Annotated in this window: 58 protein-coding genes, 1 tRNA gene and 1 pseudogene (1 of these 60 only partly in view); 32 read left to right on the top strand and 28 right to left on the bottom strand. The window is 70.4% G+C overall.

Translation table 11 applies throughout. From position 1 onward, the window contains the following. Nucleotides 1-146: 146 nt before the first annotated feature. Nucleotides 147-374 (bottom strand): DUF3263 domain-containing protein, encoded by a 228-nt coding sequence (locus KCH87_RS39125; RefSeq protein WP_210592634.1) that lies wholly within the window; start codon nucleotides 372-374, stop codon nucleotides 147-149. A gap of 48 nt (nucleotides 375-422) precedes the next feature. Then, a complete protein-coding gene (locus KCH87_RS39120) occupies nucleotides 423-1,640 on the bottom strand; it encodes an extracellular solute-binding protein (protein WP_210592647.1) in 1,218 nt (405 codons plus the stop codon). A 157-nt stretch (nucleotides 1,641-1,797) separates the two neighbouring features. Between KCH87_RS39120 and KCH87_RS39115 the strand changes: the two genes are divergently transcribed. From KCH87_RS39115 to KCH87_RS39105, 3 genes are all read left to right on the top strand, one after another. Next, nucleotides 1,798-2,742 (top strand): ROK family protein, encoded by a 945-nt coding sequence (locus KCH87_RS39115; protein ID WP_210592633.1) that lies wholly within the window; start codon nucleotides 1,798-1,800, stop codon nucleotides 2,740-2,742. Beyond that, entirely contained in the window at nucleotides 2,742-3,953 is a 1,212-nt protein-coding gene (nagA, locus tag KCH87_RS39110) for an N-acetylglucosamine-6-phosphate deacetylase (RefSeq protein WP_210592632.1), read from the top strand. Before KCH87_RS39115 ends, nagA begins: the two co-directional genes overlap by 1 nt. Before the next feature lie 135 nt (nucleotides 3,954-4,088). Next, entirely contained in the window at nucleotides 4,089-5,018 is a 930-nt protein-coding gene (locus KCH87_RS39105; protein ID WP_210592631.1) for a 1-phosphofructokinase family hexose kinase, read from the top strand. 3 nt (nucleotides 5,019-5,021) lie between these two features. Here the strand turns inward: KCH87_RS39105 and KCH87_RS39100 are convergent, their stop codons facing one another. Beyond that, the gene (locus KCH87_RS39100) at nucleotides 5,022-5,993 is read right to left on the bottom strand and encodes a carbohydrate-binding protein (protein WP_210592630.1); all 972 of its coding nucleotides are present in this window, start codon (nucleotides 5,991-5,993) and stop codon (nucleotides 5,022-5,024) included. A gap of 119 nt (nucleotides 5,994-6,112) precedes the next feature. Then, entirely contained in the window at nucleotides 6,113-7,771 is a 1,659-nt protein-coding gene (gene cdgB / locus KCH87_RS39095; RefSeq protein WP_210592629.1) for a diguanylate cyclase CdgB, read from the bottom strand. 325 nt (nucleotides 7,772-8,096) lie between these two features. On the opposite strand from cdgB, the gene KCH87_RS39090 reads away from it, so the two are divergent. After that, nucleotides 8,097-8,681 carry a flavin reductase family protein gene (locus KCH87_RS39090; protein ID WP_210592628.1) on the top strand — a complete coding sequence of 195 codons (585 nt, stop codon included), beginning with the start codon at nucleotides 8,097-8,099 and terminating at the stop codon, nucleotides 8,679-8,681. Between the two features lie 87 nt (nucleotides 8,682-8,768). Here KCH87_RS39090 and KCH87_RS39085 read toward each other — a convergent pair whose 3' ends face one another. Next, nucleotides 8,769-9,629, bottom strand: a complete 861-nt coding sequence (locus tag KCH87_RS39085; protein WP_210592627.1) for a sigma-70 family RNA polymerase sigma factor — start codon at nucleotides 9,627-9,629, stop codon at nucleotides 8,769-8,771. An 82-nt stretch (nucleotides 9,630-9,711) separates the two neighbouring features. Continuing rightward, on the bottom strand, nucleotides 9,712-10,140 hold the full coding sequence (gene arfB / locus KCH87_RS39080) for an alternative ribosome rescue aminoacyl-tRNA hydrolase ArfB (protein ID WP_210592626.1): 429 nt from the start codon (nucleotides 10,138-10,140) through the stop codon (nucleotides 9,712-9,714). A 163-nt stretch (nucleotides 10,141-10,303) separates the two neighbouring features. Between arfB and KCH87_RS39075 the strand changes: the two genes are divergently transcribed. The 3 genes from KCH87_RS39075 (at nucleotide 10,304) to KCH87_RS39065 (ending at nucleotide 12,660) form a co-directional block, all read left to right on the top strand. Next, complete coding sequence (locus KCH87_RS39075) at nucleotides 10,304-10,879, top strand: TerD family protein (RefSeq protein WP_210592625.1); 576 nt, start codon at nucleotides 10,304-10,306, stop codon at nucleotides 10,877-10,879. Nucleotides 10,880-11,072: 193 nt separating this feature from the next. Next, complete coding sequence (locus KCH87_RS39070) at nucleotides 11,073-12,065, top strand: alpha/beta fold hydrolase (protein ID WP_308299024.1); 993 nt, start codon at nucleotides 11,073-11,075, stop codon at nucleotides 12,063-12,065. A 28-nt stretch (nucleotides 12,066-12,093) separates the two neighbouring features. After that, nucleotides 12,094-12,660: a GNAT family N-acetyltransferase gene (locus tag KCH87_RS39065; RefSeq protein WP_210592624.1), complete on the top strand. Its 567-nt coding sequence runs from the start codon at nucleotides 12,094-12,096 to the stop codon at nucleotides 12,658-12,660. Nucleotides 12,661-12,703: 43 nt separating this feature from the next. On the opposite strand, the gene KCH87_RS39060 is transcribed toward KCH87_RS39065, so the two are convergent. Continuing rightward, nucleotides 12,704-13,204 carry a hypothetical protein gene (locus KCH87_RS39060; protein WP_210592623.1) on the bottom strand — a complete coding sequence of 167 codons (501 nt, stop codon included), beginning with the start codon at nucleotides 13,202-13,204 and terminating at the stop codon, nucleotides 12,704-12,706. A gap of 38 nt (nucleotides 13,205-13,242) precedes the next feature. On the opposite strand from KCH87_RS39060, the gene KCH87_RS39055 reads away from it, so the two are divergent. Both KCH87_RS39055 and KCH87_RS39050 read left to right on the top strand, forming a co-directional pair. Beyond that, a complete protein-coding gene (locus KCH87_RS39055) occupies nucleotides 13,243-14,652 on the top strand; it encodes a M1 family metallopeptidase (RefSeq protein ID WP_210592622.1) in 1,410 nt (469 codons plus the stop codon). 50 nt (nucleotides 14,653-14,702) lie between these two features. After that, nucleotides 14,703-15,731: a Ku protein gene (locus tag KCH87_RS39050; RefSeq protein ID WP_210592621.1), complete on the top strand. Its 1,029-nt coding sequence runs from the start codon at nucleotides 14,703-14,705 to the stop codon at nucleotides 15,729-15,731. Between the two features lie 190 nt (nucleotides 15,732-15,921). On the opposite strand, the gene KCH87_RS39045 is transcribed toward KCH87_RS39050, so the two are convergent. After that, nucleotides 15,922-16,434, bottom strand: a complete 513-nt coding sequence (locus KCH87_RS39045) for an N-acetyltransferase (protein ID WP_210592620.1) — start codon at nucleotides 16,432-16,434, stop codon at nucleotides 15,922-15,924. 37 nt (nucleotides 16,435-16,471) lie between these two features. Continuing rightward, nucleotides 16,472-17,119: a pentapeptide repeat-containing protein gene (locus tag KCH87_RS39040; protein ID WP_210592645.1), complete on the bottom strand. Its 648-nt coding sequence runs from the start codon at nucleotides 17,117-17,119 to the stop codon at nucleotides 16,472-16,474. A gap of 200 nt (nucleotides 17,120-17,319) precedes the next feature. On the opposite strand from KCH87_RS39040, the gene KCH87_RS39035 reads away from it, so the two are divergent. Genes KCH87_RS39035 through KCH87_RS39025 form a run of 3 tightly spaced genes read left to right on the top strand, consistent with a single transcriptional unit; the run spans nucleotide 17,320 to nucleotide 19,717 of the window. Continuing rightward, on the top strand, nucleotides 17,320-18,492 hold the full coding sequence (locus KCH87_RS39035; RefSeq protein WP_210592619.1) for an NAD(P)-binding protein: 1,173 nt from the start codon (nucleotides 17,320-17,322) through the stop codon (nucleotides 18,490-18,492). Between the two features lie 57 nt (nucleotides 18,493-18,549). Then, nucleotides 18,550-19,530, top strand: a complete 981-nt coding sequence (locus KCH87_RS39030; RefSeq protein ID WP_210592618.1) for a zinc-binding dehydrogenase — start codon at nucleotides 18,550-18,552, stop codon at nucleotides 19,528-19,530. A gap of 31 nt (nucleotides 19,531-19,561) precedes the next feature. Then, the gene (locus KCH87_RS39025) at nucleotides 19,562-19,717 is read left to right on the top strand and encodes a hypothetical protein (protein WP_210592648.1); all 156 of its coding nucleotides are present in this window, start codon (nucleotides 19,562-19,564) and stop codon (nucleotides 19,715-19,717) included. 102 nt (nucleotides 19,718-19,819) lie between these two features. On the opposite strand, the gene KCH87_RS39020 is transcribed toward KCH87_RS39025, so the two are convergent. Together KCH87_RS39020 and KCH87_RS39015 are read right to left on the bottom strand one after the other, a co-directional pair. Next, nucleotides 19,820-21,220: an FAD-binding oxidoreductase gene (locus KCH87_RS39020; RefSeq protein WP_210592617.1), complete on the bottom strand. Its 1,401-nt coding sequence runs from the start codon at nucleotides 21,218-21,220 to the stop codon at nucleotides 19,820-19,822. Nucleotides 21,221-21,229: 9 nt separating this feature from the next. Beyond that, nucleotides 21,230-21,715, bottom strand: a pseudogene (locus KCH87_RS39015) (rhomboid-like protein). Between KCH87_RS39015 and KCH87_RS39010 the strand changes: the two are divergent. The 7 genes from KCH87_RS39010 to KCH87_RS38980 all read left to right on the top strand — a co-directional run bounded on the left by KCH87_RS39010 (nucleotide 21,714) and on the right by KCH87_RS38980 (nucleotide 25,595). Continuing rightward, entirely contained in the window at nucleotides 21,714-22,616 is a 903-nt protein-coding gene (locus tag KCH87_RS39010; protein ID WP_210592616.1) for an aminoglycoside phosphotransferase family protein, read from the top strand. The pseudogene KCH87_RS39015 and the gene KCH87_RS39010 sit on opposite strands and share 2 nt — an antisense overlap. A gap of 9 nt (nucleotides 22,617-22,625) precedes the next feature. After that, the gene (locus KCH87_RS39005; RefSeq protein ID WP_210592615.1) at nucleotides 22,626-23,102 is read left to right on the top strand and encodes a GNAT family N-acetyltransferase; all 477 of its coding nucleotides are present in this window, start codon (nucleotides 22,626-22,628) and stop codon (nucleotides 23,100-23,102) included. A 117-nt stretch (nucleotides 23,103-23,219) separates the two neighbouring features. Then, a tRNA-Thr gene (locus tag KCH87_RS39000) sits at nucleotides 23,220-23,293 on the top strand. Between the two features lie 340 nt (nucleotides 23,294-23,633). Beyond that, entirely contained in the window at nucleotides 23,634-23,900 is a 267-nt protein-coding gene (locus tag KCH87_RS38995) for a hypothetical protein (protein WP_210592614.1), read from the top strand. Nucleotides 23,901-24,027: 127 nt separating this feature from the next. After that, nucleotides 24,028-24,396 carry a hypothetical protein gene (locus KCH87_RS38990; protein WP_210592613.1) on the top strand — a complete coding sequence of 123 codons (369 nt, stop codon included), beginning with the start codon at nucleotides 24,028-24,030 and terminating at the stop codon, nucleotides 24,394-24,396. A gap of 253 nt (nucleotides 24,397-24,649) precedes the next feature. Then, entirely contained in the window at nucleotides 24,650-24,964 is a 315-nt protein-coding gene (locus KCH87_RS38985) for a hypothetical protein (protein ID WP_210592612.1), read from the top strand. Nucleotides 24,965-25,247: 283 nt separating this feature from the next. After that, nucleotides 25,248-25,595: a hypothetical protein gene (locus KCH87_RS38980; RefSeq protein ID WP_247197443.1), complete on the top strand. Its 348-nt coding sequence runs from the start codon at nucleotides 25,248-25,250 to the stop codon at nucleotides 25,593-25,595. A gap of 71 nt (nucleotides 25,596-25,666) precedes the next feature. On the opposite strand, the gene KCH87_RS38975 is transcribed toward KCH87_RS38980, so the two are convergent. From KCH87_RS38975 to KCH87_RS38965, 3 genes are all read right to left on the bottom strand, one after another. Next, nucleotides 25,667-25,981, bottom strand: coding sequence for a hypothetical protein (locus tag KCH87_RS38975; RefSeq protein WP_210592611.1), 315 nt, complete (start codon nucleotides 25,979-25,981; stop codon nucleotides 25,667-25,669). Nucleotides 25,982-26,208: 227 nt separating this feature from the next. Next, on the bottom strand, nucleotides 26,209-26,502 hold the full coding sequence (locus tag KCH87_RS38970) for a hypothetical protein (protein ID WP_210592610.1): 294 nt from the start codon (nucleotides 26,500-26,502) through the stop codon (nucleotides 26,209-26,211). Nucleotides 26,503-26,807: 305 nt separating this feature from the next. Continuing rightward, nucleotides 26,808-27,290 (bottom strand): hypothetical protein, encoded by a 483-nt coding sequence (locus KCH87_RS38965; protein WP_210592609.1) that lies wholly within the window; start codon nucleotides 27,288-27,290, stop codon nucleotides 26,808-26,810. 397 nt (nucleotides 27,291-27,687) lie between these two features. Between KCH87_RS38965 and KCH87_RS38960 the strand changes: the two genes are divergently transcribed. From KCH87_RS38960 to KCH87_RS38935, 6 genes are all read left to right on the top strand, one after another. After that, nucleotides 27,688-28,443, top strand: coding sequence for a hypothetical protein (locus KCH87_RS38960; RefSeq protein ID WP_210592608.1), 756 nt, complete (start codon nucleotides 27,688-27,690; stop codon nucleotides 28,441-28,443). Between the two features lie 45 nt (nucleotides 28,444-28,488). Beyond that, nucleotides 28,489-28,782, top strand: a complete 294-nt coding sequence (locus tag KCH87_RS38955) for a hypothetical protein (protein ID WP_210592607.1) — start codon at nucleotides 28,489-28,491, stop codon at nucleotides 28,780-28,782. Between the two features lie 84 nt (nucleotides 28,783-28,866). Then, entirely contained in the window at nucleotides 28,867-30,084 is a 1,218-nt protein-coding gene (locus KCH87_RS38950; RefSeq protein WP_247197442.1) for a WS/DGAT domain-containing protein, read from the top strand. A gap of 26 nt (nucleotides 30,085-30,110) precedes the next feature. After that, nucleotides 30,111-30,398, top strand: a complete 288-nt coding sequence (locus tag KCH87_RS38945; protein WP_210592605.1) for an acyl carrier protein — start codon at nucleotides 30,111-30,113, stop codon at nucleotides 30,396-30,398. Beyond that, nucleotides 30,395-31,603 carry a beta-ketoacyl synthase gene (locus KCH87_RS50555; protein WP_210592604.1) on the top strand — a complete coding sequence of 403 codons (1,209 nt, stop codon included), beginning with the start codon at nucleotides 30,395-30,397 and terminating at the stop codon, nucleotides 31,601-31,603. Before KCH87_RS38945 ends, KCH87_RS50555 begins: the two co-directional genes overlap by 4 nt. Before the next feature lie 56 nt (nucleotides 31,604-31,659). Next, nucleotides 31,660-32,997 (top strand): wax ester/triacylglycerol synthase domain-containing protein, encoded by a 1,338-nt coding sequence (locus KCH87_RS38935; RefSeq protein WP_210592603.1) that lies wholly within the window; start codon nucleotides 31,660-31,662, stop codon nucleotides 32,995-32,997. Here the strand turns inward: KCH87_RS38935 and KCH87_RS38930 are convergent. After that, the gene (locus KCH87_RS38930) at nucleotides 32,933-34,927 is read right to left on the bottom strand and encodes a heavy metal translocating P-type ATPase (protein ID WP_210592602.1); all 1,995 of its coding nucleotides are present in this window, start codon (nucleotides 34,925-34,927) and stop codon (nucleotides 32,933-32,935) included. The genes KCH87_RS38935 and KCH87_RS38930 overlap by 65 nt on opposite strands. Nucleotides 34,928-35,090: 163 nt before the next feature. On the opposite strand from KCH87_RS38930, the gene KCH87_RS38925 reads away from it, so the two are divergent. After that, on the top strand, nucleotides 35,091-35,483 hold the full coding sequence (locus KCH87_RS38925; RefSeq protein ID WP_210592601.1) for a metalloregulator ArsR/SmtB family transcription factor: 393 nt from the start codon (nucleotides 35,091-35,093) through the stop codon (nucleotides 35,481-35,483). Here the strand turns inward: KCH87_RS38925 and KCH87_RS38920 are convergent. Genes KCH87_RS38920 through KCH87_RS38905 form a run of 4 tightly spaced genes read right to left on the bottom strand, consistent with a single transcriptional unit; the run spans nucleotide 35,455 to nucleotide 38,283 of the window. After that, a complete protein-coding gene (locus tag KCH87_RS38920; RefSeq protein WP_247197441.1) occupies nucleotides 35,455-36,636 on the bottom strand; it encodes an MFS transporter in 1,182 nt (393 codons plus the stop codon). The genes KCH87_RS38925 and KCH87_RS38920 overlap by 29 nt on opposite strands. Before the next feature lie 52 nt (nucleotides 36,637-36,688). Then, nucleotides 36,689-37,252, bottom strand: a complete 564-nt coding sequence (locus tag KCH87_RS38915; protein WP_210592600.1) for a Chromate resistance protein ChrB — start codon at nucleotides 37,250-37,252, stop codon at nucleotides 36,689-36,691. A gap of 27 nt (nucleotides 37,253-37,279) precedes the next feature. After that, complete coding sequence (locus KCH87_RS38910; protein ID WP_210592599.1) at nucleotides 37,280-37,948, bottom strand: cation transporter; 669 nt, start codon at nucleotides 37,946-37,948, stop codon at nucleotides 37,280-37,282. After that, nucleotides 37,948-38,283, bottom strand: a complete 336-nt coding sequence (locus KCH87_RS38905; RefSeq protein WP_210592598.1) for a helix-turn-helix transcriptional regulator — start codon at nucleotides 38,281-38,283, stop codon at nucleotides 37,948-37,950. Before KCH87_RS38905 ends, KCH87_RS38910 begins: the two co-directional genes overlap by 1 nt. A gap of 244 nt (nucleotides 38,284-38,527) precedes the next feature. Here KCH87_RS38905 and KCH87_RS38900 point away from each other — a divergent pair, with 244 nt between their 5' ends. The 3 genes from KCH87_RS38900 (at nucleotide 38,528) to KCH87_RS38890 (ending at nucleotide 41,121) form a co-directional block, all read left to right on the top strand. Next, nucleotides 38,528-39,664 (top strand): ABC transporter ATP-binding protein, encoded by a 1,137-nt coding sequence (locus tag KCH87_RS38900; RefSeq protein ID WP_210592597.1) that lies wholly within the window; start codon nucleotides 38,528-38,530, stop codon nucleotides 39,662-39,664. A 215-nt stretch (nucleotides 39,665-39,879) separates the two neighbouring features. Beyond that, the gene (locus KCH87_RS38895; RefSeq protein ID WP_210592596.1) at nucleotides 39,880-40,326 is read left to right on the top strand and encodes a hypothetical protein; all 447 of its coding nucleotides are present in this window, start codon (nucleotides 39,880-39,882) and stop codon (nucleotides 40,324-40,326) included. A 54-nt stretch (nucleotides 40,327-40,380) separates the two neighbouring features. Further along, a complete protein-coding gene (locus KCH87_RS38890; RefSeq protein ID WP_210592595.1) occupies nucleotides 40,381-41,121 on the top strand; it encodes a nucleotidyltransferase family protein in 741 nt (246 codons plus the stop codon). A 181-nt stretch (nucleotides 41,122-41,302) separates the two neighbouring features. Here KCH87_RS38890 and KCH87_RS38885 read toward each other — a convergent pair whose 3' ends face one another. From KCH87_RS38885 to KCH87_RS38860, 6 genes are all read right to left on the bottom strand, one after another. Then, complete coding sequence (locus KCH87_RS38885; RefSeq protein ID WP_210592642.1) at nucleotides 41,303-42,931, bottom strand: DoxX family protein; 1,629 nt, start codon at nucleotides 42,929-42,931, stop codon at nucleotides 41,303-41,305. 123 nt (nucleotides 42,932-43,054) lie between these two features. Then, complete coding sequence (gene rlmB / locus KCH87_RS38880) at nucleotides 43,055-43,996, bottom strand: 23S rRNA (guanosine(2251)-2'-O)-methyltransferase RlmB (protein ID WP_210592594.1); 942 nt, start codon at nucleotides 43,994-43,996, stop codon at nucleotides 43,055-43,057. A 93-nt stretch (nucleotides 43,997-44,089) separates the two neighbouring features. After that, on the bottom strand, nucleotides 44,090-45,490 hold the full coding sequence (cysS, locus tag KCH87_RS38875; protein WP_210592593.1) for a cysteine--tRNA ligase: 1,401 nt from the start codon (nucleotides 45,488-45,490) through the stop codon (nucleotides 44,090-44,092). A 128-nt stretch (nucleotides 45,491-45,618) separates the two neighbouring features. Beyond that, entirely contained in the window at nucleotides 45,619-46,110 is a 492-nt protein-coding gene (gene ispF / locus KCH87_RS38870) for a 2-C-methyl-D-erythritol 2,4-cyclodiphosphate synthase (RefSeq protein WP_210592592.1), read from the bottom strand. Continuing rightward, nucleotides 46,100-46,855, bottom strand: a complete 756-nt coding sequence (ispD, locus tag KCH87_RS38865) for a 2-C-methyl-D-erythritol 4-phosphate cytidylyltransferase (protein WP_210592591.1) — start codon at nucleotides 46,853-46,855, stop codon at nucleotides 46,100-46,102. The genes ispF and ispD overlap by 11 nt, the downstream gene beginning before the upstream one ends. Before the next feature lie 290 nt (nucleotides 46,856-47,145). Next, a complete protein-coding gene (locus KCH87_RS38860) occupies nucleotides 47,146-47,628 on the bottom strand; it encodes a CarD family transcriptional regulator (protein ID WP_003953493.1) in 483 nt (160 codons plus the stop codon). Nucleotides 47,629-48,300: 672 nt separating this feature from the next. Between KCH87_RS38860 and KCH87_RS38855 the strand changes: the two genes are divergently transcribed. Further along, nucleotides 48,301-49,002, top strand: a complete 702-nt coding sequence (locus tag KCH87_RS38855; RefSeq protein ID WP_210592590.1) for a copper chaperone PCu(A)C — start codon at nucleotides 48,301-48,303, stop codon at nucleotides 49,000-49,002. A 294-nt stretch (nucleotides 49,003-49,296) separates the two neighbouring features. On the opposite strand, the gene KCH87_RS38845 is transcribed toward KCH87_RS38855, so the two are convergent. Then, nucleotides 49,297-49,977 carry a response regulator transcription factor gene (locus tag KCH87_RS38845; protein ID WP_015659563.1) on the bottom strand — a complete coding sequence of 227 codons (681 nt, stop codon included), beginning with the start codon at nucleotides 49,975-49,977 and terminating at the stop codon, nucleotides 49,297-49,299. Further along, nucleotides 49,974-51,293, bottom strand: a complete 1,320-nt coding sequence (locus KCH87_RS38840; protein ID WP_210592589.1) for a cell wall metabolism sensor histidine kinase WalK — start codon at nucleotides 51,291-51,293, stop codon at nucleotides 49,974-49,976. The genes KCH87_RS38845 and KCH87_RS38840 overlap by 4 nt, the downstream gene beginning before the upstream one ends. 235 nt (nucleotides 51,294-51,528) lie before the next feature. Here KCH87_RS38840 and phoU point away from each other — a divergent pair, with 235 nt between their 5' ends. Both phoU and KCH87_RS38830 read left to right on the top strand, forming a co-directional pair. Further along, the gene (phoU, locus tag KCH87_RS38835; RefSeq protein WP_210592588.1) at nucleotides 51,529-52,230 is read left to right on the top strand and encodes a phosphate signaling complex protein PhoU; all 702 of its coding nucleotides are present in this window, start codon (nucleotides 51,529-51,531) and stop codon (nucleotides 52,228-52,230) included. A 109-nt stretch (nucleotides 52,231-52,339) separates the two neighbouring features. Continuing rightward, nucleotides 52,340-52,504: a hypothetical protein gene (locus tag KCH87_RS38830; RefSeq protein WP_210592587.1), complete on the top strand. Its 165-nt coding sequence runs from the start codon at nucleotides 52,340-52,342 to the stop codon at nucleotides 52,502-52,504. Nucleotides 52,505-52,598: 94 nt separating this feature from the next. Here the strand turns inward: KCH87_RS38830 and KCH87_RS38825 are convergent, their stop codons facing one another. After that, a protein-coding gene (locus KCH87_RS38825; RefSeq protein WP_210592586.1) for a VOC family protein crosses the window boundary here: on the bottom strand, nucleotides 52,599-52,957 show its 3' portion. Its footprint extends 88 nt past the window's final position; the window shows 359 of its 447 coding nt (coding positions 89-447); its start codon lies beyond the right edge, outside the window; the stop codon is at nucleotides 52,599-52,601.

Raw genomic sequence — 52,957 nt, 5'->3', positions numbered from 1 at the left:
CGACACCGGTCACCCAATCCCAGCCCGTCCCGCGTTTGAGGACGAGGCCGTTCAGGCCGAAGGGGGGTCTGGGGGCGCAGCCCCCAGGAGGTCTCAGCCGTCCGATCGCCGCGCGTGGGGTCGGGGGGGCGCAGCCCCCAGGGGGCTCAGCGGTCCGATCGCCGTGCGTTCCGCACTCGCCGCAGTCGATTCACCGTCACCGGGTCATGAGCCAGCGCCCGAGGATCATCCAGCAGGGCGTTCAGCAGCTGGAAATACCGCACCGGCGCCAGCCCCAACTCCTCCCGTATCGCACGCTCCTTCGCGCCCGGCCCCGGAAAACCCCGGCGTTCGAGCGCGAGGATGTCCTGCTCCCTGCGGCCCAGTTGCTCCATGCCCCGCACGCTATCCCCCGGCACCGACAGACGCGGCACCAAGCGGAGCTACTCCGCGCTCGCCGCCGACGCGGCCGTCGTCTGGAGCTGGGACAGCACTGCCGACGGAGTGCCGGCGGAGGACACGGCCTGGCCGATCCGCTTCTTGACGGCCGCGCTGACCTCGGCCCAGGAGGTCTTGCCGACCGGGTACAGCTCGGAGAGCGGCAACTCGTCCAGGAACGGCTTGAGATCGGCATCCTGCTCGGCCTCCGACATCGTCGCGGACGCGGCCGTCGTGACCGGCAGCAGGTCGTACTCGCGCGAGAAGTCCAGCACGTTCTTCTCCGCGTACACGAAGTCGAGGAAGTCGCCGACCTCCTCCGCGTGCCCGTTCTGCTTGAACGCCGTCATCCAGTCGGCGACCCCCATCGTCGCCTCGCTCTCACCGTCGACGCCGGGCATCGGCACCATGCCGAACTTGACGCCCTTCTTCGCGGCCATCTTCATCAGCGAGGGGTGCCCGTTGAGCATGCCGACGTCCCCCTTCGCGAACGCGGCGAACGCGTCGGCGCGGTTCAGCTCGCCCGGCGCGACGGGCCCGGTCAGGCCCTTGCCGACCAGGTCGTCCTTGAGCCAGGTGAAGGTGTCGACGTTCTCCGGCGAGTCGATGCCGTAGATGCCGTAGCCGTCCGTGTAGCCGCCGCCACCGCTGAGCAGCCACTGCATGGTCTCGGCCTGCGCCTCCTCAGAGCCCAGCGGCAGGGCGTACGGGTACTTCACGCCGTCCGCCTTCAACGCCGCGGCGTCCGCGGCAAGCTCGTCCCAGGTGGTCGGCGGGGTGAGGCCGGCGTCCTCGAAGAGGGTCTTGTTGTAGAAGAGCAGCCGGGTGGAGGCGGCGAAGGGCATGCCGTACTGCACCCCGTTCACCTGCCCGGCCTTGGCGAGCTGCGAGGCGAAACCGGCCTGGGAGGTGATGGAGAGCAGGTCGTCGGCGCGGTAGAGCAGCTTCTTGTCCGCGTAGTCGGCGTACGCGCCGATCTGCGCCATGTCCGGCGCCTTGCCGGCCTCGACCAGCTCCTTGACCTTGCGGTCGACGTCGTTCCAGGAGTAGACGCTGACGTCGATCTGCACGCCGGGGTGCTCGGCCTCGTACTCCTCGACCAGCTTGCCCCAGTACTTCTCGGAGCTGTTGGCCGCGCTGTCGCCGTAGTCGGCGGCGACCAGCTTCAAGGTCACGTCCTTCGAGTCACCGCCCAGGCCGCAGCCGCCGAGGGCCGCCGTCATGCCCAGAGCGGACACCACCGCGATCGCCCCTGTCCTCTTACGCCGCTGCACTGCTCTCCTGCCCCACCATCGCGAAAACTTTCGAAACTCAGCCATAAGGTCTACACCACGTAAGTGGACTAGACCTCTTCCGGGTCCACGGGCCACACTGTCCTCCGTGAGACATGTCATCGCCCTCGACGTGGGCGGCACCGGGATGAAGGCCGCCCTGGTAGGGGCGAAGGGCGAGCTGCTGCACCGGGCCCGCCGCGCGACCGGCCGCGACCGCGGACCCGACGCCGTCGTCGAGAGCATCCTCGACTTCGCCGCGGAGCTACGGGCCTACGGCGAACAGAGCTTCGGCGAGCCCGCGTCCGCAGCAGGCGTCGCCGTGCCCGGCATAGTCGACGAGGTCCGGGGCATCGCGGCCTACTCGGCCAACCTCGGCTGGCGCGACGTACCCCTGCGCGACCTGCTCACCGCAAGGATCGGCGGCGTCCCCGTCGCCCTCGGCCACGACGTCCGCACCGGCGGCCTCGCCGAGGGCCGCATCGGCGCGGGCCAGGGCGCCGACCGCTTCCTCTTCGTGCCCCTCGGCACCGGCATAGCGGGCGCGATCGGCATCGAGGGCCGGGTGGAGTCGGGCGCACACGGCTTCGCCGGCGAGATCGGCCACATCGTCGTACGCCCCGCCGGCACCCCCTGCCCCTGCGGCCAGCGCGGCTGCCTGGAGCGCTACGCGTCGGCGGCGGCGGTGAGCGAGGCCTGGGCCGAGGCTTCCGGCAACCCGGACGCGGACGCGGCGGACTGCGCCAGGGCCGTGGCCTCCGGCGACCCCACGGCCCTGACGATCTGGCAGCAGGCCGTCTCCGCCCTCGCCGACGGCCTGATCACCGCCCTCACCCTGCTGGACCCCCGCACGCTCATCATCGGTGGCGGACTGGCCGAAGCAGGAGAAACGTTGTTCACACCACTGCGGGACGCGGTGAGAGAACGCATCACCTTCCAGAAGCCGCCGACGATCGTCCCCGCGGCCCTGGGCGACACAGCCGGATGCCTGGGTGCCGGGCTACTGGCCTGGGATCTCCTCGACATGACCGACCGCAAGGAGGAATCGGCCTGATGGCAACCCCCTCAGGGGCGCGGGGAACTGCGCGACCAGCCACACCAAACCCGCAGCCCGCGACGGCGAAGACGCCCCTCGTCCTGTCCGGCGCCAACGTGGTCATGCCGACGGGAACCGTTTACGACGGCCAGGTGATCGTCGAGGGCACCCGCATCACCGGCGCGGCCCCGGAAAACGCCCAGCTCATCGACCTAACCGGCCACTACGTAGTACCCGGCTTCGTAGACATCCACAACCACGGCGGCGGCGGCGCCTCGTTCACTTCAGGCACGCAAGACGACGTAGTCACCGGCATCCACACCCACCGCCTCCACGGCACCACCACCCTCGTCGCATCGACCGTCACCGGCGACATGGACTTCCTGGTCCAACGGGCGGGCCTGCTCAGCGAACTCGCCGAACAGGGCGACATCGCCGGCATCCACTTCGAGGGCCCGTTCATCTCGCCGTGCCGCAAGGGCGCGCACTCCGAGGAACTGCTGCGCGACCCGGACCCCGCGGAGGTCCGCAAACTGATCGACGCGGCGCGCGGCAGGGCGAAGATGGTCACGCTCGCCACCGAACTCCCGGGCGGCATCGACTCCGTACGCCTCCTCGCCGAGCACGGCGTCATCGCGGCGATCGGCCACACGGACGCGACGTACGAGCAGACGGTGGAGGCGATCGAGGCGGGCGCCACGGTCGCGACCCACCTCTTCAACGCGATGCCGACGCTGGGACACAGGTCGCCGGGCCCGATCGCCGCGCTCCTGGAGGACGACCGAGTGACGGTCGAGCTCATCAACGACGGCACGCACCTCCACCCCGCCTCCCTCCAACTCGCCTTCCACCACGCGGGAGCGGACCGCGTGGCGTTCATCACCGACGCGATGGACGCGGCCGGTTTCGGCGACGGCCGCTACATGCTCGGCCCGCTGGAGGTCGAGGTGAGCGAGGGCGTGGCCCGCCTGGTGGAGGGCGGCTCGATCGCGGGCTCCACCCTCACCCTGGACCGCGCCTTCAAGCGCGCGGTGACGATCGACCGCCTCCCGGTCGAGGACACGGTCACGGCCCTGTCCGCCAACCCGGCCAAGCTGCTGGGGATGTACGACACGATCGGCTCCCTGGAGCCCGGCAAGTACGCGGACCTGGTGATCCTCGACCGGGACTTCACGTTGAAGGGCGTCATGCGCCGGGGCGAATGGGTGCTGAGCCCCCAACTGGGCTGATACGTCCGGCAGTCAGCGAGACGGTGGCCGACCCGGGACTGGGCCGGCCACCGTCTCTTTGGCATGATCGGTCATCCGGACGGACAGACAGTAAGCGCATTCTCCACATGCGTTCTTCGGGGGAGGTCGGCCCAGGTGATCCTCACCGTCACGCTGAACACCGCTCTCGACATCACCTATCGCGTACGGGGCCTGCGGCCCCACACCTCGCACCGGGTGGCCGAGGTGACCGAACGGCCGGGCGGCAAGGGCCTGAACGTGGCCCGCATCCTCGCCGCCCTCGGCCACGAGGTGACAGTCACCGGCTTCACGGGCGGCGCGACGGGACGCGTCGTACAGGACCAACTCACCGGCATACCAGGCGTGGTGGACGCGCTCATTCCGGTCACCGGCCCAACTCGCCGGACCATAGCGGTCGTAGACGAGAAAACCGGCGACACGACCCAACTCAACGAACCCGGCCCGGTCATCACACCCGCCGAGTGGTCCGCCTTCCAGGAGGCATACGAGGATCTGCTCCCGTCCGTGACCGCAGTGGCCCTGTGCGGCAGCCTGCCGCCGGGCGTGCCGGTGGGCGCGTACGCCGGACTGATACGGGATGCGCGGGCGGCAGGCGTCCCGGTCCTCCTGGACACCAGCGGCGAGCCACTCCGCCGCGGGGTCGCCGCCCGCCCCGACCTCATCAAGCCCAACGCCGACGAACTGGCCGAACTCACCGGCTCCCACGAGCCGTTGCAGGCCACCCGCGACGCCCGCCGCCGCGGCGCCCACGCGGTCATCGCCTCACTCGGCCCCGCCGGCCTGCTCGCGGTCACTCCCGAGGGCCACTGGCGCGCAGCCCCACCAGCCCCCGTCCACGGCAACCCGACCGGCGCCGGCGACTCAGCGGTCGCGGGCCTGCTCTCGGGCTTGGTGGAGCGCCTCCCGTGGCCGGACCGACTGGCCCGCGCGGTCGCCCTGTCGGCGGCGACCGTACTGGCGCCGGTGGCGGGCGAGTTCGACCGGGCGGCGTACGAGGAGTTGGTGGAGCGGGTGGCGGTGACGGGGGAGGTCAGCGCGGCCTAGGGCCTATTCCTTGACCTGCCCGGCCTTCAGCCAGAATTGGTCGAGCAGGACATCACACTGGTCACCGCTCTCGCAGGACAGGGAGATCGTGTTGGTGCCCTTGTTGAGCGCCGGCCACGCGTAGGTCTGGGTCCAGGCTTTCGCGTAGTCACCCTCGCCGGCTTTCGCGAAGTTGCCCAGGTTCATCTTGCTGCCGAACGCCTTGCCGTTGACGGTGAGCGTCATCGACTGATCCTTGCCAGGGACGCTGTATCCCGCGAAGAGCGTGTAGACGCCGTCCTTGGGGATCCCGTTGACCGTCCAGGTCACCGAGTTGCCGACCTGGTTGAGGTTGCCGACGTAGACGCCACCGTCCGACTGGGCACCTTCGACGTCCGAGGCCAGAGCAGCGCTCCCGCCCAGCCGCAGCGCCTTCGCGTCGTTGGCCGGCAGTTCCACCTCGCTGTCCCCGCCGTCGCCGGCCGACTTACTCGGCTCCGCGCTCTGCTCCGCGGTCGGCGTGCTGGACGACTGATTCCCGTCGGCCTTGTTGTCGTCGTCGCCGCCGAGCATCGCCACGCTGATGCCGATCACAACCGCAGCAACCACAGCGACCGCACCGATCAACAGCCCTTTGGTGTTGGGCCCACGCCCCCGGCCACCGCCGCTGTCGCTGTACGAGGTCTGCTGCGGGCCGGAGGGACCGCCGCCGCCGGGAAAGGTCTCCGGCGCGGCGTAGTGGGCGGTGGGCTGGCCGAAGGCGCCCTGCTGCTGCGGCAGGGTCTGGCCGTACTGCTCGGTGGGTGCGGTGGGCGCCGCCTGCTGGCCGTACTGGCGCTGGCCGACCGATCGCGCTCTGTTGACGGAGCCGACGGAGCCGGGGTAGCCGTAACCGCCGGAGGGCGGCTGGGCGCCGTTGGCCTGGCCGTCGGCGTAGAGATAGCCGAACGGGTCGTCGTCCTCGGGCGTGCTCGCGCCGTTGTTGCCGGGCGTCATCCCTTGGTCTCCTCAACAGGTGCGGTGCGGATGCAGTGCATGGGGTCAGAATGGCGAGCCTACCCGCTCCGTGAGGCCCAAACGGGTGACTCCGGTCGCATCAGCTCACTGACCTGCGATCATCCCGCACGTCTGTGCTGTTTGGGACGCGATCGTTTCTCGACGTACATCCGCTCGTCAGCCGACTTCAACACTTCGTCCGCAGTCATGCCGCAGTGTGCCCAGCCGATACCGAAGCTGGCGCCGACCCGCATGCCGCGGCCGTCGACCCGGATCGGCTGGATGATCTCGGTGCGCAGACGGGCCGCGAGATCCGCCGCGTCGGCGCGGGCGAGGCCGTCGGCGAGGACGACGAACTCGTCGCCGCCGAGCCGGGCCACCGTGTCGCCGTCGCGCACGCCGCCGCTGAGCCGCCGGGCCACCTCGATGAGCACGGCGTCGCCCGCGTTGTGCCCGAACCGGTCGTTGATCGACTTGAAGCCGTCGAGGTCGCAGAAGAGAACCGCGAGCCCCTTGGTGCCGTCGTCCTGCTCGCCCTCGGGGGCGGTGGTGTGGACGTGGTGGTCGTAGGCGTCGTACACCTCGATGCCACCGCTCGGCCGGTAGTCGAAGCCGTGGCCGTTGGCATCGAAGGCGGGATGGCCGAACGCCGCGTCCACCGGTTCGAGGGCGCCGGGGTGGGTGGGGCGCTGGCAGAGGCGGGAGGAGAGCCGGGCGCGCAGTTCGGCCGAGTTCGGCAGGCCGGTGAGGGAGTCGTGGGAGGCGCGGTGGGCGAGCTGGAGCTCGCGGCGCTTGCGCTCCTCGATCTCCTCGACGTGGGTGAGGAGGAAGCGGGGGCCGTCGGCTGCGTCGGCGACGACGGAGTTGCGGAGGGAGGCCCAGACGTACGTGCCGTCCCGGCGGCCCAGCCGTAGCTCCGCGCGCCCGCCCTCCGCCGAGGTCCGCAGCAGTGTGCCGATGTCCTCGGGGTGGACGAGGTCGGAGAAGGAGTAGCGGCGCATCGCGGAGGCGGGGCGGCCCAGCAGCCGGCACAGCGCGTCGTTGGTCCGGAGTATCCGGCCGTGCTGGTCGCCGCCCATCTCGGCTATGGCCATGCCGGAGGGGGCGTACTCGAAGGCCTGCCGGAAGCTTTCCTCGCTGGCTCGCAGGGCTTGCTGCTCACGTTCGAGTCTGACCAATGCCCGCTGCATATTCGCGCGTAGACGTGCGTTGCTGATGGCGATGGCTGCCTGGAAGGCGTACATCTGGAGGGCCTCGCGGCCCCAGGCGCCGGGCAGGCGGCCGTTGCGCGGCCGGTCCACGGAGAGCACGCCGATCAGCTCGCCGCACGAGCCGCCCTGCACGCCGGGCGTGCGCATCGGCGCGAAGAGCCGGTCCGACGGGTGCCACTCGTCATCGAAGCGGGGCGCGGGCCCGTCGGTGTACCACTGCGGTACGTCGTCGTCATCGAGGACCCAGCCCTCGGTGTGCGGGATGAAGACCAGGTCGCCCCACTGCTCACCCATGCTCAGCCGACGCTCCCAGGACTCGCGGGAGCCGACACGGCCGGTGATGAGCGCCTCCGCGGCCGGGTTGCCGGCGAAGGCGGCCACGACGAGATCGCCGTCCGGCCGGACGAGGTTGACGCATGCCAGCTCATAGCCGAGGCCGGTCACGACGCCGTCGGCGACGGTCTGCAACGTGTCTGCAAGGCTGCGGGCCGTGTTCATGTCCGCCATGACCTGATGCAGCTGTCGCAGAGTCGCAAGACGGACGTACGGCTCCGACTCGGTCTCCATGCTCGCCCTCCCCCCGAGACCTCGCAGCGAATCAAGGGTTCTCATCGGCGCTTCTTGATCAGTAGTGCCCTTGTATCTTCCCGACACTGAATCACAGCGCGCTGCTCACTCGGTACACAGGGTCAACAATTAATGCTTCTTGTGACTCAAGTCACAGCGAAACATGAACAATTGAGCGGTGTTTCTGCGTTTTTCCTGTGCGTTTACTGAACGCAAACTTTGTGCATCTGTGGAGATTGCGGAGGCGATTGCGTCTGTGGTCCTAGGACCCGTCTCGGGCGGACGCCCGATGCGCCGCACGCGAGCCGAAGATTAGCGTTTCCGCGTGCTGAACACTCCCTCTGCCACGACCCCGCCCGCCCCCGTGTCCCCCGCCGGGCATGCTGAGGGGGTGAGCAACGAAGAGTTCCGCGCCGCCATGTCCCGGCTGGCCGCGGGCGTGGTCCTGGTGACCGCGCAGGAGCCCCCGCTCGACCCGGACGACCCCACGTCGCCGAAGGTCGAGGACGTCGGCATGACGGCGACGGCCTTCATGTCGGTGTCCCTCGACCCGCCTCTGGTCCTGGTCAGCCTGCGCGACGGCTCCCGCATGGACGACCTGCTCGCCGAACAGCCCCTGTGGGCGGTCTCGGTCCTCTCCGAGAGCCAGCGCCACATCGCCGGCCGCTTCGCCATGAAGGGCCGCATCAGCGACCGTCTGCTGTTCGAGGACATCCCCTACACCCGCGGTGAGGCGACCGGCGCCCCCGTCGTGGGCGGCGCCCTCGCAACCCTGGAGTGCCGCACGGAACAGCGTGTGCTCGCCGGGGACCACACCCTGGTGATCGGCCGCGTACTGACGGCCGCCGTACCGAGCGCGGACGGCGGCCCACTGGCCTATTTCCGGGGCCGGTACCGGCAGTTGGGGTAAGCGTGAATTCCACCCGCAAAGTCCCGCACGGACGGCAGTTCAGACTTCCGCTCGGACCCACATTCTGACTTCCGTTCAAACTTCCGTTCAGACGTCGAGCAGTGTGATGTCGAGTTCGGCGGCGCGGGTCGGTTCGTTCGTGATGTCGATCACGGTGATCCGGTCGTGTGCGACCGTGAAGGTGAGCGCCCGCTCGGGGCGGCCGTCGACCAGGACGACGATTCCGGTGGCACCACCGATGAGGGCGGGCCGTGCGATGCGGGCGAGGTGGGCGAAGCTCGCCGCACCGGCGGCCACCGCGGCGGCGCCCGTGAGTACGCCGCCCTCGTGCCGCGCGACGACATCCGGGTCGAGGACCTCGACCAGCGCGTCGAAGTCACCGTCCCGCGCGGCGGCCAGGAAGGCGTCGACGACCCGGCGCTGCCGGACCAGATCGGCGTCCGGGGCCTCGGCGCCCTGCACCCGCCGCCGGACGCGACTGGCCAGCTGCCGGGCCGCGGTCGGCGTCCGCCCCACGATCGTGGCGACCTCCTCGAACGGCACCGCGAACAGATCGTGCAGCACGAACGCCAGCCGCTCGGCGGGCGTCAGCATCTCCAGTACGACGAGCAGCGCGACGCCCACCGAGTCGGCGAGCAGCGCGTCCTGCTCCGGGTCCGGTGCCGTGTCCGCCGGCCCGGGCGCGCCGGAGTCGAGGGGCTGCTCGGCACGGGACTTGCGGGAGCGCAGCATGTCGAGGCAGACCCGGCCGACGACGGTCGTCAGCCAGCCCCCGAGGTTGTCGACCCGGCTGGTGTCGGAGCGGCTCAGCCGGAACCAGGCCTCCTGCACCGCGTCCTCGGCCTCGGCGCGGGAGCCGAGCATGCGGTAGGCGACGGCACTGAGGTGACTTCGATGGGACTCGAAGCGCTGGGCGAGGAATTCATTGCTGTACGGCGCGTCGGTCATGGCCGGGCCCCTCGTATCGCGGTCGGTCGACACGAACATGACGGACGGCGTGCGGCAAACGTGACAGCGCGCGCCGATCGGCTCAGGACCAGTCCCGCCCGGACCGCCCTCGCTTGGTGTCCGACCGCGCCTTCTTCTCGCGCAGCCGCCGCTCGTTGATCCCGCGCGGAATGCGGGTCGCCCGGCGCGGCTTGGGCGGCGGCGCGGTGGCCTCCGCCAGAAGCGCGGCGAGGCGTACGGCGGCGGTCTCGCGGTTGCGCCACTGGGAGCGGTGCTCGGAGGACCGTACGGTGACGACGCCGTCGACGAGCCGGGCGGCCAGCCGCTCCAGGGCCCGCCGCTTCCACACCTCGGGCAGCGCCTCGGTCTTCGCCAGGTCGAAGCGCAGTTCCACCTGGGAGTCGCTGGTGTTGACGTGCTGTCCGCCCGGCCCCGACGACCGCGAGAAACGCCACATGAGCTCGGCCTCGGGCAGGGAGACGGAGCCGCGGATGGCATAGGGACCGGACATGGCTCCATGGTCCCGTGCCTGTCCGGTCCACGTCACCCGAATATCCCGTCCGGCCCAGGTAAAGAAAGTAAAGCCACCTGGAACCTCGCGTACCCTCCCGGCGTTCATAGGGGTAGCTGTAGCGTTCTTGCCGTACGTAAACGAGGGAAGGGACTCCCAAACAATGGCTGTAAGCCTGTCCAAGGGTGGCAACGTCTCGCTCACCAAGGAGGCTCCGGGCCTGACCGCCGTCACCGTGGGTCTCGGCTGGGACGTCCGCACCACCACCGGCACGGACTTCGACCTCGACGCCTCCGCGATCGCGGTCAACCCCCAGGGCAAGGTCTACTCCGACGCCCACTTCATCTTCTTCAACAACAAGCAGACGCCGGACAGCACCATCGTCCACACCGGCGACAACCGCACGGGCGAGGGCGCGGGCGACGACGAGGCGATCAACGTCAACCTGGCCGGCCTCCCGGCCGACATCGAAAAGATCGTCTTCCCGGTGTCCATCTACGACGCCGAGAACCGCACGCAGAACTTCGGCCAGGTGCGCAACGCCTACATCCGCATCCTGAACCAGGCCGGCGGCGCCGAGATCGCCCGCTACGACCTGTCGGAGGACGCGGCCACGGAGACGGCGATGGTCTTCGGCGAGCTGTACCGCAGCGGCGCCGAGTGGAAGTTCCGCGCGGTCGGCCAGGGCTACGCCTCGGGCCTGGTGGGAATCGCGCAGGACTTCGGCGTGAACGTCTGAGAGACGCGCTGACTCACGGAGCCCCCGGCCTTTCGAGGCCGGGGGCTCCGTCGTCGTCGGCGGCAGAGCCGCACGAATGAAAGGTGCTACTCCAACGGGGGGTGTGTCCGGTGCGGGTTGGCCGTAGTCCCGGCCACCGCTCCTTGAGGATCTTGGGCGTCTGCTTGTGCCCGATCCTGCCTAGGAGCGGAAAGTGTCACCTCGCCCTGCCCGGTCTGCGCCGCGTTCCCGCCTGATCACCTGGCTGGCCGCCGTCGGCGCGATCACAGCCCTGGCACTCGGTTGCCCGGGTACGTCGGTCGCGGCTGACCGCCCGAACCCGCCCGTGACTGCGGGCGTCTCGGCCCCCGAAGCCTTCCTCCGCGGAACGCTCCAGCCGGACGTCTCGCCGCCGGGGGCCAACGACTGGAAGTGCCGGCCCACCGCCGCGCACCCCCGACCCGTCGTCCTGCTGCATGCGACCTGGACGAACGCCCACATGAACTGGAGTGGGTTGTCCCCCTTGCTCAAGCGGGCCGGGTACTGCGTCTTCGCGCCGAACTACGGCGGGCAACCGGGAGTTCCGTTCAAGGGCTCGCGGCACATCCCCGACTCCGCCCGCGATATCGCCCGCTACGTGGACCGGGTGCTCGCCGCCACCGGCGCCCGTCAGGTCGACCTGGTGGGGCACTCTCAGGGCGGCGGCGTGCTGCCCCGCTGGTACCTGCGATTCGAGGGGGGTACGAACCCCGCGAATCCAGCGAAGAACAAGGTGCGCCGGTTCATCGGCCTGGCCCCGTCCAACCACGGCGCCGGCGCTTCCGGCCTGGGCAACCTCTCCACCGCCCTCGGCCTCAACGCGACGGCCTCCCTCGTGCTGGGGCAGGCGTACGCGGACCAGATGCCCGGGTCCCGGGTGAACACCACGCTCGACCGGGACGGCGACACACAACCAGGAGTCGACTACACCACGATCGTCACCCGCTACGACGAGGTCGTCACGCCCTACCACAACCAGTTCCTCAAAGCAGGGCCGGGCGCGACCGTACGAAACGTCCTGCTCCAGGAGGTCTGTCCCCAGGACCTGTCCGAACACATCTCGATCGCCTACGACTCCAACGCCCTCCAACTCGTCCGCAACACCCTGGACCCCGCCCACGCGAAGCCGGTGCGCTGCCGCCTCTCGGCACCCCTCATCGGCGGCTGAGTCACCACGAACCTCATACGATGGGCGGGTGCATGACACCGTCGTACTGCATGTGGACGCGACGACGTCCGCACCCGCCCTCGTTCTCCGCCCCTGGTGCCCGGCCGATGTCGACGCACTGGTCGAGGTGGGCCTGGATCTGGTGTCGCGTCGCCGGACGAGCTTCGACGTGGAGAGCGCCGCGGACGCGTTGCAGTGGGTCCGGGCCCAGGAGCAGGGCTGGGCGGTGGGTGACCGGTTCGGCTTCGCGGTCCTGGAGACGCAACCCGGAGCCGATCGGCGGCAGTTGGTCGGGCATGTGATCCTCAAGGAAGTGGCACCCGGCAAGCCCTCGGCCGAGGTGGGCTACTGGACCGCGGCGCACGCTCGCGGACGCGGAGTGGCGCCCCGCGCTCTGGAGGCCCTCACCGGATGGGCCTTCAACCAGCTGGGTGCCGACCACCTCACACGGCTGGAACTCCTGCACCAGGTCGACAACCCGGCCTCGTGCCGGGTCGCACACAAGAGCCGCTACGCCTTCGACCGGGTCCTGCCCGCCGCGCCACCGGCCTTCCCGCTCGACGGCCATCTGCACTCACGGCGCAGGGACGGCTGAGAGCCGTCGGCACTGCCGGTGGACGTCAGAGCTTCGGCGGACCTCACGCAACCCGCGGAAACCTCGACTGCAACGTCCAGATCGCCGGATTCTCCGCGAGGTCGTCATGCAGATCGCACAGGTCCGCGATCAGGTCATGGAGAAAGTCCCGCGCCTCCCGCCGCAACTCCGCGTGGGAGAAGTTCAGCGGTGCCTCCTCCGCCGGCATCCAGTCGGCCTCGATGTCCACCCACCCGAAGCGGCGCTCGAAGAGCAGGCGGTCGGTGGACTCGGTGAAGTCAAGTTCGGCGTGCTGCGGCCGGGAGGCCCGGGACCCCGCAGGATCGCGGTCGATCCGCTCCGCGATGTCGCACAGCGCCCACGCGAAGTCCAGCACCGGCACCCATCCCCAGGCTGTGGACAATTCCCGGTCCGCCTTGGTGTCGGCGAGATAGACGTCGCCGCAGAACAGGTCGTGCCGCAGCGCGCGGACGTCCGCGCGGCGGTAGTCGGTCTGGGGCGGGTCGGGGAAACGGGTGGAAAGGGCGTAGCCGATGTCGAGCACGTACGCGATGTTGTCATGGCCCGCCTAGGATCACAGACGTGTCCCGATCTGCACCCGTTGTCCCGGCCTGCGCCCTCGCTCTGCTCGCCCTCGCACTGACCGCGTGCGGCAGCGGAGTCACCGGCACCCCCGGCGGTTCGGGCGTGCGCGACCCGTACTTTCCCAAGGCGGGCAACGACGGCTACGACGTCACGCACTACGGCCTCACCCTCGACTTCGTCCCCGAGGCACAGCACCTCTCCGGCACCGCCGAGATCACGGCCACGGCCACCCAGGACCTCTCCGCCCTCGACCTCGATTTCGAGGGCATGGACGTCGAGGCCGTCACCGTGGACTCCGAGCCCGCCCGCTGGAACCGCGCCGGCCAGGAACTGACCGTCCGTCCGCGCCACGACCTGGCCGACGGGAACACCTTCCGCGTCACCGTCCGCTACTCCGGCACCCCCGAGACGCTCACCGACCCGGACGGCTCACAGGAGGGCTGGCTGCCCACCGCGGACGGCGCCCTGGCGCTCGGTGAGCCGATGGGGTCCATGGCCTGGTTCCCGGGCAGTCACCACCCGTCCGACAAGGCGACGTACGACCTCGAAGTGACCGTGCCGAAGGGCCTGGAGGCCGTCTCCAACGGGGAGTTGACCAACGAGACGAGCACGGGCCGCCGTACGACCTTCACCTGGCACACCGCGGAGCCCATGGCGAGTCACGCCGCCACGCTCGCCGTGGGCGACTACGACATCAGCCGCAGCACCGTCGCGGGCGATCTGCCCGTGTACACGGCCGTGGACCCCGACCAGGCCGAGGCGAGCAAAAAGGTGCTGGCGGAGCTCCCCGAGATCATGGAGTGGGCCGAGTACAACTTCGGCCCGTACCCCTTCTCCTCCACCGGCGCGATCGTCGAGCGCGAGGACGACATCGACTACGCCCTGGAGACCCAGAACCGCCCCGTCTTCCCCGGCGCCCCCAGCACGGAACTCCTCGTCCACGAACTCGCCCACCAGTGGTACGGCGACTCCGTCTCCCCGAAGACCTGGCGGGACATGTGGCTCAACGAGGGCTTCGCGACCTACGCGGAGTGGCTGTACCAGGAGGACCACGACGGCGACACCGCCCAGGAGATCTTCGACGCGCTGTACGACGGTGAGTACTACGACGATGCCGAGGACAACGAGGCGATCTGGGACTTCCCGCCCGCCAAGCCGACCGACGCCGCGCACATCTCCGACCCTCCCGTCTACGAACGTGGCGCGATGGTCCTCCACAAGATCCGGCAGACGGTCGGCGACGACACCTTCTACGAGATCATCCAGGGCTGGGCCGCCACCCACCGCCACGGCAACGCGGACACCGACGACTTCACGGCGTACGTCGAGCGGAAGGCGCCGGGCAAGAACTTCACGCGCATCTGGCAGGAGTGGCTGTACGGGGAGGGCAGGCCGGACCAGCCCTGACGCCATACGATGGGAATCTCCCGCAAACGGCGACAAAAGGTCTCTGAGGGGTGCTGCACGTGCGATCCATATGGAACGGCGCCATCTCGTTCGGCCTGGTCAGCATCCCGATCAAGCTGGTGAACGCCACCGAGAGCCACTCGATCTCCTTCCGCCAGATCCATACGGAGGACGGCGGCCGCATCCGCTACCGCAAGGTCTGCGAACTGGAGGACCGCGAGGTCACCCAGGCGGAGATCGGCAAGGCGTACGAGGACGCGGACGGCTCGCTCATCCCGATCACCGACGAGGACCTGGCCTCCCTCCCGCTGCCCACCGCCAAGACGATCGAGATCGTGGCGTTCGTGCCGAACGACCGGATCGACCCGCTCCAGATGGACGCCGCCTACTACCTCGCGGCGAGCGGTGCCCCGGCCGCCAAGCCGTACACGCTGCTGCGCGAGGCACTCAAACGGAGCAACAAGGTCGCCATCGCGAAATTCGCGCTGCGGGGGCGGGAGCGGCTGGGCATGCTGCGGGTGGTCGGCGACGCGATCGCCATGCACGGGCTGCTCTGGCCTGACGAGGTCCGCGAACCCGAGGGCGTCGCTCCCGACGCCGGCGTCACGGTCCGCGACAAGGAGCTCGACCTCGCGGACGCCCTGATGGACACGCTGGGCGAGGTCGACCTCGAGGATCTGCACGACGAATACCGCGAGGCCGTCGAGGAGGTCATCGCCGCGAAAGCCGCCGGCGAGGCACCGCCCGAGGCCCCCGAACCCGCGAAGGGCGGCAAGGTCCTGGACCTGATGGCCGCCCTGGAGAAGAGCGTGCGGGACGCGAAGGAGTCCCGCGGCGAGGAGACCGAGGAGGAATCCGCCGAGGTCAGACGCCTCCCGGCCCGCAAGACCGCCCGCGCCGCCCCCAAGCAGCCCGCCGGCAAGAAGACGACGGCCAAGAAGACGGCCGCGAAGAGGACAGCTGCGTCCGCGAAGAAGACGGCCAAGTCGACGCAGGCCGCGAAGAAGTCGACGACCGCCAAGAGCACGGCGAAGAAGACACCGGCCAAGAAGTCGTCGGCTCGGAAGCGGTCGGCCTGAGCGGAGCGGACAGGCGGCCGCGTCCTGATTCCGGTTGCCGCGCGCAGGTGCGAGGCGGGCCGCGGGTTCGAGCACGGCGGCCGGCGACTCTCAGATCATGGCACCGCGAACGAGCTCGAAGGCGACCGCCGGCACCGGCCACAACAGGGCGCGCGGGCCACCGAAAAAAGTTCGCCCCCCCCGGCAGTCCCTACAGCTCCTTGCGCAACACCGCGCACGGGCGGGCGAGGCGGCGGTCCTCGCGGTGGTCGACGACCTCGTAGCCAAGGGCTGTCCAGAAGGCGAGGGCCTTGGGGTTGCCGGCGAGGACGGCAAGGCGCACGGCGGTGCGGCCCGCGGTGCGGAAGCGGTTCTCGACGAGGGACGCCAACTGGCTTCCGTATCCCTGGCGTTGGGCCGTCGCATCCACCATCAGCAGGCCGATCCACGGGTCCGGGTCCGCCGGGTCGGGGTGGTGGGCGAGCGTGATCGCCACCCCGACCAGCACGCCCTCGCTCCTCGCCAGCAGCACCTCCACATCCGGGTTCGCCAACTCGTCGGCCAACGCCACCGCCACCTGTTCCGGGCGGATGTCGTCCGGGTCGGGGAAGTCGCCGCTGAGGGCCTGGAACGCGCGGTCCGAGGCGTACAGGGCCGTGAGTTCGGTGAGGAGCGGGGCCGGGATGTCGTGGTCGGCGGTGAGGGCGAGAGGGGCGAGGATCACGCCGGGCAACCTATCGCGGAGCCGCCCCGTCACCGCATCACCCGTCCACCCGAATCCCCAACGCCCCCGCCAGCACCCCCGCCAGATCCAGCAGTTGCCCCGAGCTGATCACCGCCCCCGACAGCCGGTCCACGCCGCGGGCGATGCCCAGCTCCGCCGCGTCCCTGAGGTCGACGTCCGTCATCGTCGCCGAGGTGAGGTCCGCCTCCTTGAGGACGCAACCCGGGAACTCCACCCGCTCCAGGCGGGCACCGCCGAAGTCCGGTTCGACCAGGACGCAGTTCTCGAAGACGACGTCTCTGAGGCGGGCGGCGCGCAGATTCAGGTAGTCGATCTTGCCGCCGCGGATGACGACGCGTTCCAGAACGGCGCCGTGCAGCTGGGTTCCGCCGAGCCGCGCGTCCAGCAGCTCGACATCGCGCAGGGTCGCCTCCGCGAGGTCGGTGCCGACGCCGCGCGGGGCCGTGAGGACCGAGTCGAGGAAGCGGGCGCGGTGCAGTCGCGTCTCGTCCAGCGCGCAGCCCGTCAGCGTGCAGTCCATGAAGCGGGCGCCCCCGCCGTCCTGCCCGGCGAAGTCGGCCTCCCGGAACTCCAGCCCGTCATAGTCCCCGTCCGGCTCCAACTCCCCGCCGCCGTACGGCTCCAGGACCGGCAACCGCACCTCCGGCCGCTTCGCACCCTTCACGGCCCCTGCCTTCTTCGCCACGCCCTGCCTCCCGTCACACCCGCATCACACCTCATGCTGCACCAGGCCACTGACAATCCCTCTGACCTGCGCAGACTCATAAGAGCCGGCAGTCATGTCACATTCCGGGGCCCTCCCACCGTCGTATGCACAGCAACGCAGAGAAAAGGCGACCCCAAGAACAAGGGAGACCCCCAGCCATGCACCGCATCACCGTCATCGGCGGCGGCTTCGCCGGACTCACCGCGGCCATCACCGCCGCCGAGGCGGGCGCCAAGGTCACCGTGCACGAAGCCCATCACACCCTCGGCGGGCGAGCACGGACCGCGGAGGGGCCGTACCGGACGAACGAGGGCCCGCACGCCCTCTACAACGGCGGCCCGCACTGGGCCTGGCTCATGCAGCGCGACCTCATCGGCCCGCTCGCCCCGATCCCGCCCCTGGAGGCCGCCCGGCTGCGGCTGAAGCACCACGGCGTACTGCGCCGCACCCCGCCCTTCGCCATGCTCAAGCTGCTCCGCCGCAGTGCCCGACAGGCGCCCGTCGACGTCGACTTCATGACATGGGCCGAGCGGGAGGCGGGCGAGGAGGGAGCCCGCGCCGCCGCGCACTACTCCGCCGTCGCCCTCTTCCACCACGACCCGGGCAGCCTGTCCGCCGCGTTCGTGCAGGAGCGGCTGCGGCGCGCCACCAAGCTGCCGCCGGAGGCGCACTATCCGCGCGGCGGCTGGGCCACCCTCATCGACCGGATGGCCGCCCGGGCGTGGAATCTGGGCGTGCGGATGGAGACCCTGTCCCGGGTCGACACTCTCCCGACGGACACCCCTGTCGTCGTCGCCACCTCCCTCGACGCCGCCCGCCGCCTGCTCAAGGACGACTCCTTGACGTGGACGAGCGGGCGTACGGCGCTCATCGACCTCGCGGTGCGGACCCGGCGCGGGGACGCCTTCGTCGTCTCCGATCTGGACTCCCCCGGCTGGCTGGAGCGGTTCACCGCGCAGGACCGGTCGCTCGCGCCGGCCGGTGAGCAACTCGTCCAGGGGCAGATCCCGATCGCCCCGCACGAGTCCCGGGCCGACGGCATCGCCCGTGCCGAGCGGCTGCTCGACCTCGCCTTCGAGGGCTGGCGCGGACGCGTCACCTGGCGGAGTGAGGCCGTGGCGTACGGCCGTACCGGCGCCGTCGACCTGCCCGGCACCAGCTGGCGCGACCGGCCCGCCGTGGACCGCGGCGACGACGTCTACCTCGCCGGCGACCAGGTCGCCGCCCCGGGCGTGCTCTCCGAGGTCTCCTTCAACAGTGCGCTCACGGCGGTCTCACTCGCGCTCGGGCGGCACGACCGCCGGAACACCCTTGACCTCAAGCAAGCTTGAGGTTGAAGAGTGGGCGCCATACCGAGCGCATACCGAGTGATCGCCCAGGAGCCCGCCATGCACGCCATTCGCCTGTATACCTTCGGCCCGGCCGAGAACCTCACCTACGAAGAGGCCGAAGATCCGCTGCCGGGCCCGGGCCAGGTCCGTATCGCCGTCGAAGCGGCCGGAGTCCACCTCCTCGACACCGCGCTGCGGGAGGGCATGCAGGGCCCGCTGCCCGAACCCCCGGCTCTCCCCAGCATCCCCGGCCGCGAGGTCGCCGGCGTGATCGAGTCCCTCGGCGACGGCGTCGCCGCGCTGTGGCTCGGCAAGCGCGTGGTCGCCCACCTCGGTTTCGCGCCCGGAGGGTACGCCGAGCTGGCCGTCACCGATGTCGACCGCGTCCACGAGATCCCCGAGCGCCTGGACTTCGCGCAGGCCGTCGCCATGATCGGCACGGGCCGTACGACGATGGGAATCCTTCAGTTCACCGAGCTCGGCCCGGACTCGGTGGCCGTGATCCCGGCGGCAGCCGGCGGCATCGGCACCCTGCTCGTGCAGTACGCGCGGGGCGCAGGCGCCACCGTGATCGGCCTGGCGGGCGGCCCGGAGAAGACCGCGCGTGTACAGGCGAACGGCGCCGATCTCGCCGTCGACTACAAGGACCCCGCCTGGCCGGACAAGGTCCGCGCCTTCCTGGGCGGACGGGCCGCGACCGTCGTCTTCGACGGGGTGGGAGGCGACGTCGCCCGTGCCGCCGTGGACCTGCTCGGGCCGGGCGGGCAGCACCTCGTCTTCGGCTGGTCCGGCGAGGGACTCCAGGACGGCGCGGCATACGTCGTCGAAGGCGTGACCGAGCAGGTCCTCGGGCCCGTGATGATGCGGAAGGCGGGCGGCCCGAACCCCGTACGCACCCTCGAACTGCGCGCCCTCGCCGAGGCCGCCGAGGGCCGCCTCACCCCGGCCGTGCAGCGCTTCCCGCTCGCCGAGGCGGCCGCCGCGCACCGCGCGCTGGAGACCCGCGGAACCACCGGAAAGGTCGTACTGGAGCCATGAACAGGAAGAATCCCGACGCTGGTGGGGCCTGGTGGTCATCGCCCTCGCTCAGCTGATGGTCATCCTGGACGCGACCATCGTGAACATCATGCTGCTGGCCGGTCTGATCGCAGGCCTCATGGTGACGGCGAAGGCCCCGAAGTACGGCGCCCCGGCCAATGCACCGGTGCCGGAATCGGTGCCCTGAGCGGGCGGGGAGCGCCCGCGCGGCAGAGCCGCATATCGATACAGCCCCGCGCCCCTTCAGGGCGCTGCCGAACCGCCGTCGACTTCGCCCGACCCGCTTGGCTCACCGCCCCGCAACCCGATCCGCCCACCTGGCAAGCCGCGAAGACTCACCACTGTGCGTCGCCGACTCCCGCCGGTCCGCCGCCCGATACGTGGCGTACATGCCGTGCACGCCCAGCCAGCGCAGCGGCTCCGGTTCCCACTTGCGGACCTTGTGCCCGACCCACGGCAGATCGGTGAGTTCCGTCCGGCTGCCCTGGCCCGAGTCCTGCTGGACCAGGTCCCGCAGGGTGCGCGCGGCGAGGTTCGCGGTGGCGACGCCCGAGCCGACGTAGCCGCCCGCCCAGCCGATCCCCGTCGACCGGTCCAGCGTGACGGTCGCGCACCAGTCGCGCGGCACGCCCAGCACTCCCGACCAGGCGTGCTCGATCCGTACTCCGGCGAGCGACGGGAAGAACCGCACGAGGATCTCGCGCAGTGCCTCGATCGTCGCCTGCTGCGTCCGCCCGTCGTTGTCGGTCCGCGACCCGAAGCGGTACGGCGCCCCGCGCCCGCCCAGTGCGATCCGCCCGTCGGCGGTGCGCTGCGCGTACATATAGGCGTGCGCCATGTCGCCCAGCGTCTCCCGTCCGTCCCAGCCGACCGACTCCCACTGCTCGTCGGTGAGCGGCTCGGTCGCGATCATGGAGGAGTTCATGGGCAGCCAGGTGCGCTTCTGACCCTTCAGGCCGGCCGTGAACCCCTCGGTGCAGCGCAGCACATACGGCGCCCGGACGGTCCCGTACGGCGTCACCGCATGCTTCGGCCGGATCTCCGTCACCGGCGTCCGCTCGTGAATGACCACCCCGAGCGCCTCGACGGCCGCCGCCAGCCCCTTCACCAGCTTCACCGGATGCACCCGCGCCCCGTGGGGCGTCCAGCTGGACCCGACGGCATCCAGCACCCGGACCCGCTCGGCGGTCTCGCGGGCGCCGTACAGCTCGCGGTCCTTCTCGCCGTACGACAGCTCGTGCTCATGGAAGGCCTTCAGCCGCGCCAACTGCGCAGGCGTACAGGCGACTTCGAGGACCCCGCCCCGATGGACATCCGCCTCGATGCCTTCCGCCTCGGCCACCGCGACGACCTCGCCGACGGTGGCGTTCATGGCCTGCTGCAACCGCACTGCGGCCTCGTGGCCGTGCAGTTTCGCGTACCGGTCGCGCCCCGCGATCCCGTTGTACAGCCACCCGCCGTTCCGCCCCGAGGCCCCGTACCCGCAGAACTTCTGCTCCAGGACGGTGATACGGAGGAAGGGCGCCGCCTTCTTCAGGTAGTACGCGGTCCACAGTCCCGTGTATCCGCCGCCGACGATCACGACATCCGCCGACGCGTCACCGGCGAGCGGCTCCCGCACCGTCGGGAGGCCGTCGTCCGCGTACCAGAAGGAGATACCGCCGTTCACGGCACCGCTTGAGCTGCTCATGCCGGGACGTTAACCCTTCGCGGCAGGAGCTGTCTCCTTCGGATTCCGTGCTGTTACCCGCCCTGTGACGACCGGACGGCACGCCAGCCCGATCAGTACGGACGTGAAATGCCCGAGATCGGTAAAGGTGCGTCCGGCCACCAAGGGCACCCCGTACACAAGGAGCACGACACCGGCGTACGGATACCGCCACGGCACCGCGATCCGATACGTCGGCACGGCCCTCGCTGATCAGCGACGCGAGCACATGCGCGGACGCACAGACCACCAGTACCCGCCGTCGATCCACATCGCGCTGGCGACCAGCACCCGCACCGGGTTGCTCGACAGCTCGTGGATGTTGGTGGACCGCTGCCGCAGGAACTCCGCCTCGAACTCCGGCGACATACGGTGCAGCGCGACGGTCGTCACGAACAGGATGCCCAGCCAGACATAGGTGCCGGGGGCGCTGCGGACGTACGCCCACACCTTGCTCGGACCCCGGTCAATTCCCATGAACCGATTCACGCACGCGGGTAGGGTCCGGAAGGTGATCGACATTCCGGACGAACTGATTGCCGGGCAGCGTCCGGCCTTCGTCGCCGAACTCCCGGGGCGGGCCGCGCGGTTCCTGGACTCCTGGGAGCTGCGACTGAACGGGCCGTCGATGTACGGCCAGTGCGCTCTGGTCCTCCCGGTGCTGCGGGCCGACGGAACGCCGGCCGTGCTCAAGCTCCAGGACATCGACGAGGAGACCGTGGGAGAGCCGGTCGCGCTGCGGGTCTGGAACGGCGACGGGGCCGTACGGCTGCTGGAGTCCGACGACGACACGGGCACCCTGCTGCTCGAACGGCTCGACTCGAAGCGGCAGTTGGCCGGCCTGCCCGACTCCCGCGAGGCCACACTGGTCATCGCCCGGCTGCTGGCCCGGCTGACGGCCGTCCCGGCCCCGCCGGGGCTGCGGCGGCTCGGCGACATCGCGGCGGGACTGCTGGACCGCGCCTCGGCGGTACTGCCCCGCGTCTGGGAACCAGCCGTACGACGGCTGCTCGCGGACTGCGCGGCAGCGGTGCGCGAGGTCGCCGACGAGCCCGGTGACCGGCTGCTGCACTGGGACCTGCACTTCGAGAACGTGCTCGCCTCCGACCGTGCACCCTGGCTCGCCATCGACCCCAAGCCGCTCGCCGGCGACCCCGGCTTCGACCTCCTCCCCGCACTGTGGAACCGCTTCGACGCGGACGAGGTCCGGTGGCGGTTCGACGCGATGACGGAGGTGCTGGGGCTGGACCGCAACCGGGCGCACGCCTGGACGCTGGGCAGGGTGCTACAGAACTCGGTGTGGCAGATCGAGGAGGGCCACGCCCCTGTCGCGGCCCACCTCGAAATCGCCCGCCGCCTGCGCGGCCACCCCGGCTAGCCTCCCCCCATGATTCGCACCGCGACCCCCGCCGACATCCCCGTCATCCACACCCTGATCCGCGAACTCGCCGAGTACGAGAAGGCCCCTCAGGAGGCCAGGGCGACCGAGGAGCAGCTGCGCGAGGCACTGTTCGGCGACCACCCGGCCGCCTACGCCCACATCGCCGCCGACGACACGACGGGCGAACCGGTGGGCTTCGCGCTCTGGTTCCTCAACTTCTCCACCTGGCGCGGCGTCCACGGCATCTACCTGGAGGACCTCTACGTCCGCCCCACCGCCCGCGGCGCCGGCCACGGCAAGGCCCTGCTCACCGAGCTGGCCCGGCTGTGCGTGGCACGCGCCTACGGCCGCCTGGAGTGGTCCGTCCTCGACTGGAACCGCCCGGCGATCGACTTCTACGAGTCGCTCGGCGCCCGCCCCCAGGACGAGTGGACGGTGTACCGGCTGACGGACGAGGCGCTGACAGGGCTGGGCACGGCCTAGGTACACGGACGGTTACCCACGGTGCCGCCGGTCGGCACGTCGCGAACCTCGTGGCTTGGGGAAACGCACTCTGTGTACAGTGGTGGCGCCTTCGCGTACGGCGTCGTTGTACGCGCTGCCTCCTTAGCTCAGATGGCCAGAGCGGGTCACTTGTAATGATCAGGTCGTCGGTTCGATTCCGACAGGGGGCTCTGACAGTACGAACGGGGCTATTGCGCGGACGAGTTGGAATGAAACTCCGCGCATAGCCGGCCTCCCCCCATTCCGGCCCTCAAAGGCTCCGGCAGGCCGATCTTCACACCTTAGGCAATTAAGCCCGCGCCAGGCACGGTTGAGCCGTCACCACCGCAGGCCGAGTGCGCGCCACGGTGCATTCCACCGAGTTCCGAGAAGCCCTCATATGCCCCCATGTCCCCGCCGGGACACGGGATATCACCGGTGTGGAATACGGTAGATCGCTACTGCTAGTGTTCATTCAGTCACGGTAGGCAATCAGCCTCGACGTACAGGTAATGAAAGACCGAGGGTTCCATGCGCAAGCTTCAGCAGGTCATGATCGCCGCAGCGGCGGCCGGCAGCCTTACCGCCGTCGGTGCCAGTGCCGGTACCGCCTTCGCCTACGACGGCGGGCGCGCACCGAAGGCCGCCGACCGGCAGCACGTGTCCGACCTCTACCGCCCCTACCAGGAGTGCAGCCCGCAGACGGTGGCCGAGGGCGACCTCCCGATCGGCGTGCTCGGTTTCGCCGAGACCTTCGACACCACCTGCGGCCAGTTCAACAACGCCTTCACTGGCTGACGTCGGCGGCGTAGTCGTGCGCGACGCCTTCCACGGGCCCCTCGGGGGCACCCCCGAAGGGGCCCGTTCACGTGCGGCCGCCCGGAGCACGCGGCCTCCGGTATCCCCCACAAAGGAGACGCAACACATGTTCAACGGGAAGAAGATCGCGGCCGTCACGGGACTTCTCGGCGGCCTCGCCATGACCTTCATCGGCACCTCCCAGGCCTACGCCGCAGGAGGCCCGGGCGTCTGCACGTTCGACGCCGAGGGCAACATCGTCTGCGCCCAGCGGATCGTGGGCCAGACCCCCGAGGGTGACGGATTCACCGTCAACCGGACAGTGAACTGCCAGCCGACGCAACCCTTGACCCTGCCTGCCCCTGGCCTGCTGAACAACGGGCAGACGCGGATCGGGCCCCAGATCACCTGTGCCGACCTGACGCCCGGAGCGCCGGCACCCAACAGTGACAGCAAGGACGGCGGCCCGTTGCTGGCTCGCCTGCTGGGCGGCTGAGCCCTCCCCTCGAACAACGATGGCCGGACCAGGGCGACTTGGACCGGCCATCCGCCGTTTCGGCAAACGGGTGACCGCGCCCCGCTACCCGTGACTCCCCCTCGGGGAAACGTCGTTTCTACATCGCCAGCTCTCTCATCCGACACGACACACAGAAGGACAAAAGGTCCCAAATTGCTACGGTCTGCGTGTATATGCTCACACTAAGTAGTCAAGCCAGGGCATCAAGCCCCGGAAAGAAAGGGTCAATTCAATGCGCAAGTTTCAGCGCGTTGCGGTCGTAGCCGCAGCCATCGCAGGTCTGTCCGCCATGGGTGCCGGCGCCGGTACGGCCTTCGCCCACGAGAACGACGGTACGGACGTCGTCGCGGTGGCAACCTCGCAGGCCAACGCTGTGGCCACGTCGGGCACCCCGCACGGCGGGACGCACTCCGCTCCGCAGGCCGCTCCGCAGGCTGCCCCCCAGGCTGCTCCGCAGGCCGCCCCGCAGGCTGCCCCCCAGGCTGCTCCGCAGTACGCCGCGCCCGAGGGCTACGGCGAGTACTCCGCTCCGTACATCGCCAGGTAAACAAGCGCCGTGGGTTCGACGCGCGAGTTTCAGGGCACTGCGATTTTCGTCGTGACAGCGGCGGGTCGGGTGGCTCCGCATTCCGCGCCACAGTGGGCCCCATAGGAGCGTCACGACAAGCGCGTCGACCTCCGTCGGAACAACGTATGCACATTGCACGATCTGAAGGCAGCCCGGACGCGCAGCAAACCCACCAGGGTGCGCGCCCGGGCTGCAGCAATGCTCGGGCCCGCGCCGGTCAACGGCCCAGGCGCCGGGCCTCAATTGCAAAGGAAAGCAGCACATGATCGGTCGACAGAAGATCGCAACCGTCTCTGGGCTCCTTGGAACTCTCGCCGTGATCTACGGCGGTGCCGGGCAGGCGTACGCCGAAGTGCCCGCGCGTGATTGCAAGACCTCCGCCCAGGGCGACATCACGTGTGTTCGCAAGAGCGAGACCGTCCGCAAGGACAAGCAGGGCGGGTACGCCATCCAGCAGAAGAGCGACTGCTCGACGATCGAACGGCCGCGCCTGGCGTTCCCCCAGAGCGCCACGGTGAACGGCGGGTCCACCAGGATCGGGCCGGTCGTGGAGTGCTCCAACAAGATCGAGCTGCCCAAGGGTGTCAAGGTGCCGAAATTCGACTTCTGAGGCCAGATCAGAAAATGCCGGACCGGGATTGATCCCGGTCCGGCATTTTCATTCTGAGGCTTTGGCTTAATTTACTTGTCGAAGGCGGTGTTGTCGCAGCCCATCGACGAGCCCAGACCGGTCTCCTGCGTGCCCGTGTTGCCCTCGCCGTTCAGCAGGTTGCCACCCACGCCGTTGAGGACGCCGACCTGGCCGAGGACGGAGACGTTGGCGTCGTGCGACCTACAGTTGGTGCTCTGCTGGACGTTGATGGTCGTGCCGTTCTTGCCCCGGCCGCCCTTGCCCCCGTGCCCGTCGTGCCCGTCGGCGAGGGCGGTGCCGGCGCTCAGGAGTCCGACGCTGCCGAGGGCGACGACCAGGACGGCGGCCTTGCGGAGCTTGTGCATGTTCATCTCCGGTGGAGTGGAGTGGGTGCGATCTGCAACAGATCGACTTCGTACAGTTACGGAGGGTAATAGGAAATATTTCAAAGCACCTGACGGCACGCCGAATTCGAGAAAGAGTCACCACCTTGGCCGAAGGCCGGAAATTAAAAGGGGTCCCGGCACCGGGCCTGAGGCTCGATACCGGGACCTGTTTCCGGCTCTAGGCCGCCAGTGCGGCCATCACGCGATCAGAACGCGCTGTTGTTGCAGCCCATCGACGAGCCGAGGTGGGTGTCCTGCCCACCGGCGTTGCCCTCGCCGTTGAGCGCGTTGCCCAGCAGGCCGTTGAGGATGCCGACCTGGCCGAGGACGTCGAGGTTCAGGTCGTGCGACTTGCAGTTGGAGCTCTGCAGGACGCTGAACTTGCCCCCGTCCTTGCCGCCGTGACCGTCCTGGCCGTTGGCGCTGGCGGAGCCGGCGCTCAGGATCCCGACGCTGCCGAGGGCGACGACCACCACGGCGGCCTTGCGAAGCTTGTGCATGTCATCTCCGGTGGAGTGAGGTGGGTTCGATCTGTGAAAGATCGACTTCGTACAGTTACGGGAGATTAATAGGAAATATCCCAACATGCCCGGCGACGCGCCGGGGTTCGTGATCTCGTACTAGAAGCCACCCTTAAAGCCGCATCGCGCATGAGCGCGCCATTCGTCTACGGCCACGACCTGCACAGTCGCTTCGCGGCGGACGCCGAGCCCGTGGTGGCTCGCGGTGACCGCGCGGTGCTGGGCGGCGTCGATGCCCTTCGGTATCAACGCCGCCCGGCCTTGGTCCACTTCTGGAATACGCCCTAGCGGCCGGCGCGGGCGTGGGCGAAGGAATTCGCCTGGCTGTTCGCCTGGTCGCAGTCGACGCCCTTGTTCTCGGCGGCGGCGAGTACGGCGACCGGGACAGCAGCGTTGAGCACGGACTGCGGGCTGCACTCCTGGGAGGGGCGGAAGAGGTTGGTCTGGCTCAGCGGGTCACCCTGCGCCGGGGCCGGCGCGGCCTGCGGGGTGATCTGCGGGTTGAGCTGGGGGCTGAGCTGGGGGTTGACCTGCGGGCTGACATCGGCGCCCCGCTGCGGGGCGGCCTGCCGCTGCATGCCCGGGCCGGAACTGTGCGCAGTGGCCTGAGATGAAGTCAGCGAGGCGGCCTGCGCGTCCGGCTGCGAAACGGGGGGCGGGGCACCGTTGTACGCCACGGGAGCGGCGGAGAAACTTGGGCCGGCGCCGACGGTGGACAGACCGCCGGCTGCTGCGACGACGAGCGCGACCTGCTGAAGCTTGCGCATGGAACCTCGGCCCTTCATTGACCTGTGCACGGAACGTATTGAAATGCTGATGTGTGCCAGTGCAGCCAACGAGATAAGTACGGTGCCAGTCACGTGAGTCGGGGTGCGGTCACCCATTTGCAGCGTGAGCCGATAATCCGATCGATGGCAAATGAGTGACGAGGTTTTGGACCCCGTGACCAGGCCGGGGGAAATTTCGTTGCCAGCTGAGAGAGGGCGGCGATCTTGAATTCAGAGAGGGGCGCCGGATCCGCTGCCGGCTCCAGCGTGAAGTCCACATGACAGCCCAGGAATTACCCCTGTCAGGGCGCAGCACGAACATCAGACTGAGCGCACGCAAGACTGCACTGAATACAACGGATTTCCTTGCACAGGTAATGAAGGGCATGAGGGTTCCATGCGCAAGCTTCACAAGGCCGCGCTCGTCGTAGCAACGGCCGGCGGTCTGTCCGCCATCGGCGCCGGCGTCAGCCATGCCGACTCTCCCGTCGGGTACGGCGCCGCCGCGGCGCCTGCTCCCCCGTACTACCCGGCGCCTCAGTACGCACCGGCGCCCGCTCCTCAGTACCAGGCGCCCCAGTACTACGCACCGGCGCCCGCTCCCCAGTACCAGGCGCCCCAGTACGCGCCCGCCCCCCAGTACCAGCCGCCGCAGCAGGCTCAGGCGGTGGCCAATTCGACGGGCACCGCGGAGGCCAGGGGGCCGCAGTCGTACCACCAGCCGGCGCCCCAGTACGCACCGGCCCCGGCGCCGGCCCCGGCCCCCGCCCCGGCTCCTGCCCCGCAGCAGGGTGGCCAGGCCTCCGCGTGGGCGTCGTCGGCGGGCACTGCGCAGGCCTCCAACTCGCCTTACGGCCAGCAGCAGCAGGCCGCTCCGCAGCAGCCGCAGGTGGTGCCGCAGGTCTCCCCGCAGTCGTCACCGCAGGTCACTCCGCAGGTCGCCCCGCAGGTCGCCGTTCCGCAGGTGTTCAACCCGGAGCCGCCGCCGCGTGTCGCCCCGCAGGTCAACCCGCAGGTGAACCCCGAGGTGAACCCGCTCATCAACCCGCTGATCGCGCCGACCGGCGGCGGCGTACCGCAGGTACCCGGGCTCGGCCTGGGCCAGGTCGCGGCGCCTCCCGTGGGCCAGTTGGGTCTGCCCCGACTCGGCTGACCGTCTCCCCGCAGTAAGTACATCCGCTCGTTCAACGGAGAAGAAATGCACAAGCTTCAGAAGGTCGCCCTCGTGGGCGCTGTCCTCGGCAGTGTCGGCTCCTTCGGCGTCAGCCCCGCCCTCGCCCACGACCACGGTGGTCGCGGCGGCGAGCGGGGCAACGACTTCGACGTGGCGCAGAGCATCGAATGTCGCTCGCACGACATGAACATCGACATCCTCGGCAGCGTCGGCGCCATCAACGGCGCGCTGGGCAACGCGCTCAACGGCGAGGGCAACCCGGGCGCGCAGCCGACCGACCTCGGTTCGGACATGGGCTGCAACAGCGAGGCGTTCTGAGCAGACCGTTTGAAGTCGACGCCCGCACCATCACGGTGCGGGCGTAGTTCTTCCGCCGATGGGAAGGGTATGGCGACCTGTCGCATGAGGCTGTCCTGTGCCGACGAGATGCTGCTGCTCAACGGATGTCCGGGAGTTGTCGGCCTGGCGGCGGTCTTCTCCGGTGAGCTGCCCGATGTGGCCGAGGTACGGGCGCGCGTCGCCGAGCGGTGGACGGGCCTGGAGCGGATGAACTGTGTGCTCGACCGCGCGCGGTGGGCCGTACCGGGTCCGTTCGATCCCGCCGTGCATGTCGTCGTGGCCCGGAACAAGTTGGACGACCTGTGGGCGGAGAGTGTGGACCGGCCGCTCGCCGACGGGGTACCGCCCTGGCGGCTCTTCGTGGTCCCGGATGCGGCGCACGGCGGCGGTTTCGCCCTGGCGCTGGTGGCCCAGCATGTGCTGCTGGACGGACGCTCGCTGATGACGGTGATGCGGTCGCTGATGGACGGCACCGCGGAGGTGAGGGGGTCGGCCCGGCCGGCGCCGCTGTCGCGTACCGGGCTGCGCGCGGCGGGCAGGGAGCTCAGGGCGATGACGGCCCGGGGACAGGCCCTGCCGATGGAGTCGCCGGGGCAGACGTCCCCCTCGGTCGCGGTGAGCGCGCTGTCTGCGCACACGGTCCGATCCGCACGCCGGCAGCCTGCCGAGGGCCGCGGTGCGACGCTGAACGAGCTGCTCGTGGGCGCGGTGGCCGGCGCGCTGCGGGCCGAGTACGGGCCCGTACGGCGGTGGCGCCGGCGGGACGAGCCGGCGTACACGGCCGTGCCGTGCGATCTGCGCACCCGGACCGATCCGAGCGAACTCGGCAATGCCCTCACGGTGGTTCGGGTTCCGTTGCCCGTCGACGTGGACGAACCCATGGCGCGGCTGCGGGCGTGTCAGGCCGCGCTGGCCGGGGTCCCCGCGCGGGCCGCCGTACACGACACCGTGCTGTTTCCCGCGGCGGAAGTGGCACGGCGGACGGGCCCGTGGGTGACCAGACTCCTCACCAACCGCGGTCGCCACTCCTGCTTCGCGGCGACCGCGACCACAGCCATCAAGTGGCCCGGCGGATCGAGCACCTTCCAGGGCCGCGCGCTCGTACGCGCTGTCGGTCTGCCGCCCCTGCACCACCCGGGCACCGCCAGCTTCGCCCTGGCCCAGGCAGGGGACGCGGTCACGCTCACTGTGGTGTGCAACCTGCGCCCGAACGACGCGAGGCGGCTCGCCGACGCGGTCGTCACGGAGTTCGAGACATGGGCTCGGTACCCGCAGCCCTGACGGCACCAGGAAACGGAGACAATTGCATGGAAGCGGAATACCCAGAAGTGGCTGACGTATGGGAAGCGCTGCGCCCGTTGTGCGCGCGGGTGATGTCGGTGCCGCCGGAGGCGGTGGTGCCGCAGGCCCGGCTGGTGGCCGATCTGGGGGCCGACAGTCTGGACATCACCGAACTGCAAGCGGCGTCGGAAGACTTGTTCGGGGTGTCGTTGCGGGGAACCGAGACGACCGGAGTGTCCACCGTGGGTGATGTCGCCGACCTCATCGTGCAGCTGCGCACCCAGGCCACCCACAGCCCCCTCGCCGCCCGGTGACCCCCCGGCACGCCGTCGCCGTCACGGGCCTGGGAGTCCGCTGCGCGGCCGGAGCGACGCCCGCAGCGCTGTGGGAGAGCCTCCTTCAGCGCCGTTCAGGGACGTCGCTGCATGCTTTCGACGACGAGGGCACCGTCGTGTACCCGGCAAGTCCGATGACCGCCTTCGACCCCACGGGCTATCTGACGCCCAAGGAGGTACGGCGGGCCGACCGGTCGGCGCAGCTGGCCGTGTGCGCCGCCGCGGACGCCGTGGAGGACGCCGGAGGACTTCACGTGTCTCCCGGCCGGCGGGCGGTGGTCACCGGCACCGGCTACGGCGGCGTGATCAGTCAGGAGAACGGCATCGGACGTCCCGATGTGCTGTACGCGTCCCGGCTGATGCACAACGCGGGGGCGTACTGGGTCAGTGCCGGGCTCGGTGTCACCGGCCCCAGTCTGACGGTCTCCACCGCGTGTGCCTCCGGAACGCACGCCGTGGGTGAGGCGATGCAGATGATCCGGGCGGGGTCCGCGGACGTGGTGGTGGCGGGAGGGCATGAGAGTCCCCTGACTCCTACGACCGCGATGGCCTTCGGCCGGTCCGGCGCGATGGTCACCGAGTGCGCGGATCCCGCTGCCGCGTCACGGCCGTTCGACGTCGGGCGGCAGGGGTTCGTCCTCGCCGAAGGCGCCGCGTTCCTCGTGCTGGAACGGCTGGACCTGGCCCGTGCGCGGGGCGCCCGGATCTACGCGACGCTGACCGGATACGGGCGTACCTCCGACGCCTACCACCTGACGGCACCGCATCCGGACGGTGCCGGCGCCCGGGCGTGCATGGAGCAGGCGCTCGCCGACGCCGGCACGACGGCCGACGCCGTCACCCATGTCAACGCGCACGGCACCGGCACCGAGCTGAACGACCTCGCGGAAGCGCGGGCCATCACCGCCCTGTTCGGCCCGCGCGCGGTGCCGGTGACCGCACCCAAGGCGATCACCGGGCACGCGCTGGGGGCGGCGGGGGCGCTGGAAGCCGTGATCGTGGCCTGGTCGGTGCACGAAGGGCTCGTGCCTCCGACCGCCCATCTCACGCGGCTGGACCCGCGCTGCGAACTGGATGTGGTCACGGCCGAACCCCGCAAGATCTCGGACGGCGCGGTGATCAGCAACAGTTTCGCCTTCGGCGGCCACAACGCCTGTGTCGTGTTCGATTCACCCGACGGTTGATCACCGAAGGCGGGGCCTGGACAGCTGCACCACCAAGGAACGAGAGGCTGTGGAACATGAGGCTGTCGGCCTTCGACGAAGGGCACCTCCGCAATGGACTGCCGGGAACGATCGGCATCGCCGCGGTGTTTCCCGGAAGGCCGTTCGACCTGGCGCAGGTGCGGTCCCGCGTCCGCGAACGATGGAGCGGACTGGACCGGATGAGCTGGGTCCTGGAGCCCCCCAGCGGGCCGGCGGCGCTGTCGGGCCACCGGTGGACGGCCACCCGGCCGTTCGATCCCGCGGCACACATCGTCGCCACGGACCAGGATCTGGATTCCCTGCTGACGGCCGGCGTCAGTCACCCGCTGCCGCCCGAACGGCCCCTGTGGCGGCTGTTGGTGACGCCACACGCCACCCCGGCGGGCGACCACGCCATCGTGCTGCTCGCCCATCACGCGCTGCTGGACGGCAGATCGCTGGAAACGCTCTTCCGGCTGCTGATGGACGACGCCGTACCGCCCTCCGCGCTCGGCCCGGTCACGACAGCGGGCCGGCGCCCGCGCATCGGTCCCGCCACCGTGCTCAGGGAGTTGCGCCGTATCGGAGTCCCCAGCCAGCCCCTTCCGCCGGCGCCCTCCGGCGACCTGCGGCCGTCAGTGGCGATGGTCGAGCTCGACCCGCAGATGATGCGTACGGCCCGCCGCCAGCCGGCCGGCGGGCGGGGAGCGACCCTCAACGAACTTCTCCTGAGCACCTACGCCGGCGCCCTCCGCGCCTGCTACGGCCCCCTGCGATCCTGGCCGAAGGGACCGACCCCCCTCTACGCCACGGTGCCGGTCGACCTGCGGACCCGCCACAACGCACAGCAGCTCGGCAACGGCGTCACCGTGCTGCGCAGTCCGCTGCCCATCGACGTCGAATCCCCGGTGGACCGTCTACAGGCCTGCCAGGACCTGGTCGCGGCGCTGCACCACCGGTGCGACGCCCACCGCGTGTTCCTCCCCGCACTTCAGGCCAGCGCACGGACCATGCCGTGGCTGGCCGAGGCGATGGCCAGGCGCCTCGCCCGCCCCGAGCTCACCACCAGCCTGTGCACCGCGTTCAAGTGGCGGGACAACCCCAGCCACTTGCACGATCGCCCCCTGTCCCGCATCGTCCCTTTGCCGCAGCTCTCCCCACCGGGCACGGCGAACCTCTGTCTCGTCCACACCGCCGACGCCTACACGCTCACCGTCGTCAGCCATGTGGGTGCGGGGGACGCCGAGATGATCGGCGCTGCCGTGGCCCGGGACCTGAAGGCGGTCGCGGCGTCCGGCGCCCATGCCGTGAGCCGTGCGGAGCCGCAGCTCATCGCCCCGCAGCACGCTCCGCCCGCTGCCAAGCCGCCTCCCGCAGCAGCCGCAGACCGTTGAGCCCGACCAGCACGGTCGACCCCTCGTGCCCCAGCACACCGAGCGGCAGCGGCAGGGTCCCCGCCAGGTCCCAGGTCACCAGCGCCGCGATGAACACCCCGGCGACCACCAGGTTCTGCACCACCAGCTGCCGGGCCCGCCGCGAGAGGGCGATCACCGCGGGCACGGTGGTGAGCTCGTCCCGGACGATCACCGCGTCCGCAGTCTCCAGCGCGAGATCCGAGCCCGCGCGCCCCATCGCGACGCCGGAGTGGGCGGCGGCGAGGGCGGGGGCGTCGTTGACGCCGTCACCCACCACCATCACCCTGCGGCCGACAGCTTGGAGTTCCCTCACCGCTGCCACCTTGTGCTGAGGCAGCAGCCCGGCGCATACGTCGTCGATGCCGGCCTCGGCGGCCAGGTGGGCGGCGGCGCGCGGGTTGTCGCCGGTCAGCAGGACGGGCCTGGTTCCGGTGAGGGTCGTGAGGGACGTGATCGTGGCGGCCGCGTTCGGGCGGAGGCGGTCGGCGATGCCCAGCACGCCCGCCGGGACGCCGTCGAGCGTCACCAGGACCGCCGTACGGCCCTCGTCCTCGAGTCCTGCGGCCAACGCGGAGGCGAAGGCCGAGGCGACCGAGTCACTGGCGCCGTGCAGCAGGCGTGCGGGTGCGCCCACGGCCACGATCCGGTCGTCGACACCCGCGGTCACCCCGACACCCGGTGTGGAGTCGAAGTCCTTCGTCTCCGGCAACGTGAGACCGCGTTCGCGTGCCGCGTCCACGATCGCGCGGGCGAGGGGGTGTTCGCTGGGGTGTTCGGCGGCTGCGGCCAGGGTGAGGAGGGCGGAGTCGTCGAGGCCGGAGCCCGGCAGCGGCCGTACGTCGGTGACCCGCGGCATGCCCTCCGTCAGGGTGCCCGTCTTGTCGAGGGCGACCGTGTCGACCTGTCCCAGGCGTTCCATCACGACCGCCGACTTGACCAGGACGCCGTGCCGTCCGGCGTTGGCGATGGCGGACAGCAGCGGCGGCATGGTGGCCAGGACGACCGCGCACGGCGAAGCGACGATCATGAAGGTCATCGCCCGCAGCAGTGAGCCGGTGAGCGCGGCGCCGAGGGCGAGCGGGACGAGGAAGACGGCGAGGGTGGCGGCGACCATGCCGATCGAGTAGCGCTGTTCGACCTTCTCGATGAACAGCTGGGTGGGGGCCTTCGTCTCGGAGGCTTCCTCCACCATCCGTACGATCCTGGCGATCACGGAGTCGGAGGCGTCCCGTTCGACCCGTACCCGCAGGGCACCCGTGCCGTTCAGCGTTCCCGCGAAGACCTCGTCGCCCGGCTCCTTGGCGGCCGGCAATGGTTCGCCGGTGATGGTCGCCTGGTCGACCTCGCTCGCCCCGTCGAGCACGCGCCCGTCGGCGCCGACGCGCTCGCCGGGCCGTACGAGGATGAGGTCGCCGACCGCCAACTCCTCGACGGGAACGGTCTGTTCGCTGCCGTCGGCCACGAGACGTGTGGCGGTGGCGGGGGCCAGGTCGAGCAGGCCGCGGACCGAGTCGGCGGTGCGGGCGGTGGCCAGGGCCTCCAGTGCGCCTGAGGTGGCGAAGATGACGACGAGGAGAGCGCCGTCCATGACCTGGCCGATGGATGCGGCGCCGAGGGCGGCGACGATCATCAGGAGGTCGACGTCGAGGGTCTTGTCCTTGAGGGCCTTGAGGCCTTCCCAGCCCGGCTCCCAGCCGCCGGTCACGTACGCCAGGGCGTACAGCGGGCCCCAGGTCCAGGCGGGGGCGCCGGTGAGCTGGAGCGGCAGCGCGAGCAGGAAGAAGGCCGTGGCCGCGGCGGCCCAGCGTGCCTCGGGGAGGGCGAGGATGCGGGTGCGGCGGCGTGGGGCTTCCTGGGGGCGCGCCGACGCGGTCCGGTCGGCCGTCGGCCGGGTGACGGTGGAGGTCATGGGGCGGGTGTCCTTCACGAGGCACGGGGCACGGGGCATGAGGCACGAGGGGGCATGGCGGGGTGGCGGTGAGCCGTGAACCCGGCGCCGCTTCTTCCACCGTACAGGACCACATGAAGAGCAATTCATGCGTTCATGTGTTGGCCTCCGTAGGATGAAGGGCATGGGCCACGGAGCTGACGCCAAGACCCCCGCCACCGCGCGCGAGCGCCTTGAGGCCGTGGGCGCCGCCGATGTGGCCACGACGCTTCAGGCCCTCGCGACGCCCTCGCGCCTGCGGATCCTGGCCCGGCTCCAGGAGGGCCCGTGTGCGGCGACCGAACTCGCGGACGCCGTGGGCATGGAGCAGTCGGCCTGTTCGCATCAGCTGCGGCTGCTGCGCAACCTTGGTCTGGTGACGGGTGAGCGGCGCGGCCGTTCGGTGATCTACGCGCTCTACGACAACCATGTCGCCGAACTGCTCGACCAGGCCCTCTATCACGTGGAGCATCTGCGACTGGGGCTGCGCGACACCCCGGAGGAGCAGGTCAGGGACGGTGCCGCAGTCGTCCGTTGACGAGGGCGAGCATCGGGTAGGCCGCGATCAGCACCGCGAGGGCCGCGTAGCCGTACGTCAGGGTGGCCAGCGAGGCTACGCCCGCGACGAGCAACGGCCCGCCCGCGTCGCCGAGTTCGCGGCCCAGTTCGGCGGAGCCCATGGTCTGGCCGAGCCGTTCCGGGGGCGTCGAGGCGGCCAGGGCGGCGAAGCCGAGCGGGGTGATCAGACCGGTGCCGATGCCGATCAGGGCGGCGGCGCTGAGGATGCCGGTCAGGCCGGGGAGCATCGCGCACGCCAGTCCTCCCGCCGTGGTCAGCAGCCCGGCGGTGAGGCCTGCGCGCACGGTCAGGCGGCCTTCGTCCAGTGCGCGCCCGGCCCTCGGCTGGACGACGGCCGCGCAGGCCGCCAGCACCGACACGGCCGCGCCGGTGGCGACGGTGCCGAGTCCTGCGACGGCGCCGGAGACCGGCAGGAAGCCGACGCCGACGGAGAGGGCGGCGGTGGCGGCGGCGAGCGCGGCGGTCGGTCCCAGGAAGACGGGGTCGGCGAGGCGGCGGGCCAGGTCGAGGACGGTCTGGCGGGACTTGGTTAGCGGGGGGACGTGCGGGACGGCCACGGCCGCCCAGAGGGCGACCGCTGCGCCGAGTGCGGCCAGTACGGCGAACAGCAGCGGGAGGCCGCCGGCCCACACCAGGACGCCGCCCAGTAGCGGGCCGAGGGTGTAGCCGATGGACTTGTAGAAGCCGTAACTGCCGAATGCCCGCCCGTGCTTGGCCGCCGGGTTCAGCCGGGCGACGAGCGCGGAGGCGGAGGGCGAGAAGGCGGAGGCGGCGGCGCCCTGGCCGAGACGGGCTGCCCAGAGCCAGCCAGGGCTGTCCACGACGACGTACGCGGCGGACGCGAGCGCGAAGGCGACCAGCCCGCCCAGGAGTACCGGCCGGGCCCCGATCCGGTCGGCGAGCGTCCCGAACAGGGGCTTGAGCACAACCTCCGCACCGTCGTAGAGAGCGAGCAGTCCGCCGAGGACGAGCAGCGAGGTCACCGCGTCCTCGGAGTGCCCACCGAGGTTGGCGGCGATGCCGTGCGCACCGAAGGCGGTGGTGAAGCCGGCGGCGTAGAGGGGCCACATCTGGCGGCCGGGGGCGGTCTGGAGGGTGGGTGCGGTGCTCATACGTCCGCCCCCTCGCCGTCAACGGTGGGCAGCGGGCGTATCCGCGGCCGGTTCATTCGCCCGGCTCCGCCTCGGGTGACCGGTGCAGGGCCGCGAACACGCGCTCCGCGTAGTCCTCGCAGGCTGCCGTGCAGGCCTTCAGCCGCTCGCCCGCCTCGGCCGCCTCGGACGCGCCGAACACATCACGGGCCGTCAGGTCCCGGTGCCAGCGCCGCAGTCGCTCCAGGGACTGTTCCTCCTCCTCCAGCTCGGCCAGCGTGAACTTGGCGATGCGGACCTCTTTGGCCAGCTCCTCCTCGAACTTGCCGCAGTCGGCGAGGAATTCGGCCCAGTCGGCGGAGCGGGCGGCGTTGAACAGGGCGCGCAGCCGCTGCCCGTCCTGCGCCCCGCGTCCGGTCGCGGCCAGCGCGACGGCCTCGCCCGCGGCGCGCTCGGTGAGTTCCAGCGCGCGGTCGGTCCCGGCGGCGAAGACCGGCACGTCCGGTACGGCCCAGACGCCCGGCCCGAGCGAGAGCGCCCCGATCTTGCGCAGCTCGCGCCAGACGGCCACCCGGTGCCGGGAGGGTTCGGCGGCGATTCTGAGCACGAGGACAAGCCAGCGCACATCATTGGTCACGGCGGTGAATGTAGCAGTGGTTACATCTCAGTGTGTGCAGCACGCGCAGGACGTTCCGGCGGCCGGCGCACAGCACCCCTCCCCGCGCCATGCGTCCCGGCCCTCCTTCACCGCGATCCCGGCGATGACCAGCGCGGCGACGGGGTCGGCCCACGTCCAGCCGAACGCGGCGTTCGCGACCAGCCCCACCAGCAGCACGCCCGACAGGTACGTACACAGCAGGGTCTGCTTGGAGTCGGCCACGGCGGAGGCCGAGCCGAGCGCCCGCCCGGCCCGGCGCTGCGCCGCCGACAGCACCGGCATGACCAGCAGGGAGAGCGCGGCGAGGGCGATGCCGACCACCGAGTGGTCCGCGTGCCCGGCGCCCGCGAAGGCCCGTACGGCGTCCACGGTGACGTATGCGGCAAGCGCGAAGAAGGACAGGGCGATGATCCGCAGGGTCCGCTGTTCCCGCGCCTCGCGCACGGCATGGTCGCGGGCGGAGAACTGCCAGGCCACGGCGGCCGCCGAGGACACCTCGATGACGGAGTCCAGGCCGAAGCCGATGAGCGCCGTCGAGGAGGCGGCGGCACCGGCGGTGAGGGCGACGGCGGCCTCGACGGTGTTGTAGGCGATGGTGGCGCCGGCCAGGAGGCGTATCCGCCGGGCGAGCGCGTCGCGGCGGACCGGGGAGGGGCCGATGGATATCCCGGCCATCAGCAGCAGCCCTTCTCGTCCGCCTCCGCGCAGGTGCGGTCCGTCTCGACGGCGACCACGGCGGTCCGCAGGTCGTCCAGCGCGTGTCCGAGCCGCGGGTCGGCGAGTTCGTACCTGGTACGCCGGCCCACGGGCACGGCGACGACCAGTCCGCAGTCGCGCAGACAGGCGAGGTGGTTGGAGAGCCGGGTGCGCGAGATGCCCAGCGTCTCGGCCAGGTCCGCGGGATGGGCCGGCGCCTCGCGCAGGGCGAGCAGCAGTCGGCAGCGGATCGGGTCGGCGAGGGCGCGGCCGAACCGGGTGAGTACGTCGATCTCGGTGGTGAGGGTCAGCACCACGCCGACGATACAGAGAATCCTGAATTCAGGAAACCCTGAACGCACATGGAGTCCCTACTCGAAAATTTCGTCGAAGTTCACACCGACCCGGGTACTGACAGACGAGGTGAACGCCAGGTACCGTCCTGACCCAGTTCACCTGTGTGGACTACACCACAACGGCGTCAAGCCGCCGTGGCACACCACCTTCCTACAACGGATCGTCCGGCACGTTCCTGCCGGTAGAAGGGGGCCCTTCACCATGGCCACTGTTTCGTTCGACAAGGCGACCCGGATCTACCCGGGCACCGAGAAGCCCGCCGTCGATGGTCTGGAGATCGAGGTCGGGGACGGCGAGTTCCTCGTCCTCGTCGGTCCGTCCGGCTGCGGCAAGTCCACCTCGCTCCGGATGCTCGCGGGGCTCGAGGACGTCAACTCCGGCACCATCCGTATCGGTGACCGCGACGTCACGCACCTCCCGCCGAAGGACCGGGACATCGCCATGGTGTTCCAGAACTACGCGCTCTACCCGCACATGACGGTCGCCGACAACATGGGCTTCGCGCTCAAGATCGCCGGTGTGCCGAAGGCGGAGATCCGCCAGAAGGTCGAGGACGCGGCGAAGATCCTCGACCTCACCGACTACCTCGCGCGCAAGCCGAAGGCCCTCTCCGGTGGTCAGCGCCAGCGTGTCGCCATGGGTCGCGCCATCGTGCGTGAGCCCCAGGTGTTCCTCATGGACGAGCCGCTGTCGAACCTCGACGCCAAGCTCCGTGTCTCCACCCGTACGCAGATCGCGTCGCTCCAGCGCCGCCTCGGCATCACCACCGTCTACGTCACCCACGACCAGGTCGAGGCCATGACGATGGGCGACCGGGTCGCCGTACTCAAGGACGGTCTGCTCCAGCAGGTCGACTCGCCGCGCAGCATGTACGACCGCCCGGCCAACCTCTTCGTCGCCGGCTTCATCGGCTCCCCCGCCATGAACCTGGTCGAGGTCCCGATCACCGACGGCGGTGTGAAGTTCGGCAACAGCGTGGTGCCCGTCAACCGCGAGGCGCTCACGGCAGCCGCCGACAAGGGTGACACGACGGTCACCGTCGGCGTCCGCCCGGAGCACTTCGACATCGTCGAGCAGAACGGCGGCGCCGCGAGCTCCCTTTCGAAGGAGACCGAGGACGCCCCGGCGGGCCTCGCCGTCTCCGTCAACGTCGTCGAGGAGCTCGGCGCCGACGGCTACGTCTACGGCAGCGCCAAGGTCGACGACACCCTGAAGGACCTGGTCGTCCGCGTCAGCGGCCGCGCGGTGCCGGAGAAGGGCGCCACGCTGCACGTCGTGCCGCGGCCGGGCGAGACCCACGTGTTCTCGACCTCCACGGGCGAGCGACTCTCCGACTGAGAACAGGCAGTACAACCCCGGGTAATTCACCCAGGTTGACGAAGAGGGCCCCGCAGAGCGCTGCGGGGCCCTTTTCGCTGTCGACAAATACCCCGGCAGAGACGGTCATTTCGAGCAGCGTGCGTCAACGCGTCACCCAATCCGAGGCACCTCTCTATCCCCCGAACCGGTGACTGAATGTCGCCAAATCATTACCGGACGCTACCCTCACTCGCGTGAAGCACTCCACTACCCAACAGATGCGACGCGGCCGGGGCCCCGCCCGCCGGATCGGCCGCTCCCTCGCCCTCGTCCTGCCCGTCGTCCTGGTGCTCTCCGGGACCCTCGCGGTCACCCGAGTCAACTGGTCGGGGAACTCCTCGAACTCGGTGCTCACCGCGTCCTCCGAAGACCTGGCCGCGCCCGTCAAGAAGCGCGCACCCCAGGAGGTGCTGCGCGACCAGCTCCTGACCGAACTCCAGGAGAAGGATCCCGGCATCGCGCTCACCCACCTCCAGCAGGCGGTCAACGAGCGCCCGTCACTGGCCCGGCACTGCGCCTCGCTCGCCCGCGATCTCGGCCGCGCCGCGGTCCGTGTCTACGGCGCGAACCGGGCCCAGTCCTTCTCCCGCCCGGTCTGCGACACCTCGTTCGCCTCGGGGGTCGCGGGCGCGCACAGCTGAACCACAACGGTTGGCGCCCGAAGCAGCCGGTGGGACGCGACGTACAGTTCGGTCATGACCGATCCGAACGTCGCGTCCCGCCCCGTTCAGGCCGTCGTCCTGGCCGGGGGCCAGGGCTCCCGGCTGCGCCCGTACACCGACGACCGGCCCAAGCCGATGGTCGAGATCCCCGGTACGGGGACGCCGATCATCGGCCATCAGCTCGCCTGGCTCGCCGATGAGGGCGTCACGGACGTCGTCATCAGCTGCGGCCACCTCGCCGACGTCCTACAGAAGTGGCTGGACTCGGCCGACCTGCCCGTCCGCGTCACGACCGTCGTCGAGACCGAGCCGCTCGGCCGCGGCGGCGGGCTCAAGTACGCGGCCGCGCATCTCCCTCATCCGGACCGGCACTGGTACGCCACCAACGGCGACATCTGGACCCGGTTCTCGCTGCGCGACATGGCGGACTTCCACGCCGAGCGCGACGCCATAGCCACGCTCGCGCTGGCCCGTCCGCGGATCCCGTGGGGCGCCGTGCAGACGGACGGCTTCGGTCACATCACCGACTTCATCGAGGCGCCGCCGTCGACGTTCGAGATCAACGCGGGTGTGTATGTGTTCTCGCCCGAGTTCGCCGAGATGCTTCCGGAGCGGGGGGATCATGAGCGGACGACGTTTCCGCGGTTGGCCCGGGAGCGGCGGCTGGCGGGGTTTCCCCTTCCGCAGGGGGCGTATTGGCGTGCCATTGATACGGCGAAGGATCTGACCGAGGCTGCGAAGGAGCTGCGCTCGCTGCGGGGTGGGGGTGCGTAGGTCGTCGTTCGGCTGACGGCCGGTGGGGGCTGGTCGCGCAGTTCCCCGCGCCCCTGACGGGGCGCTGTGGTCCCGTACGACACCCCGCGCCCCTAAAAAGAAGGGCGTCCTGGTCCCCGTACGTCAGTGGGGTCCCGCACATTCCGTGCGGGACCCCACTGTCGTCGTGTCAGCCTGTGGGCTATCCCAACAAGCCGCCCACCAGGCCCGGTTCCTCCGGGGTGGTGTCTCCGCCGCCGCCGGTGCCGCCCGGGGAGCCGCCGGTGCCGCCGCCCGAGGTGGGGCCGCTGCTGGTGCTGGGGGCCTCGTCGGCCGGGGAGGACTGCTGGGGTGGGGCCTGGCCCGCGGTGCCCTGGGTCTGGCTGGGGGAGCCGGTGGCGGTGCCGGCGTTGCGGGAGGCGCCGGGGGTGGTCGCGGCGCCGGAGGGGCTTCTCGCGCCCGATGTGGCGCCCTGGGTGGGTGCGTTGGAGGCGCTCGGAGTGCGTTCCTGGGCGCTTCTGCCGGGCTTCTGCGGGAGCGGGGAGCCCGGCAGTTCGTTGCGCGGTGCCTCGCCGGGGCCGGGTACGACCACGCGGTCGGCGTCGCGGACGGCGCCGCCGAGCAGGGAGCCGACCAGCAGAGTGAGCCCGGCGACGACGGCGGTGACGAGGGCACCGCGGCGCAGCACGTAGCTGCGCAGCTCCCAGATGTCGGCGCGGGGGCCGAGACGGCGCCAGGCGCTGCCGCCGAGGCGGCCGTCGATGGAGTAGACGGGGGCGCCCGCGATGATCAGCGGGGACCAGGCGGCGAGATAGATGATGTCGGGGGCGTCGTAGGCCGGGACGCTCTTCCAGCTGACGGTGACGAGCAGCGCGGCCGACAGCAGCGCACCGACGACGGCGGCGACCCGCTGCCAGCAGCCCAGGACCGTGAGGACACCCACGATGACCTGGAAGAAGGCGATGACGAGACCGGAACCGACGGGGTGCTCAAGTGCGAACTGACGCAGTGGCTCGGCGACTTCCCAGGGGTGCAGGGTGTTGAGCCACTTGGTCATGGAGCCGCGTTTGCCGCCGTCGAAGTAGACGGGGTCGCAGAGCTTGCCCATGCCGGCGTAGATGGAGATGAAGCCGAGGAAGATACGCAGCGGGAGCAGGACGACGCCGAGGTTCATCCGGCGGCCGGGGTAGTAGGCGTGCCGGGCCGGGTCGTCGCCGTAGCGCCTGCCCGGTGTGTCGGTGTCCTCGTCGTCGCCCTCGTAGCCGTAGTCCTCGTCGAACTGCTCGCCTTCGTAGGCGGGTTCGTCGTAGGCACTGCCGGCCGAGCGCATCTGCGGCAGGAGCCGGGTCTCGCCGGAGTCCGGGCCGCGCTGGGCGCCGACGAGCGGGGTTTCGAGGGTCTGCGCCGTGACGTCGTCGTATCCGCCGTAGCCGCCCTCGTCGATGCGCGGGAGGACCTGGGTGGCGCCGGCGTCGGTGGCCGGCTCCTCGCCGTGCCGGACGCTGCCGCCGCGCACCGCCTGGAGCAGCCGGTGGGCGCCGGTGTCGTCCGGATCGGACTTCCCGCTCCAGACGACGGGAGCGCGGCGGCGGGTACCGGGGGCGGAGGCGGCGGCCGGGATGCGGGCGGAGTCCTCGGTGGCGCGCATGTGCCGTGCGACCCGCGGCGACTGGGTCCGCCGGGTCGAGGCGCCCAACTGCACGCGGAAGCTCACATGATTGACGATGATCTGCGCCGGATCGCTCGGCACCTTCACCATGCTCAGCGCGGGAGCGTCGTCGTAATCCGACGAGCGGTCCCCCGTGGGTGTGCGGGGTGTTCTGGTGTCCACACTCAACTAACCGAGTGACATGGAGTTAGGACACTGCTTTGACCCGCCGGAAGTGTCCGGACCGCGTCAAGGTTGCCCTGGACGCCAGGAATACCCCGTACGGGCGAGCCCGCGGACGCGTGTTCAGGCCCGCCGCCTGGCCGCCTCGTACAGCACGATCCCCGCCGCCACACCGGCGTTGAGCGACTCGGCACCGCCCGGCATCGGAATCCGCACCCGGTAGTCGCAGGTCTCCCCGACGAGCCGGGACAGGCCCTTGCCCTCGCTGCCGACCACGATGACGACCGGGCCGCCCAGGGCCTCCAGCTCGCCGAGTTCGACCTCGCCGTCGGCAGCGAGGCCGACGACGGTGATGCCCGCCTTCTTGTACGACTCCAGGGCGCGGGTGAGGTTCGTGGCGCGGGCGACCGGGGTGCGGGCGGCGGTGCCCGCGGACGTCTTCCAGGCTCCGGCCGTCATGCCGGCCGCGCGGCGCTCCGGTACGACGACGCCGTGGCCGCCGAAGGCGGAGACGGAGCGGACGACGGCACCGAGGTTGCGCGGGTCGGTCACACCGTCCAGGGCGACGATGATCGGGTCCTCGCCCTGATCGGCCGCGTCGGCGGCGAGGTCCTCGGGGTGGGCGTACTCGTACGGCGGGACCTGGAGGACGAGGCCCTGGTGGTTGAGGCCGTTCGTCATCCGGTCCAGCTCGGGGCGCGGCGCCTCCATGAGGTTGATGCCGCCGCGCTCGGCCGCGAGCTGGAGTGCCTCACGGACCCGTTCGTCGTTGTCGATGAACTGCTGGACGTACAGCGTGGTGGCGGGCACGCCCTCGCGCAGTGCCTCGAAGACGGGGTTGCGCCCGACGACCAGCTCGGACGTCGACCTGCCGCCACGGCCCCGGGGCGCGGGACGCCGTACCGTCTGCTTCGCCTTGGCATTGGCGACGCGGTTCTTCTTGTGCCCCTTGCGCATCTCGGCGGGCGGGGTCGGCCCCTTGCCCTCCAGGCCCCGGCGCCGCTGGCCGCCACTGCCGACCTGCGCGCCCTTCTTGCCGGACATGCGGCGGTTGTTAGCGGCCATGACCTACCTGTCTGTGTGATGCGGTGAAATTACGTACGTCAGTAGCAAGTGTGCCGCCCGGACCGCCGGGCGGCACAATCGATCAAGAAAGGCTCAGCGCGGACCGAGCGTCCAGCGCGGCCCCTGCGGTCCGTCCTCGATGATGAGTCCCGACTGGTTGAGCTGGTCGCGGATCGCGTCGGCGGTGGCCCAGTCCTTGCGGGCGCGGGCCGCCTCACGCTGGCCGAGGACCAGGCGTACGAGGCTGTCGACCACGCCATGGAGATCTTCGCCCCGGTCGCTCTCACCGGCCCAGTGCGGGTCGAGCGGGTCCAGACCGAGGACGCCGAGCATGGCACGGACCTCGGCGAGGCGGGCCACCGCGGCTTCCTTGTCGTCCGCCGCGAGCGCCGAGTTGCCCTGCCGGACGGTGGTGTGCACGACGGCGAGCGCCTGCGGGACGCCCAGGTCGTCGTCCATCGCCTCGGCGAAGGCGAGCGGGACCTCGGGGGCGGGGTCCACGGCTCCCCCGGCCAGCTCGACGACGCGCTGCACGAAGCCCTCGATCCGCGCGAACGCCGACTCCGCCTCGCGCAGGGCCTCCTCGCTGTACTCGATCATCGAGCGGTAGTGCGGGGTGCCGAGGTAGTAGCGCAGGACGATGGGCCGCCAGTTCTTGACCATCTCGGAGACCAGCACCGAGTTGCCGAGCGACTTGGACATCTTCTCGCCGCTCATGGTGACCCAGGCGTTGTGCACCCAGTACTGGGCGAAGTCGTCGCCGTACGCCTTGGCCTGGGCGATCTCGTTCTCGTGGTGCGGGAAGATCAGGTCGAGTCCGCCGCCGTGGATGTCGAAGGCGGGGCCCAGGTACTTGTGGGCCATCGCCGAGCACTCCAGGTGCCAGCCGGGGCGGCCGCGTCCCCAGGGCGTCTCCCAGGTCGGCTCGCCCGGCTTGGCGGCCTTCCACATGGCGAAGTCACGCGGGTCCCGCTTGCCGGTCTCGCCCTCGCCGGAGGGCTGGAGCAGGTTGTCCAGCTCCTGGTTCGACAGCTGGAGGTAGTCCGGGAAGGACCGCACGTCGAAGTAGACGTTGCCGTCGGCCTCGTAGGCGTGACCGCGCTCGATGAGCCCGCGCATCATCTCGACCATCTCGGTGATGTGGCCGGTGGCCCGCGGTTCGTACGTCGGCGGCAGGCAACCGAGGGCGCGGTAGCCGTCGTTGAACGCCCGCTCGTTCTGGTAGCCGATCGACCACCAGGGCCGGCCCTGGTCGGCGGCCTTGGTGATGATCTTGTCGTCGATGTCCGTGACGTTCCTGATGAAGGTCACGTCATAGCCGCGGTACTCGAACCACCGACGCAGGATGTCGAAGTTGAGCCCCGAGCGGATGTGCCCGATGTGCGGTGCGGCCTGCACGGTGGCGCCACACAGGTAGATCGAGACACAACCCGGCGTGAGCGGGATGAAGTCACGGATCTGCCGGGCGCTGGTGTCGTACAGGCGAATGGTCACGAGGTCCAGAGTAGTAGGCGGTGAGGGGTGTACGGGAACGTTGTCGGCTGCGGGCCGGTGGGGGCTGGTCGCGCCCACCCGGCGGAGCCGCATATCGACACAGCCCCGCGCCCCTTAGGCCGGATCAGTCAGCCCCTCTTGACCACCAACGCCGTTGCCACTGCCATGAGGCCTTCGTTCCTGCCCGGGAACCCCAGCCCGTCCGTCGTGGCCCCCGACACCGACACCGGTGCCCCCGCCGCGTCCGACAGGATCTTCTGCGCCTCGTCCCGCCGCTTGCCGATCTTCGGCCTGGGCCCGACCACCTGGACCGCGATGTTGCCGATCCGGAAGCCCGCCTCGCGGACCAGCCGGGCGGCCTCGGTGAGCAGGGTGACCCCGGAGGCCCCGGACCACTCGGGCCGCCCGGTGCCGAAGTGCTGCCCAAGGTCGCCCAACCCGGCTGCCGAGAAGAGGGCGTTGCACGCGGCGTGGGCGACCACGTCGGCGTCGGAGTGTCCGGCCAGGCCCGGTCCCTCGCCGTCCCACTTCAGGCCGGCGCACCACAGTTCGCGGCCGTCCTCGAAGGCGTGGATGTCGGTGCCGATGCCGACCTGGGGAAGGGGTGCGTCAGAAGCCATCGTTCAGCCTCCGGCGGGCGAGGACCGCCTCCGCGAGGACGAGGTCCAGCGGGCGGGTGACCTTGAAGGCCTCCTCGTGGCCGGGCACGACCACGACGCGCAGGCCCAGCTGTTCGACCATGCCGGCGTCGTCGGTGACGTCGGAGGTCACCGTCTCGTGCGCCTGGACCAGCGTCGCCCGGTCGAAGCCCTGCGGCGTCTGTACGGCCCGGAGAAGGGAGCGGTCCGGCGTGGCGACCACCGGCTCGGGATCGCCGGGCGTCCGGGCCGGCTCGACCTGCTTGACGGTGTCGGCGAGGGGGAGGGCGGGCACCACGGCCGGCGCACCGTCCCGTACCGCCTCGATCACGGCGTCCACCGTGTCCACGGGTACGAGCGGCCGCGCCGCGTCGTGCACCAGCACGATGGCGTACTCCGCGGGCAGGGCGTCCAGGCCCAGCTTCACCGAATCCTGCCGGGAGTCACCGCCGGACACCACGAGGAAGTCCGTGCGCTCCGGCAGCGCGTGCGCGTCCAGCATGGACTTGACCTCGGCGGTGCCGTCCGGCGGGGCCACGACGACCACGAGGGAGACGGCACGGGACGCGGCCATCGCGCGCACCGCGTGGATCAGCATGGGGGTGCCACCCAGCGCGCGGAGCGCCTTGGGGGCGCCCGGGCCGAGGCGCACGCCCCGGCCGGCGGCGGGAATCACCGCGGCGGTACGTGCGGCGGACGCGGGCGAAGGGCGCGAATCGTCAGACATCGGTTCCTGTCAGGTTTGTGTGCTCGGCCTACTTGGGTATGGCCACACCGTGCCGGGCGCGACGCCTTGACCGGAACCCTTCCGTGACCCTGGTCGAGCCAGCTGCCCGGGCCCGGCACACCATTATCGGGGTCCCTTCCCCGACCGTACGGAAATGCGTACGACATCACCGCGCGGTGTCTGCGGCAGCTCTGGGCGCGAACATGCCGCAGCGCCCGGCGACGGCAATTACGTCATCGGGCACCGCGGCATTCAATGTTCTGAGCAGTACGGCGTGGTTGTCGCCTGCGTCAGGACGCGAGGACCTCGTCGAGCAGGGCCTCGGCCTTGTCCTCGTTCGTGTTCTCCGCGAGGGCGAGTTCGCTCACCAGGATCTGGCGGGCCTTGGCAAGCATGCGCTTCTCACCGGCGGAGAGTCCGCGCTCGCGCTCACGACGCCACAGGTCACGTACGACTTCCGCGACCTTGATGACATCGCCGGAGGCGAGCTTCTCCAGATTTGCCTTGTAACGACGGGACCAGTTCGTGGGCTCCTCGGCGTACGGCGCGCGCAGCACCTCGAAGACCCGGTCCAGCCCGTCCTGACCGACCACATCACGCACGCCGACGAACTCCGCATTGTCCGCTGGCACACGCACCGTCAGGTCACCCTGGGCGACCTTCAGCACCAAGTAGGTCTTGTCCACGCCTTTGATCTGGCGAGTTTCGATAGCCTCGATCAGCGCGGCCCCGTGATGGGGATAGACCACGGTGTCGCCAACCTTGAACGTCATGTGACAGGTACCCCTTCCGTGGCTATCCAGGGTAACACGGAAACGGCGGGTTCTGAATGGCGTTTTCGCAGGTCAGGGCATATCTCGGGGCTTGACAACAGCAACAGGAACGTGCTGCACGGGCCGATCGGAAGAAGGTATTCGCAGGTCGGAGCGGCTCTCCGGGCAGAGAGAAACCCGCACGTTACACACATCCAGAGCCCCCTCCAAGTGGACGAACGTCCTCATATGTCCGCTTCCAAGTGCTCGACTTCCGCTACTCCGTTCGGTGCGTGGAGTCGGGTACGGGACGAATCCGAATTGATCACGGGAGACCGACTCGCCGGTCGGTGATCAATTCCCGGGACGGCCGTGCATTCCTTCACGGAAAATTTGCGCACGGGTGGTTCGGGTATGCCGACGCTATGTCGGCGTGTTGTCGGCTGTGTTGTCGGCCGCGTTGTCGGCCGCTTGATCTCGGCCACTTATGTGAATGGCGGACGAGCGCCGCGGCTAAGTGACTCGCGGGTCACTTCTGCGGGTACGTCGACTGCCGCCTGCTGAGGGAAGCGGGGCTCTTGGGGAGGGTCGGGTGCGGTCGCGCGGGAACGGCTCGGTAACCTAAGGCCGCTGACAGACACTTAGGGCGGCTTTATGCGCCCTCCTCGTTCGAGTCAAGGAGTTGCCGCCGCCGTGAGCAGCAGCCTTCGACGCGGTGCCCTCGCGGCCGCCGCCATCGCGTTCTCGATCGCCTCGCTCTCCGCGTGTGCGGCCGGCAACAACGCCCAGACCCTGGAAGTCAAGCCGGACAACGCCGCCACGACGGTCGGCGACATCAAGATCCAGAATGCCGTCATCATCACCCAGCCCGACGCCGAGTCCACCGGCCCGGCCGCGGTCGCCGCGACCCTGTTCAACAGCGGCGACACCGCGCAGACGCTCGACGCCATCACCGTGGACGGCGCCGGCACCGCCAAGCTGACCCCGGCCAAGGGCAAGAACCTGTCCATCCCGGCCGGCGGCTCGCTGACCCTCGGCGGGAAGGACAACGCCTCCGCCGTCCTGTCCGGCAGCCGCGAGGCGATGAAGGACGGCGACGCCCAGAAGACCACCTTCACCTTCAGCACGACCGGCGACGTGAGCCTTCAGGCCTTCGTCGTCCCGGCCGAGGGCTACTTCTCCAGCTGGGGCCCGACCGAGGTCCCGGCGGTGCCGGGCGGCTCGGAGACCGGCTCGCAGAAGCCGGGCGAGGACACCTCCGGCTCGCCGACGGACACGGCGACCGGCACCCCCGACGAGACGGAGACCGGCGCCCAGAGCGGCACGCCGACCGACGCGGCCTCCGCGAGCGCCACGGCCACCGGTTCCGCCTCGAACGAGGCCGCCGGCCACTGAGCAGCCGTACACGAACGAAGGGCGGGACCTCCGGAGAGGTCCCGCCCTTCATCGTCGTACCGACGGGGCCCACGGCCCGAACTCCGTCCGTCGGCTCCTGCCGAGCTCGGTCTACGGCTCGAACTTGTAGCCCAGGCCGCGCACCGTCACCAGGTACCGGGGCGCGCCCGGGTCCGGCTCGAGCACCCTCCTCGACGCACCCCTCGCACCGCTGCGCGGGCTTCGAGGCGCTGCGCCGACGTAGCCCTTGGCCGCTACCGCGGCGGGCGTCCGGCGGCTCCGGCCCAGCTCGGTTTACGGCTCGAACTTGTAGCCGAGGCCGCGCACCGTCACCAGGTACCGGGGCGCGCCCGGGTCCGGTTCGATCTTGGCGCGGAGGCGCTTGACGTGGACGTCGAGGGTCTTGGTGTCGCCTACGTAGTCGGCGCCCCAGACGCGGTCGATGAGCTGCATGCGGGTCAGGACGCGGCCGGCGTTGCGCAGGAGCATCTCCAGGAGGTCGAACTCCTTGAGGGGGAGGTCGACCTTGGAGCCGGAGACCGTGACGACGTGGCGGTCGACGTCCATGCGGACGGGGCCGGCCTCCAGGGCCGCCGGGGTCACCTCCTCGGGCTCGCCGCGGCGGCGCAGGACGGCCCGGATACGGGCGACCAGCTCGCGCGAGGAGAACGGCTTGGTGACGTAGTCGTCGGCTCCTATTTCGAGGCCTACGACCTTGTCGATCTCGCTGTCCTTGGCGGTCACCATGATGACGGGGACATTGGAGCGGCCGCGCAGCTGGCGGCAGACCTCGGTGCCCGGCAGGCCGGGCAGCATCAGGTCGAGGAGGACGAGGTCGGCGCCGTTGCGCTCGAACTCGTCGAGTCCGTCGGGCCCGGTGGTCGCGACCGCGACCTCGAAGCCCTCTTTGCGGAGCATGTATGACAGGGCGTCGGAGAAGGACTCCTCGTCCTCGACGACGAGCACTCGGGTCACGGAAGGACCTCCGGGGCGGGAAGCGGTTCGTACTGGGATGAATCAGGGGTTGGGACGGTGGCGGACTGCCCGGCCTCGTCGTCGAGGGCGGAGTGCTGCTGAGCGCGGTCACGGGCCACACCCGCCTCCGGCAGCCGCAGAGTGAATGTGGAGCCCTGTCCCTCGGAGCTCCACACCGAGACCTCCCCGCCGTGCGAGGCGGCCACGTGTTTGACGATCGCCAGCCCGAGGCCCGTACCGCCCGTGGCACGGGAGCGGGCGGGGTCGACGCGGTAGAAGCGCTCGAAGACGCGCTCCTTGTCCTTCTCCGAGATGCCGATGCCCTGATCGGTCACGGCGATCTCGATATGGGGGCCGCCGGGCGCGGACAGCTTGCGGGCGGCTATGCCGACGCGGGTCCGGGCGGGCGAGTAGTTGACGGCGTTCTCGACGAGGTTGCCGAGGGCGGCGGCGAGCTGGCCGCGGTTGCCCCAGACATGCAGGTCGGCGGTGCCCGCCCGTCTCCCACCACCACCCTCAATCGAAGGCCCTCCGGGCCCCCCAATCGCGGCGGCCATGGTGATCTGCTTGGTGCCGGCCGCGTGCCGGCAGCGGTCGATGGCCTCGGCGACCAGCTCGTCCACCCGAACGGGCTCGGCGTCCTCGAGCGGATCGTCGTTCTGCACCCTCGACAGGTCGATGAGCTCCTGGACCAGGTTGGTCAGGCGGGTCGCCTCTATCTGCATACGGCCGGCGAAACGCTCCACGGCCTCCGGGTCGTCCGAGGCGTCCATGACGGCCTCGGAGAGGAGGGAGAGAGCGCCCACCGGCGTCTTCAGCTCGTGGCTGACGTTCGCGACGAAGTCGCGCCGTACCGCCTCGATGCGTCTGGCCTCGGTGAGGTCCTCGACGAGGAGGAGCACGAGGCGGGAGCCGAGCGGAGCGACCCGGGCGGAGACCGCGAGGGCCTCTCCGCGGCCGGTGCCGCGCCGGGGGAGGTCCAGCTCTACCTGGCGTATCTCTCCGTCGCGCCGGGTGTCGCGGGCCATCTGGAGCATCGGCTCCACGGCCAGCTTGCCGCCGCGGACCAGGCCCAGGGCGTACGCCGCCGAGCTGGCCTTGACCACGGCGTCCCCCTCGTCGAGGACGACGGCCGAGGAGCGCAGCACGGACAGGACCGTGTCGACGCCCGGCGGCAGGACCGGGTCGGTGTGCAATGAGGTTCTGGTCGGTCGCTTCTGGTCGCGTTCGCTCCAGCGGAACGCCAGCATGGCGATGACACCGGTGAGCACACCGGCGATCGCTGCCGCTGCGGCGACCGCCGCGTTCACGTCCATGCACCCAGGTTAGGCATGGCAGCGTCCGTGACCACAGCCATCGGAGTGCGACCTCGAACACTCGTCGCCCAGAGTTCACCTTGGAGCTAGGGTTGGTTCATTTGGGGTGGCGAAAACGGACGCGTGCAGGCCGGATCGTATGAGCGTGGGGTGCGAAGCGCCGGTTTCAGCAGGACCTGATGCACCGGGCCCGGCCCCCGGCAGCCACCGAAACAGACGTACGAGAGGAACCCTGATGCGGGACGCGTACCACGAGGAACTCGACTCGATCGGTGACGGTCTGGTCGAGATGGCCCGGCTGGTCGGATCGGCGATCGGGCGTGCCACGACGGCGATCCTCGACTCCGACCTGAAGCTGGCCGAGAGCATCATCGAGGGCGACAAGAAGGTCGACGAGCTCCAGCACGACCTGGAGGCGCGGGCCATAGCCCTGCTGGCGCGCCAGCAGCCGGTGGCGACGGACCTGCGCATCGTCGTGACCTCGCTGCGGATGTCGGCCGACCTGGAGCGTTCGGGCGACCTGGCCCAGCACGTGGCCAAGCTGGCCCGGCTGCGGTTCCCGGAGCGCGCGGTCCCCCACGACCTGCACGCCACCATCCTGGAGATGGGTCAGCTCGCCCAGCGCCTGATGGCGAAGGCCGCCGAGGTCATCATCACCAAGGACGTCGACCTGGCGATGCAGCTCGAGCAGGACGACGACGCGATGGACCTGCTGCACCGCACGCTCTTCCAGCACCTCCTGGACGACAAGTGGCAGCACGGCATCGAGACCGCCGTCGACGTCACTCTGCTCGGCCGCTACTACGAGCGGTACGCCGACCACGCCGTGGCGGTCGCCAAGCGCGTCGTCTTCCTGGTCACCGGCGAGCACGCGGACGAGCTCCAGCCCGACATCCAGCCGGACATCCAGCCGGTGCCGGGCACCGAGGGCGCCTGAGACTCGACGGATTCCGCGCGGGGGCGTGCGAGAGAGCCTCCGTGCGCCGTTGATGCGACCGGCGGGGAGGGCATGGAATGGGCAAAGGCACCAGCCTCGAGGAGGGTCCATGGCCGAATCCCCCAGCACGCCCGGTACGACAACCGATCCCACGCAGGAACGCCCGACCGAGCAGCCCGCCGAGATCAAGAGCCTGACCTTGATAGGCGCGTGCGGCTGCGGCTCGGGCTGCCAGTGCGGATGCCAGTCCGGCAATCCGTGCCAGTGCGGCTGATCGAGCAGTTCTTCGGAGGGGCCCCGGCATCACGCCGGGGCCCCTCTTGCGCCGGTTGATACGGACTCCGGATCTTCAGGTTCTTGAGGTGCGCTCACATCACCGGCGAGCCGATGGCGAGCAGGTTTCCCTCGCTGTCCCGGAACCAGGCACCGCGCTCGCCGCGTGCGCCGGTGCTCGGGTAGTTGCCCTCGACTTCGAGGATCCCGTCCTGCGTCCGGCCGCCGCCGTACAGTGCGGGCATCTCGACGTCCTCGAACTCCACGCCACGTGCCTTGAGTTCGGCCACGACCGCGTCGATGTCGTCGACCTTCCACCCCATCTGGGTGAAGGTGCCGGGCGAGGTCCCCGTCGACTCGAACACCACGAACTCCACCCCGCCGGTCCGGTACTTCAGCCCGCCGGGCCGCTCCTCGACGGGGTCCAGCCCGAGCCGTTCGGAGTAGAAGCGCC

The sequence above is a fragment of the Streptomyces sp. GESEQ-35 genome (genome assembly GCF_017948485.1).
Classification (GTDB): domain Bacteria; phylum Actinomycetota; class Actinomycetes; order Streptomycetales; family Streptomycetaceae; genus Streptomyces.
Note: the sequence above shows the minus strand (reverse complement) of the source record. Positions and strands in the feature narration are given on the sequence as shown.

Coding starts and splice junctions, on each gene's coding strand:
- KCH87_RS39125 (WP_210592634.1), bottom strand. CDS start 374: ATGGAGCAACTGGGCCGCAGGGAGCAGGACATCCTCGCGCTCGAACGC.
- KCH87_RS39120 (WP_210592647.1), bottom strand. CDS start 1,640: ATGACGGCGGCCCTCGGCGGCTGCGGCCTGGGCGGTGACTCGAAGGAC.
- nagA (WP_210592632.1), top strand. CDS start 2,742: ATGGCAACCCCCTCAGGGGCGCGGGGAACTGCGCGACCAGCCACACCA.
- KCH87_RS39100 (WP_210592630.1), bottom strand. CDS start 5,993: ATGACGCCCGGCAACAACGGCGCGAGCACGCCCGAGGACGACGACCCG.
- cdgB (WP_210592629.1), bottom strand. CDS start 7,771: ATGGAGACCGAGTCGGAGCCGTACGTCCGTCTTGCGACTCTGCGACAG.
- KCH87_RS39085 (WP_210592627.1), bottom strand. CDS start 9,629: ATGACCGACGCGCCGTACAGCAATGAATTCCTCGCCCAGCGCTTCGAG.
- arfB (WP_210592626.1), bottom strand. CDS start 10,140: ATGTCCGGTCCCTATGCCATCCGCGGCTCCGTCTCCCTGCCCGAGGCC.
- KCH87_RS39075 (WP_210592625.1), top strand. CDS start 10,304: ATGGCTGTAAGCCTGTCCAAGGGTGGCAACGTCTCGCTCACCAAGGAG.
- KCH87_RS39035 (WP_210592619.1), top strand. CDS start 17,320: ATGCACCGCATCACCGTCATCGGCGGCGGCTTCGCCGGACTCACCGCG.
- KCH87_RS39030 (WP_210592618.1), top strand. CDS start 18,550: ATGCACGCCATTCGCCTGTATACCTTCGGCCCGGCCGAGAACCTCACC.
- KCH87_RS39020 (WP_210592617.1), bottom strand. CDS start 21,220: ATGAGCAGCTCAAGCGGTGCCGTGAACGGCGGTATCTCCTTCTGGTAC.
- KCH87_RS39010 (WP_210592616.1), top strand. CDS start 21,714: ATGAACCGATTCACGCACGCGGGTAGGGTCCGGAAGGTGATCGACATT.
- KCH87_RS39005 (WP_210592615.1), top strand. CDS start 22,626: ATGATTCGCACCGCGACCCCCGCCGACATCCCCGTCATCCACACCCTG.
- KCH87_RS38995 (WP_210592614.1), top strand. CDS start 23,634: ATGCGCAAGCTTCAGCAGGTCATGATCGCCGCAGCGGCGGCCGGCAGC.
- KCH87_RS38990 (WP_210592613.1), top strand. CDS start 24,028: ATGTTCAACGGGAAGAAGATCGCGGCCGTCACGGGACTTCTCGGCGGC.
- KCH87_RS38985 (WP_210592612.1), top strand. CDS start 24,650: ATGCGCAAGTTTCAGCGCGTTGCGGTCGTAGCCGCAGCCATCGCAGGT.
- KCH87_RS38980 (WP_247197443.1), top strand. CDS start 25,248: ATGATCGGTCGACAGAAGATCGCAACCGTCTCTGGGCTCCTTGGAACT.
- KCH87_RS38975 (WP_210592611.1), bottom strand. CDS start 25,981: ATGCACAAGCTCCGCAAGGCCGCCGTCCTGGTCGTCGCCCTCGGCAGC.
- KCH87_RS38970 (WP_210592610.1), bottom strand. CDS start 26,502: ATGCACAAGCTTCGCAAGGCCGCCGTGGTGGTCGTCGCCCTCGGCAGC.
- KCH87_RS38965 (WP_210592609.1), bottom strand. CDS start 27,290: ATGCGCAAGCTTCAGCAGGTCGCGCTCGTCGTCGCAGCAGCCGGCGGT.
- KCH87_RS38960 (WP_210592608.1), top strand. CDS start 27,688: ATGCGCAAGCTTCACAAGGCCGCGCTCGTCGTAGCAACGGCCGGCGGT.
- KCH87_RS38955 (WP_210592607.1), top strand. CDS start 28,489: ATGCACAAGCTTCAGAAGGTCGCCCTCGTGGGCGCTGTCCTCGGCAGT.
- KCH87_RS38950 (WP_247197442.1), top strand. CDS start 28,867: ATGAGGCTGTCCTGTGCCGACGAGATGCTGCTGCTCAACGGATGTCCG.
- KCH87_RS38945 (WP_210592605.1), top strand. CDS start 30,111: ATGGAAGCGGAATACCCAGAAGTGGCTGACGTATGGGAAGCGCTGCGC.
- KCH87_RS38935 (WP_210592603.1), top strand. CDS start 31,660: ATGAGGCTGTCGGCCTTCGACGAAGGGCACCTCCGCAATGGACTGCCG.
- KCH87_RS38930 (WP_210592602.1), bottom strand. CDS start 34,927: ATGACCTCCACCGTCACCCGGCCGACGGCCGACCGGACCGCGTCGGCG.
- KCH87_RS38925 (WP_210592601.1), top strand. CDS start 35,091: ATGGGCCACGGAGCTGACGCCAAGACCCCCGCCACCGCGCGCGAGCGC.
- KCH87_RS38920 (WP_247197441.1), bottom strand. CDS start 36,636: ATGAGCACCGCACCCACCCTCCAGACCGCCCCCGGCCGCCAGATGTGG.
- KCH87_RS38910 (WP_210592599.1), bottom strand. CDS start 37,948: ATGGCCGGGATATCCATCGGCCCCTCCCCGGTCCGCCGCGACGCGCTC.
- KCH87_RS38900 (WP_210592597.1), top strand. CDS start 38,528: ATGGCCACTGTTTCGTTCGACAAGGCGACCCGGATCTACCCGGGCACC.
- KCH87_RS38890 (WP_210592595.1), top strand. CDS start 40,381: ATGACCGATCCGAACGTCGCGTCCCGCCCCGTTCAGGCCGTCGTCCTG.
- rlmB (WP_210592594.1), bottom strand. CDS start 43,996: ATGGCCGCTAACAACCGCCGCATGTCCGGCAAGAAGGGCGCGCAGGTC.
- ispF (WP_210592592.1), bottom strand. CDS start 46,110: ATGGCTTCTGACGCACCCCTTCCCCAGGTCGGCATCGGCACCGACATC.
- ispD (WP_210592591.1), bottom strand. CDS start 46,855: ATGTCTGACGATTCGCGCCCTTCGCCCGCGTCCGCCGCACGTACCGCC.
- KCH87_RS38860 (WP_003953493.1), bottom strand. CDS start 47,628: ATGACGTTCAAGGTTGGCGACACCGTGGTCTATCCCCATCACGGGGCC.
- KCH87_RS38840 (WP_210592589.1), bottom strand. CDS start 51,293: ATGGACGTGAACGCGGCGGTCGCCGCAGCGGCAGCGATCGCCGGTGTG.
- phoU (WP_210592588.1), top strand. CDS start 51,529: ATGCGGGACGCGTACCACGAGGAACTCGACTCGATCGGTGACGGTCTG.
- KCH87_RS38830 (WP_210592587.1), top strand. CDS start 52,340: ATGGCCGAATCCCCCAGCACGCCCGGTACGACAACCGATCCCACGCAG.